This window comes from Pedobacter jamesrossensis (assembly GCF_042650905.1).
GTDB classification, from domain to species: Bacteria; Bacteroidota; Bacteroidia; order Sphingobacteriales; family Sphingobacteriaceae; genus Pedobacter; species Pedobacter jamesrossensis.
Window position 1 is genome coordinate 1 of sequence record NZ_JBHSBY010000016.1, and the last position, 57,671, is coordinate 57,671.

Sequence of the window (57,671 nt, forward strand, 5' to 3'; positions counted from 1 at the left end):
CTCAACTGCTAACATTTTTTCTTCTGATGTTCTCATATATTTCTTTTATGCAAAGAAAAACATCGCGAAAGTTATTTAAAAGATGTACTTGGTAGGCTGCTTACGTTGCAGAAGCAAAAATTGTAGATGTAAAAAAAGATATGGAAGACTGGAAAGCTTTAGCTACTGCTACTAATTTTTAAATTTCAATACAATCGTTGCGAGTCACGAAGCAATCTATTAGAAACGGGATTGCTTCGTGACTCGCAATGACGTGAATATTTAAAGAAAACACTTATTTCATGTTTATCAGTGTTTTCTTTAATTCGGTTTCAGTAAATTCCTTTTCGTAAAATTGCCTTACCTTTTTATGAACAAATAATGTTGCAGGTATTGCACCAGACCATTTTTTATCAATTCTTTGAATATAAGCTTGCTGGTCTGGTTCGTTTAAAAGGAAAACCTCTGCATTAATTTGGTTTTTTTCTACAAATGGAATTACCTTGTTTTGCAGTTTCGATTTAAAATCCAAACTTACCAAAAGTACTTTCACAGGTTTATTTAGGTTTTCAATCCTAAGCTTTTCAAAATTAGGCAACTCTGCAACACAAGGCGAACACCAGGTTGCCCAAAAATTTATAACGTAAGTGGTATCTTTTCCTTTAGCGATGCGTTTATCAAGCTCATCAACTGTCAATAATTTCACTTGAGCATTTACAGAATAACTAATTAGAGAAAAGAAGATTATATAAATGAAACGCATAGTTTTATACTGAATTCTTTAGGGTTTAGGTAGAAATCATTTTACATTCATAAAAGCAGGCCAACATGAAATGGATGATGAATAAATATGTATAATGTTAATTACCGTTTGGTTTCAACCAAAGGAATATTAGTTAACCGAACCTGTTTTAACCAACGCTCTTTGGTAAGCAGGTAAATTCAAATCATCTACAATTACACCTCTTGTTGTACTTGCATGGACGAAAAAACCATTATTTAGGTAAATACCAACATGGTCTACACTACCTCCTCCAAAAGAAAAGAAAACTAAATCGCCCTCTTCTAAATTATTAATACTCTTTTTACGAGCAAAGTTAGCCTGTTCACGGGAGATTCTTGGTAAAGTAACACCATAAATTTCTTTCTCTAAAAGAAAAGCAAAACCAGAACAATCAATACCACTTTTATCTAAACCACCAAATCGATATTTTACCCCGGCCCAATCGTTAATAAAACGGTAAAGTGGTTTACTTTTTAAACTTGCCATAGCATCGGCAGCTTTTGAAGCTTTAGTATCACTTTTAACAGTGTATTTCCTTGTTCCGCATGAAGATAAAATAAGTATAAAAATTATCATCAACCAAAAGGAAGTAGTCCGTTTCGTTTTAATCATATTATTATTTCGTTGCCATGGAAATACGGAATTCACAGAAAAAGCTAATTCCTGTTTTCCTTAGCTAATTATTTTACAGTTAATTATCTTTTATCAATCGCTGTATTTCATCTAATTTAAGTAACGCCTCTACAGGAGTTAACGCATTTACATCCAAATTATTAAGTGTATCTCTAATTTTTACTAAAACCGGGTCATCAATGGCAAACATTTGTAATTGGTAAGCCTGATTTTGAACTTTTTTGATGCTATCCTTAATACTCTGTCCTTCAGTTCTATCGATTTCTAATTTCTTTAAAATCTCATTTGCTCTGCCAATCAATTTTGGTGGCATACCAGCCATTTTTGCTACATGAATACCAAAACTATGCTCACTTCCACCAGGAACTAATTTTCTTAAGAAGATAACCTTGTTAGTCATTTCCTTAACCGAAACATTAAAGTTCTTAATTCGGGGCATGGTATTCGCCAACTCATTTAACTCATGATAATGCGTAGCAAATAAAGTTTTCGGCCTTGCTGTTGGGTGCTGATGTAGAAATTCTGCAATTGCCCAGGCAATTGAAATACCATCGTAAGTGCTCGTTCCGCGACCGATTTCATCCAATAAAATCAAACTATCATCCGAAATATTATTTAAGATACTGGCGGTTTCATTCATTTCGACCATGAACGTACTTTCTCCTGACGAAATATTATCGGACGCACCAACACGGGTGAAAATCTTATCTACAATTCCAACTTCGGCATCCTTTGCCGGAACAAAACAACCCATTTGCGCCATCAGAACTATTAACGCTGTTTGGCGCAAAATAGCCGACTTACCCGCCATATTCGGGCCAGTAATCATGATAATCTGTTGTGAATCGGTATCTAAATAAACATCATTGGTAATGTATTCTTGACCGACAGGCAACTGCTTTTCAATAACGGGGTGTCTTCCACCCTTAATATCAAGCAATTTATCGTTAGTAACCTTAGGTTTATTGTAGTGATTTTTCTCTGCTAATTGAGCGAAACACAACAAGCAATCTAATTGCGCAATTAGAAAAGAATCTAACTGAATCGGTTTAATATAACTTGCCGTTTCGTACATCAATTCATTATATAAACGAATTTCAATCGCCTGAATTTTCTCTTCCGCACCTAAAATCTGGTCTTCATATTCTTTAAGTTCTGGTGTTATATATCGCTCTGCGTTAACCAAAGTTTGCTTACGAATCCAACCTTCCGGAACTTTATCTTTATGAGTATGCGTAACCTCTAAATAATAGCCAAAAACATTATTAAAGGCAATTTTTAAAGATGGAATTCCCGTTGCCTCGGCCTCACGTTTTTGTATCGTTACTAAATAATCTTTACCTCCAAAAGCAATTTTTCTCAATCGGTCCAAATCTTCATCAATCCCGTCAGAAATCACATTTCCTTTAATTAATAAAGCTGGTGGTTCTGGCTGCAGCTCCCTTTCAATGCGTTCGCGGATAGCTAAACAAGGATTTAACTGGTCAGCAATTTTAATTAGGAAAGGATTTTTAGAATCTGCCGCTAATTTTTTAACCGACTCAATATGATAAAGTGCTCTCTTCAAAGCAACCAATTCTCTGGGCCCAACACGCTGCAAACCAACCTTAGAAATCAATCTTTCTAAATCACCAATTTGTTTAATATGCGTTAAAAATTCAGATTGTAATTCGCTATGCTGCACGAAATAATCGACCATGCCCAGGCGCTCCTGGATGGGTTTTAACTCTTTCAATGGCATAATAATCCATTTTTGCAACAACCGGGCACCCATCGGGGTACAAGTATGGTCGAGGATATCGAATAAAGTTACCGCATTATCATTTGGCGAATTCACCAATTCCAAATTACGAATCGTAAACCTATCCAACCACATGTAGCGGTCTTCTTCTATCCTACTAATAGAAGTAATATGTTGTAAATTTCGATGCTCCGTTTCGCCTAAGTAATGTAAAATAACACCAGCAGCAATGATTCCACTTTGTAAACGCTCAACCCCGAAACCTTTCAAAGAAGTAACCTCGAAATGTTTCATTAAGGTTTCATTTCCATAATCAGCTGTAAACGGCCATTCATCTAAACCGAAAGTATAAAACCTATCGCCAAAATTCTCCGTAAAAACCTGACGTTTAGATTTCTGAAAAATAACTTCGCTAGGTTTAAAACCTTGCAAAAGCTTATCAATATAATCGCTGTTACCTTGCGCAATCAAAAATTCACCCGTAGAAATATCTAGAAAAGAAATGCCTAACTGAGTTTTATCAAAGTAAACACAAGCCAAAAAGTTATTCGATTTTTGGTTTACAATATTATCACCATAAGCTACGCCTGGCGTAATCAACTCGGTGACACCACGTTTAACAATCGTTTTAGTTGTTTTCGGGTCTTCCAACTGGTCGCAAATGGCTACACGCTGCCCTGCCCTCACCAATTTCGACAAATAATTATCTAAAGAATGATGCGGAAAACCGGCCAATTCTAACGCTCCACCATTTGGCCCTGTGCCTCTTCTTGTAAGTACAATACCTAAAATTTGGGATGTTTTGATGGCATCTTCGCCAAAGGTTTCGTAAAAATCGCCTACTCTAAAAAGTAGCAATGCACCCGGATACTTCGCTTTAATTGCGTTGTATTGTTGCATTAATGGGGTTTCTTTATTCGTGTCTTTAGCCAAAACTGAAATTAATTTGCAAAAGCCATAAAGATAGCACGATTATACTTTTAATGGCTATTTTGTTGAAAAATTGAATAAATGTTTGTATTTCGATCATCAGATCATAATAGCTAATCAATTACCCTTATTTGAAAACGGATGGTTCAACTCATTTGGCTAAACCTGCCCTATACAATCAATCTTTTAAAAACTACTGTCATGCTGAAGGTTAATTTATTTCATAAAAATCGATATAAATGACGTTAACAGTAACTAAACTAAGGGAATGAATGATTATGTTCTGTGAAGACACAGACCACGGAGCACCTTGGATTTTCTTAGATAGTTTAAAACATCATTATATATTACGTCAATGGTTGGTACGAAGCATCTATTTTTATGGCTTACAGATGCTTGGTACCTTAGCATAACAGCTTATTGAAGGTTGCTGCTATTTAAAAGCATTTCAGTTATTATTAGGTTTAAAATTAAAGTTAGTCTGAAAACCAGTGCTTTAATAATTATGACTGTAAAATTAAAACGTTTTGCTCATCAAAATGTTAGATTAGTATAGTTTAACCTAATATTATAAATTATGACGATTCAACTTAACACCGACAAAAACTTAACTATACACCAAGAATACGAAGATAAAATTAAAGCTGCCATTAACGATGGCTTAGCGAGGTTTGATGATTTAATTACCCGTTTAGAAGTTCATTTTACAGACGAGAACGGCAGTAAAGATGGTTTAGAAGATAAACGTTGTTTGTTGGAAGCACGAATTTCTGGAAAAGAACCATTTGCTGTAACCAACCTTGGTAGCACTTACGATGTAGCACTTAACGGTGCTATTAGCAAATTAAAAAGCAAGTTAGAAACCATTGCAGGAAAGCTTAAAACGCACTAAATAAAAAAATGCGATTCTGACACTCCAGAATCGCATTTTTTGTTTTATGTTAATTCCTATAAAGAACTTGGCAACATTAATAAAAATGGCATAGCTTTAGTGTAATCAAGTTTTTCAAAAAAAACACCTAAACGATTAAGATTTCTATAATATTCATTAACGTTTGTATAATAGTTTAATTCACTCTGAACATACCAAGCTTTGTATCCAAGCTTTTCAGCTAAAAACCATTTCTCTAATAATCTTCCCGCTCTACCATTACCATCTTCAAAAGGATGAATATTAACAAACACAATATGAATAAATGATGCGAAATAAAAAACCTGTTTATGGTTAAGTTCACATTTAATCAGCTTCTGAATATCATGCCATAATAAGTCTGAAAGTTTTTCTACTTCATTTCCGAATGCCGCTTCGTATTGAATTCGACCAGTTTTATGTTCCATAACCAACATATTACCCTTTCGGTAGGTACCTTGTTTATTAATTGGCAATAAATGTTTACTTATTAATTTGTGAGCACTTAGGAAGTTACTATTAGTTAAACTATTGTTTTGTGCAAAAATATAAGCGCTATATAAATCATTTGGCTTTTGAACTAAATCAGATTGATATTCTATATTTAGCATTTTATGTTTAATATAACTATCAACCTCCATTTGCTCTCCTTCAATACGTGAGGATGCAATAGCAGATACAGAAGTATAAAAATTAAAAGATTCGGTAGAAATTTCCGCATCGTGTAAACTTTCGAATTTTGCTGACAAATTATCATCCACCTTTGAGCAATATTCGTCTAATAAGTCAACTGAAATAATCTTAAGTTCATCAAGCATTCTAGAATAGATTTAGGCTAATTTAAGCTTTGGTTCCTTAAAAAGCTACTGATTTTTCCAACTCCTCAATATAACCCAAAAATAAATTCATTGCTTTCTTTCTATCATCCGTAACTTCAAATTGAAGTTTGTTGTACAAATAATCTTCTAAATCGAAGTTTAGAGTTTGAGGTAAGTCTTTTAAAACTTCATTTCTATGTGCTAAACCAAATTTTAAAGCGATATTAAATTCAGTTTTAAATTCTTGCGAAATTTCTTTATTCGCTACCCAAGCAGCGTACATGAAAGGCAAGCCTGTAAAATTTTTCCACTCTTCGCCCATGTCGTAAACAAAAGCATAATCATCCTTTTTACCGAAAGTTCTATCGCCAATTAAAACAATAGCATCCGCTTTTGCATTTAGGTCTGTTGTAAATTCTACATCTTGTTTCCAATAGAATTTAAGCAAAACTTTTGCCAGGTTATTGGATGTTCTGGAATGCGCATCTAACCTCAAAGTTTTAATTTCTTCAACCGGAACATCGCTGAAAATAAATACAGAGTTTACAGCCCCGTCGCTACCAATACAATAATCGGCAACAATGTTGGCATTTGGCACAAATGGAATAGCAGCTACAGGCATTAAACCCATATCTACCTCGCCACTAATTACTTTAGCAGCACAATCGGATGGAATGTCTAAGCTTAAATCTATTTTATTGATGATATCTGAATGCTCTAATCCGTAAATAAAAGCTTTGGTATTGGTATAGGCAACTGCCGATATTTTAATCTTATTCAAGGTGTTGTTTTTACTATTTTTAAAAAATGCCGTCATTGCGAGGCACGAAGCAATCTTCTTTCAATTTATTTATGGGATTGCTTCGTGCCTCGCAATGACGATTTTTAAATGCCATGGTTCGTGTCTCCACGAACCATGGCATTTAATTACCCAATCACTAATCCATCCAAATGAACCGCACTATTAAACTCAAGTATGGTAAACTTTCCATCTTCAAAACCCATTTTATAAAGAACTGTATTTTGATGTGGAAATTCAGTCATTTCGCTTAACGGTTTATCTAAAAGTAAGCACAAGAAAACACGCATCGCTCTGCCGTGCATACAAAGTAAAACCGTTTCTTCTTCAGGTCGGGTAGATAAAACTTCCATCGGTTGTTTCAAGCGTTCGTAAACATCCTGAACGCTTTCTCCACCTTCAAAATGAGCAGTATAATCTCCATCTTCCCAGCTTTTAAGCATTTCACGAAAAGCATCACGAGCTTCTTCGCTATTTGGCTGACCTTCCCAAATGCCCCAAGCCAATTCATCTAAACCTGAGAGTTTTTCCCAGGGTAAACCAGAATGAATAAATTTTTGAACAGTTTGCCAGGTACGTTTTAAATCAGAAGTGTAAATTTTATCGAAGGGAATATTTTTATAAGTTTGATAAAAAGCCTCAGCCTGCGCTCTACCTGTGTCATTCAAATCAGAGTTAATTCCTCTGCCCTGTACTATCCCTTGTTTATTTAGTTCTGTTTCGCCGTGACGGATGATATAAATACTCTTCATTTAAAAAATTAAATTTTGAATTAGAGAATGATTGAATTTTAAATAGCGAAAACCTTCACTCATTCGAAACTCAATCATCCAAAATTAATTAACGACAGGCAGTTTATAATAAGCTGGTTTCTTTTCTTCTTCGAAAACCACGTTTTCAAAATCGGTAACCACATTATATAAAGTATCGCGTTCTATTGCTATTCTGCCAACCTGCTTAATTAAATTAACAAGTTCTTTAGTACTCATTGCAGGTGTTTGCTCTTCAGCTCCAGCCATTGAGTAAATTTTTGTGGTATCGTCTAAAGTACCGTCAATATCATCTACGCCATAATTTAAAGACAGTTGTGCAGTCTCGCGACTAATCATTGCCCAATAAGCTTTAATATGGTCGAAATTATCCATGTAAATACGAGCAATAGCATAATTTCTTAAATCTTCTATTACAGAGACTTCAGGTATATTACTCATTTGATTATGCTGATTTCTGAATTTCAATGGAATAAAAGTTTGGAAACCACCTGTTTTGTCTTGCAATTGACGAAGTTTTTCCATGTGATCTACACGATGCTCGAATTTTTCGATATGTCCATAAAGCATTGTTGCGTTACTTCTCATACCTAGTTTGTGCCATTCTTCATGTATCGCCAGCCATTGCTCGCCAGTACATTTATCTTTAGCAATTTGTTCCCGAATTTCTGGATGAAAAATTTCTGCTCCACCGCCCGGCATAGATTGTAAACCAGCCTCTTTCATCAACTTCATACCCGTTGCATAATCGATTTTAGCTTTTTTAAAGATGTAATGATATTCTACCGGCGTTAACGCTTTGACATGTAACTCAGGACGATGTTCTCTAATCGCTGTAAATAATGCTGAATAGAAAGCTACATCATATTGTGGTAAAACACCACCAACAATATGCACTTCTGTTACAGGTTCGTTATCATATTTTTTAACGATATCCAGCATTTGTTCCATTGTTAAAGCCCAACCTTCTTCTTTTTGCTTAATTAAACGTGAATAAGAACAGAATTTACAATCGTAAACACAGAGATTTGTCGGTTCTAAATGGAAATTTCTATTAAAATAAGTTTTATCGCCATGCTTTTTTTCTCTGATAAAATTTGCCAGTACACCCAAATAACCTAATTCGGCATGCTCGTAAAGGTAAACACCTTCATCAAAGGTTATTCGTTCTCCGTGAAGAACTTTATGTGCGATGTTTTGTAGTTCAGTTGATAATTGAGTATCAGCTAATATTTTTTCAACTTGTGCAGTTGTTGTCATTCCTGATTTTATTTTGAACAAAAATACAATATTGAGGCGATTTGAAAATCATTTTCTTGTAACAAACAGCGATTGAAAACAAATTAACCGCAGATAATCACAGATATCTATTCTTCTATAAATTAAAAAACTGATAGACTTATAAATTTATATCTGTGTTCATCCTTTTTATCTGTGGTTAAAAAACCAACTCCAACAAAAAAAGCACCTCTTTTCAGAAGCGCTTTCTCAACATATTTCATAGGTGAATGAAATTATCTTGCAGCAGGAACAAATGTTAAAACAATGTTCGCAGTTTTACCACCGAATTCGATTGGTGATTTTAAAACCATTTGTGTGCTCGAAAGTTCAGTTAAAACTAAACGATAACCTTCAGTTACGTTTTTAGCTTTATCACCTTCATAAATTTTCTTAAACTGGAAAGTCTGGTCTTTAGGAGCGGCCGACCAAAAAATAGTTTGCATTACCGATCCACAAGTACTTGATGCTGGTAAAGTATAAGAACCATTTCCGCTGTTGGTTAAGTTCCATGTACTGCCTTGAAAACATTTGTAAGATTTTTCTCCAAATAAACCTTGTACTGCGCCATCTGGCAAACCTTCCAAAGCAACATTGCTTACAACCCAGTCACGTACTACTGTACCTCTGCTACCTGTTACACCTGCAGTTACTCTTTTCGCCGTGTTACAACTTTGCATCATTACTAAAGTAGAACATGCTATTGCGATAGCTATAAATAATCTTTTCATTTTTTGTTTAATTTAATTTTCGCTAGAATAAACACATAAATCTTGCCAAAACAATTTGGATCTAAAAATTAGCATCAAATTATTAAATTGCGAACATAAATATCTTCAATAACAAAATATAATTATGAAACCCGAAACCCTTGCTATTCATGCCTCTAATCTTGTTAAAAATACAACCGGAGATGTTACACCTCCAATAAATTTATCTACAACTTTTTTTCGCGATGAAAATGGCAGTTATCCAGGTGGACATATGTATAGTCGGGTAAGTAATCCAAACCGGTCTGCTTTAGAAAACACTGTAGCTAAATTAGAGTATGGAGAAGATGCAGCAGCGTTTGCTTCTGGAAATAATTGCGGCATGAGTTTATTTCAGGCTTTAAAACCTGGCAGCCATATTATTGCTCCTGATGATATGTATTGGGGAATTAAAAAGCAATTATTAACCATTTTTAACGAAACTTTAGAATTCGATTTTGTTGACCAAACGGATTTGAACCTGATAAAATCGAGCATTAAGCCGAACACAAAATTAATATGGATTGAAACACCATCAAACCCATTATTAAAGGTTACAGATGTTGAAGAGATTGCTAAAATAGCAAAAGCACACAACATTACTTTAGCTTGTGATAGCACTTTCGCCTCTCCTGTTTTACAAAATCCGATTTTGTTAGGTGCCGATATTGTGATGCACAGCAGTACTAAATATCTCGGAGGTCATAGTGATATTCTAGGTGGAATTTTAGTAACTGCTAAAAAAGATGAGCTTTGGGAGAAAATTAAAAACGTACAACAAACCGGCGGCGCAGTTCCATCACCGTTCGATTGCTTTTTACTTTGCAGAAGTATAAAAACTTTAGCTTACCGAATGAAAGGCCATTGCGAAAACGGGAAAAAAGTTGCTCATTTTTTGGTAAATCATCCAAATGTGGAGGCTGTTTTTTACCCAGGTCTAGAAAGTCATCCGCAACATGAGATTGCGAAAAAGCAAATGAAAGATTTCGGTGGAATGATGTCTTTTTTAGTTAAAGGCGATGTGGAGGTCACCAGCAAAGTGGTTAACAAAGTTCAGTTATTTGCACAGGCAACCAGTTTAGGTGGTGTAGAAAGCTTAATCGAGCATCGTTACTCTGTTGAGGGGCCAGATAGCAAAACACCAAAGAATTTACTAAGAATCTCGGTTGGGCTAGAACATGTAGATGATATTATCGCAGATTTAGAGCAGGCATTGGGTTAATTAAATTCGTCATGGCAAGGCATGAAGCAATCTGCAAACGATGAAACAGATGCTTCGTACCTCAGCATGGTAGAAGTTTGAAAAAGATTGAAGTACATAATCCCAAAGGGATGCCTTTGGTGCGGGACTGAAATTCTCCAAGGATTACAGAACCGCTCCTTTGCAAATTCTATTTCGTATTACAAATGGTCGTTAACTTTAAGCCATAATTAGGATTTAACGGTTCATTTGTTTGTGCTAAACGTTGCGAGCCTGTATTAGCAGGACAAGCAATATCGCCAGCGGCATCGTAAATAAGTGTATTTCCTGCTGTAATTAATTCTTTGGGCACATAAACTTGTACCCTGGTAATCGAATAGCCAGAAGGAAAATAACGCACATAATAACCATCGGGATGTTTTGTCCAGATACCACTCGGCACATCCGCACGAGGAGGAGCCATCCCAGCAATAATCGCATATTTCTCCATATCTGCATAAGTGTAATTGCCAGAAGAAACCAGTTGACGGATATTATTTTCGGCTTCGAAAACGGCTTTTAGACCCGAAGGCAATTGGTCTTTCGCTTTCTCCATTACATCGAAAGGTAAAATACCTAAGGCACCGCCTTCTAATTGAGTAAGCTGTTTCGGTGTTAAAAGTTTGATGGCCGTTAGCTTAACCTGACCAGCATAATCGGCAAATTTTGTTCTGGCGATGATAGTCCAAAGCAAAACCTGAATATCGTGTTGTTCTACATCTTGATGCTTTTCTGCGCTTTTTAAAACAGCAATAACAATTTCTTCTTTCGGACCTAAAACTGGCGCAAACATGTATCCATCACCTTTAGATGGTGCAAAAGTTCCAGCTTTTAAGCAATAGCTTTTGTTGGTCATTTCGTATAAACCTTCGCAAAGTATGAAGCCACCATCTGGATTTTTAGGTAATAAATATAGAGGCTGTGCTTTTAGTGTAGCTTTGAAATCGGGCATCATTTCCCCCTCACGATTTACATCTTCGAAAGCTGTTGTAATGGCCGCTGGCTGCTTTAAAAATTTATCTACACCTAAAGCTTTTGCGCCCTGGGCTGTTCCAACTTTTAATAATTTGTCTTTTAATCCACCGAATTGAGCACTGGCGTTTGTTATGCTTGCAATGGCTAATGACAACGCTAAGCAAATGGTTTTTGCATTTTTCATTAATGATTAGATTTTATTAGGTAACACAAACTTAGAGTTTTAGCAGTTAAATTTATGTTAAAAATTTACTTTTATCATTTCAATATAAAATTAGGCAATTCATTTTCAGTAATTTATTTAATTTTCAGAATTTTATTTTGTGAATTAAAATTAATTTCCCACATTTGAAATATTATTTGGCAGAAAGCTAAATAAAAGTCAATCTTAATCGGATTGATTTATAAAGAAGTGGCGAGAGACAGGCTCCGTGACCCACTGGCAACCCTCAGAAAGAGAAGGTGCCAAATCCTGACCAGATAACATGGTGTTATTTGGAGATATAAATTAGAACTGATGAAAACATTAAATCTTCTATCGCAAAGCGAACCCAGTCTAAACAAAGCAGAAAATATTTCTTTTTCTTTTATTTGTTGTGATATGCAGGCAAGTACTTGTATGTGCTGTTGCATACAATAATCTAAAAAACTTCCTTTTTTGTTTCTTTTTCAAACTGGAAGGTCCTGATAAATCGGGATACGCCAACACATACCAGGATTTTCATCATTTTGGAAAAATTATCATTAAGCCTTTACACACTAAAAAATTAGAAAAATGTCAACTTCATATAAATTCGAAACGTTACAAATTCACGCTGGACAAGAAATAGACCCAACCACAGGTTCTAGAGCTGTGCCGATATATCAAACTACTTCATATGGTTTTAAAAACGCAGAGCACGGTGCAAATTTATTTGCATTAAAAGAATTTGGAAATATTTATACCAGGATAATGAATCCTACGAATGATGTTTTCGAAAAACGTATTGCTGCTTTAGAAGGCGGTGTGGCGGCGTTAGCTGTTGCATCTGGTCAAGCAGCTCAGTTTATAGCTTTGAATAATATTTTAGAAGTAGGTGATAGCATCGTGTCATCATCTCATATTTACGGCGGTACTTACAACCAATTTAAGGTTTCTTTTAAACGTTTAGGTATTCACGTAGATTTTGCAAACCCAGATGTACCAGAAGAGTTTGAGTCTAAAATTACAGACAAAACCAAAGCAATTTATTTAGAAACCATCGGCAATCCTGCTTTCAGTGTGCCTGATTTTGAAAAAATCGCAGCAATTGCTAAGAAATACGATATTCCTTTGGTAGTTGATAATACTTTTGGCGCAGCCGGATATTTATTTAAACCTTTAGAACATGGTGCAAACATTGTAGTAGAATCGGCAACAAAATGGATTGGCGGACATGGAACAAGTATTGGAGGTGTAATTGTTGATGGCGGAAACTACAACTGGGGAAATGGTAAATTCCCCCAATTTAGCGAACCTTCAGAAGGTTATCATGGTTTGGTTTTCAGTGATGTTTTCGGCATTAATGGTCCTTTTGGAAATATACAATTCATTATTCGTGCCCGTGTTGAAGGCTTGAGGGATTTGGGTCCGGCCCTTTCTCCTTTCAACTCCTTCCTTTTATTACAAGGCTTAGAAACTTTATCACTTCGTGTACAACGCCACGTAGATAATGCATTAGAATTAGCAACTTGGTTAGAAAATCATTCAGCAGTTAAAGAGGTTTCTTACCCTGGTTTAGCAAGTAGCAAATACAATAATCTAGCAAAAAAATATTTAAGCAATGGTTTCGGAGCTGTTTTATCTTTCGAGCTGAACGGAAGTAAAGAAAATGCAACTCAATTAATTGATAATTTAAAACTAATATCTCACTTAGCAAACGTTGGCGATGCTAAAACGTTGATAATTCAGCCATCAGCAACCACACACCAGCAGTTAAGCGAAAGCGAACAATTAGCGGCTGGTGTTAAACCTAATTCATTACGTGTTTCTGTCGGAATTGAGCATATCGATGATATTAAAGCCGATTTCGAGCAGGCATTTTCAGCAATTAATTTACAAGCCTAAGCCCCCAATCCTCTAAAGGGGGGAGATAAATATGGCTAATAAAATATAAAAGTCAATAGTATGACCAATAGTAACTCAAAGACCCCTTTAGGGGTTGGGGTATATAATTATACCAAACAATTCAAATTAGAAAGCGGAAAGAAAATCCGTAACCTACAAATCGCTTATCAAACTTATGGCAAATTAAACGCTAAAAAAGACAACGTAATTTGGGTTTGCCACGCTTTAACGGCTAACGCGGATGTTTTCGAATGGTGGGAAGGCTTATTTGGACAAAATGCCTTATTTAACCCGAACGACCACTATATTATTTGCGCAAACGTTTTGGGTTCTAATTATGGGACTACTAATCCTTTAAGTACAAATCCAGTAACTGGTTTGCCTTATTATTTATCTTTTCCGCAATTTACCATTCGCGATTTTGTTTCTGCACACCAACTTTTAGCAACGCATTTAGGAATCGATTCGATTAAACTTTTAATTGGTGGCTCTTTAGGCGGTCAGCAGGCAGTAGAATGGAGCATTATAGAACCGAATAAAATAGAAAACTTAATTCTGGTTGCTACAAACGCAGCTCATTCTCCTTGGGGAATTGCTTTTAACGAAAGTCAGCGTTTAGCCATTACCACTGATAGAACTTTCTTTGCAAATCAACCTGATGGTGGAAGTAAAGGCTTAAAAACTGCTCGCAGTATTGCACTTTTGAGTTACAGAACGTATAATGCTTATGGCAACACGCAAGTGGAAAGCGTAAATGATAAAACGGATAATTTCAGAGCATCATCTTACCAAAACTATCAGGGAGAAAAATTGATAAACCGCTTTAATGCACATAGTTACTATTACTTAACTAAAGCGATGGATAGCCACAATGTTGGCAGAAATCGTAAAAGTATTGTTGAGGCTTTAAAATTGATTAAGGCTAATACTTTAGTGATTGGCATTGAAAATGATTTTCTGTTCCCGATATCAGAGCAAAAATATTTGGCAGATAATATCACAGATGCCGAATTTGCAAGTATTCATTCAGAATATGGTCACGATGGTTTTTTAATTGAAACAAATGCTTTAACCAACATCATAGGAACATTTATTAAAGAAAGTAGAGATAAAAAGGTTATTAAGTTGCAACATACTGGTTAGAGCTAAAAGTGGAAAGCTGAAAGACTAAAGCGAATAATAATTGGCCAGAAATTAAAGAAGATTAAAGGTTTAGTAAAAAAATTAACAAACAAAGTGGTGAATATTGGTGAAGGCAAGTCCGGATACTTGATATTCGCTACTTGATACTATAAAACAATCATGAGTAAGAATTTAAAAATCGGTTTATTTGGTTTCGGAGTTGTAGGACAAGGATTATTAGATATTATCCAAAGTCAGAACTTAAACTTAGAGATTATTAAAATCGCAATAAAAGACCCAAGAAAGAAACGTACGCTTAATAAGGAATTATTTACAACCGATAAAAATGAGATTCTGAATAACTCAGAAATCAATACGATTGTAGAACTGATTAATGATGCAGATGCAGCTTACGAAATCGTAACTGCTGCCTTAAAAAACGGCAAAAATGTAGTTTCTGCGAATAAGAAAATGATAGCCACTCACTTAAAAGAGTTGGTAGATTTACAACAAAAGCATGGCACTTCCCTACTGTATGAAGGTGCGGTTTGTGGTAGTATTCCAATTATCAGAAATCTGGAAGAATATTATGACAATGAACTTTTCCACGCTTTAAGCGGTATTTTCAATGGTTCGTCTAATTATATTTTATCCAAAATATTTAATGAAGACCAGAGTTACGATGCAGCTTTAAAGGAGGCACAAGATTTAGGTTTCGCAGAAACCGACCCAATTTTAGATGTTGGAGGTTACGACCCCAAATATAAGCTTGCCATTGCTACTGCACATGCTTATGGTCTATTTGTAAATCCCGATGCGATTTTGAATATCGGTATCCAAAACCTTTCAGCAAATGATATTAAATATGCTCGTGAGAAAAATTTTAAAATAAAGTTAGTTCCAACGGCTCGTAAAGTAAATACAAAAGAAATCGTAACTTATGTTTTACCAAAATTGGTAGCTAAAGATGATTTCTTATATAACGTTGAAAATGAATACAATGCAGTAACTGTTCAAGCTGCTTTTGCTGATAAACAATTCTTTTTTGGTAAAGGAGCAGGTGGTCATCCTACGGGTGCAGCAGTGCTTTCAGATATTGCAGCACTACGTTACGATTATCGTTATGAATACAAAAAATATCATTCAGAAAATGGAGTAAAACATACTGAGGATATTTTACTAGAGATTTACCTACGCTACGCTGATGAAGACTTGATTAAATTATTAGAATTTGATGATATCAGCGAACGCTATGCAGCAAGCAGTTTTAAATATGTGATTGGAACTGTAAAACTCGAAAACTTGATTAAAAACAGAGATTTACTTTTAGATAAAGACGTTTTTGTTGCCTATACGGGCAGACAAATTTATAAGCAGGAACAAGTTGCTGAAAATGTTTTTGCAGAAGAATTAGCTGTACTTTAAGACTTTTTTTAAGATTAATTTTTTTATTTGTTTTGTTGTTAAGCATAAAGGTCGGAGCGAGTCCGACCTTTTACGTTTTATCTTTTTAAATTGGTTGAAATCAACAGCATTCAATTTCATTAATTTTAGACAACTTTATTAGACTTTTCCTCATCTATTTTCCTCTTAAATTTTCCATTAAAAAGCATATCTTTGCGCAAAGATGAAGCATATACGTAATTTTTGCATTATTGCACATATTGACCACGGCAAGAGCACTTTGGCCGATAGGTTATTAGAATATACAGCGACAATTTCGCAGCGTGAAGCGCAGGCACAATTGCTCGATAACATGGATTTGGAGCGTGAGCGGGGCATTACCATTAAAAGTCATGCCATACAGATGAACTATAAGGTTGGAGATATTGAATATAATTTCAACCTGATTGATACGCCAGGACACGTAGATTTTTCTTACGAAGTTTCGCGTTCAATTGCCGCTTGCGAGGGTGCTTTACTTATTGTAGATGCATCTCAGGGAATTCAGGCTCAAACTATTTCTAACTTATATTTAGCATTAGAACACGATTTAGAAATCATTCCAATTTTAAATAAAATGGATTTACCTGGGGCAATGCCCGAGGAAGTTAAAGACCAGATTATTGATTTGATTGGCTGTAAACGTGAAGATATTATCCCTGCATCGGGCAAAACCGGAATGGGCATTCCTGATATTATTCAGGCAATTGTAGACCGTGTGCCGGCTCCGGTTGGCGACCCAGAAGCACCACTACAAGCATTAATTTTCGACTCTGTTTTTAACTCATTCAGGGGTATTATTGCTTACTATAAAGTAGTAAATGGTGAGATCAAAAAAGGTGATAAAGTTAAATTCATCAATACCGGAAAACAATATTTAGCTGATGAAGTGGGTATTTTGAAGCTGGATATGTCGCCGAGAAGTTCGGTTAAAACTGGTGATGTAGGCTATATTATTTCTGGCATTAAAGAAGCTCGCGAAGTAAAAGTTGGCGATACGATTACAACTGTTGATAGGCCATCTTTAGATTCTATTCAAGGTTTTGAAGAGGTTAAACCAATGGTTTTTGCGGGTATTTATCCGGTTGATACAGATGAGTTTGAAGAACTTCGTGAGGCGATGCACAAGTTACAATTGAATGATGCATCTATAGTTTTCGAGCCAGAAAGTTCTGCGGCTTTAGGCTTTGGATTCCGTTGCGGATTCTTAGGCATGCTGCACATGGAGATTATCCAGGAGCGTTTGGAGCGTGAATTCGATATGACAGTAATTACAACTGTCCCCAACGTTTCGTACATTGCGCATACTACAAAAGGCGACGAAATTATTGTAAATAATCCATCAGATTTGCCTGATCCAAGTAAATTAGACTCCGTTGAAGAGCCTTTTATCAAAGCAAATATCATTACAAAAGCCGAATTTGTTGGCCCAGTAATGTCGCTTTGTATTCAGAAGAGAGGTACAATTACAAACCAATCTTATTTAACTTCTGATAGAGTGGAGTTAGTTTTTGAAATGCCAATGGCTGAAATTGTATTCGACTTTTATGATAAGCTGAAAACAATTTCTAAAGGTTATGCTTCTTTCGATTATCATCAAATTGGTTATCGTAAATCTGAATTAGTGCGCTTGGATTTATTATTAAATGATGAGCCGGTTGATGCTTTATCTTCACTAATTCACCGCAGTAACGCTTACGATTTTGGAAAGAAAATTTGCGAGAAATTAAGAGAACTAATTCCTCGTCAGCAATTTGAAATTAAAATACAGGCTTCTATCGGTGCAAAAGTTATTGCCCGCGAAACGCTTAGCGCTTTGCGTAAAGATGTAACTGCAAAATGTTATGGTGGCGATATTTCTCGTAAGCGTAAATTGCTAGAGAAACAGAAAAAAGGTAAAAAACGTATGCGTCAGGTTGGAAACGTAGAGATTCCGCAATCGGCATTTATGGCGGTTTTAAAATTGGATTAACCCCCTATCTCCTAAAGGGGGAGCAAAAGCAGGGTGGCAAAATTAGTAGCCAAAACAAATGGTTATTAATAAGTTTATTGGATAAAATTATAAACATATTACGAGCAAGTTATATGAACGATGGAAATTCAAAGTCCCCTTCAGGGGATTTAGGGGTACTATTAGACGGTAAATATGTATCAGAAAAAGTTAAAGTTCAAATTGCCGAAGAGGCAGCTGAATTTTTAAGTAAAACGGGAAGAAAACCGCATCTGGTTGCCATTTTAGTTGGTAATGATGGTGGTAGCGAAACTTATGTAGCCAGTAAAATGAAAAACTGTGAAAAGGTGGGTTTTAAATCCTCACTTCATAGATATGATAATTCGGTTACTGAGGCAGAATTATTAGCCAAAATTGAAGAAATTAATCAGGACGCTGATGTTGATGGATTAATTGTTCAATTGCCTTTACCGAAACACATCGACCCTGAAAAAGTAACAGAAACAATCGATTATCGTAAAGATGTTGATGGTTTTCATCCGGTAAACTTGGGTAGAATGATGCGTAATTTACCTTGTTTTATCCCAGCTACGCCGTATGGCATTTTATTGATGTTGCAAGAGTACAATATCGATACTACAGGAATGCATTGTGTTGTTGTGGGTAGAAGTAATATTGTTGGTAGTCCGATGAGTATTTTAATGGCTCGTAATGCTAACCCAGGCAACTGCACGGTAACGCTTACGCACTCACGCACAAAAGATTTAAAGGAACAAGTTCTTCAAGCTGATATTGTTATTGCAGCAATTGGGAAAAAGAATTTCGTAACTGCAGATATGGTTAAACCAGGTGCGATTATCATCGACGTAGGTATTAACCGCGAAACTTCTACTGAAACCAAATCTGGCTTTAAGCTTTATGGTGATGTAGATTTTGATGATGTGGCTCCAAAGTCTTCATTCATCACTCCTGTTCCAGGTGGCGTTGGTTTGATGACGATTGTAGGATTATTGAAAAATACTTTAGCATCAGCAAGAAAAGAAATCTATTCGTAAAGCTGAAAGGTAAAAGCTAAAAGACTAAACCGAAGTTCTGCCGTTTAAAAACATCAAAAGCAATTCATAATATGAGTTGCTTTTTTTACGTATAATATTTTTTAACCACACGTATATTTATTATATTTGTGTATAAACAATAAAATAATGGATGCAAAACTCACTTTAAGCTTTAACCAAGATGTAGTAACTAAAGCTAAAAAATACGCTGCAGATAACAATATTAGTTTATCTCGCTTAATCGAACACCTACTCACTCAAGTTACCGCAACCGAATATAAATCGCTTGAAGATTATCCAATTAGCGATTGGGTAAACATGGTTGCCGAGGGCGAAGTTGAATACAAAAAAACAGTTAAGGCTACTCGTAAATCCTCAAAGGATGCATTCTTTTCCTCTAAAAAATAATCGATGCTACGAATATTTTTAGATGCAAATGTGCTGGTTTCAGTGCTGAATAAAGAGTACCCTCTATTTACCTATTCTTCACGAATTTTGAGTTTAGCTTCACATCCAAAGTTTGAGGTTTATACTTCGCCGCTTTGCTTAGCGATTGCTTTTTATTTTGCTGAAAAGAAACACAGCTCAGCGCTTGCTAAGCAAAAGATAAATTTACTTTGTCAGCATATTAAAATTGCTGAAAATTCATCAAAAGGTGTTTCAGATACTTTATCGAATAAGAAAATTCACGATTTTGAAGATGGTTTGGAATACTATGCAGCGCAACAAAAAGATTGCAAATGCATCGTTACCGAAGATATTGAGGATTTCTATTTCTCTGATATTGAGGTTTTAAATTGTCAGGATTTTTTTAGAAGATATTTATTAAATTAATTCCGTCAGGTGAAACCGACGGCAACAAAAGAATGGTTATTAAAATTCATCGCTATCTGCTGCGTTAACGATGGAAGCGGCATCCTTTTTGGCTTTTTCTGCCAAAAATATACAACAGACAGCGTGTTAAAACGCCCATGTTATTTTATTCACTCCACCTCTCTCTGTCAGTTGAAACTGACGGCAATTATAGCTTATCTCGATGAATATGAACCCCATAACTTACTCCACCAGCTTTCTTCAAAACCAATATACAAACCATCTTCTCTCATTTCGGTAGGATAAATATCAATGTAATCACCTTGTCCCTCTGCTCCTCTTCCGGTTTTTAAATCATAAGTATAACGGTGAATTGGACAAATTAATTGACCATTTTTACACCATCCACCAGAAAAATGACCTCCGGCATGTGGACAAAAAGATTGTGTTGCTATAATTTCATCTTCATTATTGATAATACATAGCTGTTTTCCGCCAACTTCTATAGTTTTAATATCTCCACTGGAAGGAATTTGAATCTTATTTAGTCCTTTAAACCACTTCATACAGCTAAAATAAGTATTTAAATATCAGTGTTATTTCATCTTTCGATTAAATTTTAAATGAAGAACCACTACACCATATTTTTTTAAGATATTTGCATCCTCAAAAATGAAACAAGACATACCAGAAGACGGCACATTACTTCCCTTAATGGAAGAGTTCTATACAATACAAGGCGAGGGATTTAACACTGGCAAAGCGGCATATTTTATCCGCTTGGGTGGCTGTGATGTAGGTTGCCATTGGTGTGATGTTAAAGAAAGCTGGGATGCAGAAATGCATCCTTTAACACCATCAGATATAATTGTAGAAAATGCTGATAAATTTCCAGGAAAGGCTGTTGTAATTACCGGTGGCGAGCCTTTAATTTACAATCTAGATTATTTAACCAACAAGTTAAAAGAGCGAGGAATTTTAACTTTCATAGAAACCTCTGGAGCATATCCCCTTTCTGGAAACTGGGATTGGATTTGTTTATCGCCTAAAAAATTTAAAGCGCCACGACCAGATATTACACCATTTGCACATGAATTAAAAGTGATTGTTTTTAATAAAAGCGATTTCAAATGGGCGGAGGAATACGCTGCAATGGTATCTCCCAACTGTAAGTTATATTTGCAGCCAGAGTGGTCTAAATCGAAAGAAATTACGCCAATGATTATAGAATATGTAATGGCAAACCCAAAATGGGAGATTTCTTTACAAACGCATAAATTTTTAAATATTCCTTAAAAACAATACATTAGCTTAATAACCAATGTATTTTATGAGGTTTTGTTTATCTGTTTTGTTTATCTTAATTGGCTTGGCTGTTTATGCACAAGGCTCAAGCAATAAAAAAGCTCAAAATTTCTTCGAAAGAGCAACTCCATTTATCGAGAAACAAGATTATGCATCGGCAGAGCAGGTTTTAAAAAGTGCTATTGAAACTGACCCTTTATTTCAAAACGCGTATATAATTCTTGCTGGCGTTTACAGTTTGGAAAAGAAATATATCGATGCAAAATCTACTTACCAAAAAGCTATTCTAATAAATAAAAATGTTGCTCCAATAGTAATTTATGGGTTAGCAGAAACTGAATTTGCTACACAAGAATACGATAAGGCAAAACAACATTTTGAGGAATTTCTTATATTGGATTCGTCTTCTGACAGATCGAAGAAAGCAAAGAAATATCTTTTAGATTGCGATTTTGCAGCTATGGCGATTAAAAAACCTGTTAATTATAGTCCTGTAAATCTTGGTCAAGGTGTAAACACAACAGATTCCGAATATTTTCCAGCACTTACTGCTGATGGAGAAACACTAATTTTTACACGCCAAGTTAATGAAAATGAAGATTTCTGGACCTCGCAGTTTAAGGATAACTCTTGGAATTTAGCTAAGCCGTTATCTACCAAAATCAATACCAGTAAATATAATGAGGGCGCTCAAACAATCTCTCCTGACGGAAAATATTTGTTTTTCACAGGCTGTAACCGTCCTGATGGATTGGGCAGGTGCGATATTTATGTTTCGCATCGTGAGGGAAAAGATTGGGGTGAGCCTTACAACATTGGCAAACCAGTAAATTCAGAATACTGGGAATCTCAACCAGCAATTAGTCCTGATGGTAGAACTTTGTATTTTATTAGTAATCGTCCGGGTGGTTCTGGTGGTTACGATATTTGGAAAAGTACCATTACCGATGATGCCAAATGGGGACCAGCCATCAATCTTGGCGCAGATATAAATACAGCATACGATGAAAACACACCTTTTATTCACGCTGATGGAAAAACGCTCTATTTTTCATCTGACGGCTGGCCGGGCTTTGGGAATAAAGACATGTATTACAGCAGAATGGATGATGCCGGAAAGTTTCAAAAACCAGTTAACTTAGGTTACCCCATAAATTCGTTTGAAAATGAAAGTGGTTTAATTGTTAGTGCTAATGGAAATCTTGGAATGTTTTCTTCAAACCTAAGGGATGGTTTCGGTGGACAGGATATTTATAGCTTTGGCATTCCTGAAACTGTAAAGCCTTTAAAAGTTTCCTATGTAAAAGGAATAGTTCGGGATAAAGACAGTAAGAAAACAATTGAAAGTAACGTTCAGGTGATAGATTTAAAAACCAATAAAACTGTTTTTGATGACTACACGGATGCAGAAACCGGACAGTTTTTGGCTGTAATGCCAATTGGGAGCAATTACCTCTTCAATGTAAATGCCGAAGGTTATCTATTTTATTCGGAAAATTTTGAATTAAAGCAAGGCGATATTAACAAACCTTACCAAATTGAGGTTTCAATAGGGAAAATAAAGCAAGGTGGCAATGTTACCTTAAGAAATATATTTTTCGATACGAATAAATTTAATTTACTTCCAGCATCCATCAGAGAGTTAGATTTATTAATCGAATTCCTGCACCAAAATGAAACCGTAAATATCGAAATTCAAGGTCATACTGATAATATTGGCAATGACAAACTAAATGAAAAATTATCATTTAACCGATCGAATGCGGTTTATAATTATTTGATTAAAAACGAAATTGATACGAAAAGACTTACATTTAAAGGATTTGGTGCAAGCAAGCCAATTGCGGATAATAAAACAGAATTAGGCAGAAAAAACAACCGTCGCACATCTTTCGTAATCACTAAAGTTTAAAATATCGAAACACCATAGCTTTAAGACTAACACGATATTTATCCTAAACAAATTTCAAAGTTTTTTTTGTTATTAAGCTGCTGAAATAAATTCAGATTGATGATGAACTTTAAAATTTTTTACCTTTCAAAACCCTAATTTCAGATCCCTCGGCCAACATCACCGAATCTGGTTGAGCATGATTTAGGAAAGCAAAGTCATGGCCATAGTTTATTCCAAAATCCACATCAATTGTATAATCTTTAACAGGATAAACTTCCCAGCGAGGGTGTTCTACACCATATTCTGAAGTTCTATTCGGACCAATTTTTGTATAGCCCCAATAATGTTCTGTGATAAATTCTTCCTCACTACCAATTGGAATTTCAACTAATTTAGAAGATGCAGTTATAGAAAATTTATTCCAGGTTTTATTTTTCCAAAGATAATCCACCTCCAATTGATGCTCTTGTTCTATCCAAACATGTTTCATTGGTAAAGTTTGATAATTTTCTTTGTAAATGGTATTCGCTACAAATGTAATTGCTGGCAAAGGAACTATTTCCTTTACAAAAACAACGCCTCGTTTCCATTCTTCTCCATCTTTATAGCGCACATAAAACCTAAGATTTACTTCTTCAAAATTGGTATGGAATGGAATATTAAAGCCTCTCAGCTTTACATCTGCAAACATAAAACCGACCAAACTAACGTAATATTTACCTTGCCAATCATCTAATTCGGTCTGTGGTGGAAGATATTTCAAAAGAATTTCCTTATCAACAGCGTATTGAGCAAGCGCAAGCTTACGCCATTCCGCAGTTAAGAAAACCCCTTTATTTAAAGCCATTACAAAATCGCTTGTCTAATACGCACCAATTTAACCAATGTTTCTTCTAATAAATCTAAGTGCAACATATTAGCGCCATCGGATTTCGCGTTAGCGGGGTCTGGGTGCGTTTCGATAAACAAACCATCAGCGCCAACAGCAATTGCTGCTTTTGCAATGGTCGAAATCAATTCAGGTTTTCCGCCAGTTACGCCGCTACTTTGATTGGGTTGTTGTAACGAGTGCGTGCAATCCATTACCACCGGAACGCCAAAAGTTTGCATTTCAGGTAAACCTCTATAATCAACAATTAGATCCTGATAACCAAAAGTATTTCCCCTATCTGTTAAAATCACTTTATCGTTTCCAGCCTCCTTAATTTTCTCTACAGCAAATTTCATTGAACCTGCCGAGAGAAACTGACCTTTTTTAACATTAACTACTTTGCCTGTCTGTGCCGCGGCGATTAATAAATCTGTTTGGCGACAAAGGAAAGCAGGTATTTGCAAAACATCTACATAAGCAGCAGCTATTGCAGCCTCATCACTTTCGTGAATATCCGTAACAGTTGGCACGCCAAATTCGCGACCGATGCGTTCTAAAATTCTTAGTGCTTTTTCATCGCCAATTCCTGTAAAAGAACTGCCCTTACTTCTATTTGCTTTGCGGTAAGAACCTTTGAAAATATAAGGGATTTGAAGTTTATCTGTAATCGAAATAATCTTTTCGGCAATTCTCATTGCAATATCCTCACCCTCAATTGCACATGGACCAGCCATTAAAAAGAAATTACCAGATTCTGTATTTTTTATTTTATCTAAATAGTTAAGCATGTAAGTGGGATTATGTAAAATGCATGATGGTAGATATAATAAAAATGCATGAAAACATTATCCTTATTACATCTACCATCGTAAATCAAAGCTTAGTTCCCTAACTCCGACATAAATTTAATTCGCATCAATTGAATTTCTTCGCGAGTATAATCGGTTTCGCCAAGTTCATTAAGTGCTTCATCTATAGAATCATTTTCAGCTGCACGGAAATAATCAAAAACTTCATCCTGTCTATCGTCATCAATCACTTCGTCAATGAAATAGTTCAGGTTCAGTTTAGTTCCTGAGTTTACGATAGATTCAACTTCTTTCAAAATCTCCTCATAGGTAATGCCTTTTGAATCGGCAATATCTTCTAAACCAATTTGTCTATCAATATTTTGGATGATAGAAACTTTCATTTGAGATTTATTCGCCTGAGTTTTGATAATTAAATCAATTGGCCGCTCAATGTCGTTATCCTCTACGTATTTTTTAATCAATTCTATAAACGGAGTACCGAATTTCATAGCCTTACCCGAACCTACGCCAGAGATTTGTTTCAATTCTTCTGATGTGATTGGGTAATGCGTACACATTTCTTCTAACGATGGGTCTTGAAAAACCACAAAGGGAGGAACACTTTTTTGCTTAGCGATTTTCTTACGTAAATCTTTAAGCAATTGCAACAAATGAGTATCCAACGCACCAGTGCCTTGCTTTACATCATCATCATCATCATCGCCACCAGTTTCTATAATTGGTTCGTTTAAAATAAACTTCAAACTATAAGGATTGATGATAAAATCTCTGCCCTGCTTGGTTAATTTAAGTAAACCATAATTATCAATATCTTTAAAGAGGTAATTATTTAAAACAGCCTGGCGAATGATTGATTTCCACATCAATTCTCCATCTTGCTTACCAATTCCGAATTCTGGATCTTTACTATGTTCGTAAGCAATGGTTTGAGCAGTTTCTAATCCAAGGAAAACATTAAGTAAGTGAGCATCATCAAACTTTTCTCCAGTTTTTTCAATAAACTTTAAAACGGTTGAAAGTTTTTCTTCAGCGTCGAATTGTTTTTTAGGTTTTTTGCAATTATCGCACATACAATTGCAACCTGTTTCGTTAAAGTTTTCACCAAAATAATGCAAAATCTGTTTACGGCGACAAACGCCAGATTCAGCATAATCGATTACTTCCTTTAATATTTGTGTACCAATTTCACGTTCAGAAACTGGCTTATCTTTCATAAACTTTGCCAGCTTATCTACATCTTTTTGTGCGTAAAAAGCAATACAAACCCCTTCGCCACCATCACGTCCTGCCCTGCCAGTTTCCTGATAATAGCCTTCCATGCTTTTAGGTACATCGTGGTGAATTACAAAACGAACATCTGGTTTATCGATACCCATACCAAAAGCAATTGTTGCTACGATTACCTCGGCATCTTCCATCAAAAATTTATCTTGAGTTTCTGCCCTGATTTTTGGTTCTAAACCTGCATGATAAGGTAAAGCACTAATTCCATTCAAATTCAATGCCTCTGCAACTTCCTCAACTTTTTTACGGCTAAGGCAGTAAATAATTCCAGATTTACCAGGATTCGATTTAATGTATTTTATAATTTCCTTGGTAATATCCCTTTTAGGGCGGATTTCATAAAATAAATTCGGTCGGTTAAATGACGATTTAAATAAAGTAGCCTCAGTCATTCCAAGATTTTTCATAATATCTTGCTGCACTTTTGGCGTAGCAGTAGCTGTTAAGGCAATAATTGGGATGTTATTTCCTAATCCAGCGATCACTTGCTTAATCTTACGATATTCAGGTCTGAAATCGTGGCCCCACTCCGAAATACAATGCGCTTCATCAACCGCAACGAAAGATATTTTAATCAAATTTAAAAATTCGATGTTATCCTGTTTAGCTAAAGATTCTGGCGCCACATAAAGTAACTTTGTATGCCCTGCAAGTAAATCAGATTTAACTTGAGTAATTTCAGATTTGTTTAGGGATGAATTAAGAAAATGTGCAATACTATCATTTCCACCAAAAGCCCTTAACTGGTCTACCTGGTTTTTCATTAAAGCTATTAACGGAGAAATCACAATTGCAGTTCCTTCGCTCATTAAAGCTGGTAATTGATAGCAAATAGACTTCCCTCCGCCCGTTGGCATAATCACAAAAGTGTTATTGCCCTCTAATATATTTGTAATGATCGACTCCTGATCACCTTTGAAATTATCAAACCCGAAGAAATTTTGTAGGTTATCAAATAACGACTTTTTCACGTCCATTTTGTGTAATAAAATATGCGATGCTATTTTTCTATCCAAAATAACATAATTTTACAAGAAATTCAAGTATGAACAAACAATTTTTTTCTCTTTGAAAAGTAAAAAATCAATTATCCAATCGGCTGTAAGCACTTTAGAGCTCGAAGCGGCGGCAATATTAAATGTTGCTAAGAATATTAATGGTGATTTCGAAAAGGTAGTATCAACCATTTTACAATGCAATGGGCGTGTAATTGTTACTGGAATAGGTAAAAGTGCAATTATTGCTCAAAAAATTGTGGCTACATTTAATTCAACAGGTACGCCTGCCATTTTTATGCATGCTGCAGATGCCATTCACGGCGATTTAGGTATGATTCAAACAAATGATGTTATTATCTGCTTATCCAAAAGTGGCAACACGCCAGAAATTAAGGTATTAATTCCTTTACTTAAAGTTGCAGGTAACGTGCTGGTTGGTATGGTTGGAGAAAATAATTCTTTTCTAGCGCAACAATCTAATTTAGTTTTAGATACATCTGTTGAAAAGGAAGCTTGCCCACATAACCTTGCGCCAACAACCAGTACTACTGCCCAACTGGCTATGGGCGATGCATTGGCAATTTGTTTATTAGAATGTAGAGAGTTTAATGAGGCAGACTTTGCAAAATATCATCCGGGAGGTTCGCTTGGTAAAAAACTTTATCTAAAAGCCGGCGATTTAGCCCTAGCAAATGAAAAACCTTCTATAAAATTATCTGCCTCTGTAAAAGAGGTTTTAATTGAAATTAGCAAAAACCGTTTAGGTGCGGTTGCTGTTGTTGATGAAGAAAATAGAGTTTTAGGGATAATTACTGATGGTGATATTAGACGTATGTTAGAAAATAATACCGATATTGCACATTTAAAAGCTGAAAATATTATGGGTAGAAGTCCTAAAAGTGTTCAGTATGATGAGCTTGCGGTTGATGCACTTGACATGATTAAAAAAAATAACATTACACAACTTTTAGTTCTTAAACAAAATACATATTTTGGAATCATTCACTTACACGACCTTTTAAATGAAGGTATTGTGTAATTTTAAATTATAAAATGAATAAAGATTTTTATGCTTTAATTATGGCTGGTGGCGTTGGAAGCCGCTTTTGGCCTGTTAGCCGAACCGAATATCCTAAACAATTTATCGATTTTTTTGGAATAGGGAAAACATTAATACAAAGTACTTACGAACGCTTTTTAGAAATCTGTCCGCCAGAGAATATTTTTATAGTTACTAACGAGATTTACTCTGATCTTATAAAAAAGCAAATACCAGACATAACAGATAACCAGATATTAGCTGAACCTTTGCTTAGAAATACAGCACCTTGTATTGCTTATGGATGTTTAAAAATATCAGAATTAAATCCAAATGCAGTTATTGTTGTTGCACCGTCTGACCATACAATCGCAGATATGGATGGATTTGTTACTTCGATTGAGCAATCTCTAAAAGCAGCGTCTGGAAGTGATTGCCTGATTACGTTAGGCATTAAACCAAACCGTCCGGATACTGGCTATGGCTATATTCAACATACCAACCATGTTTTAAGCACCGATAAAGAATTTCATAAGGTTAAAACTTTTACCGAAAAGCCAAATTTAGAATTAGCTAAATCTTTTATTCAAAGTGGCGATTTTTTATGGAACGCAGGTATTTTTATTTGGTCGGCAAAAGCAATTCTTAAATCATTTCAAAGGCATTTGCCAGATATGTTTGATATTTTTAATTCTGGCAAAAACGAATTAAATACCAATCGTGAAAAGGCCTTTATAGGCAATGCATATCTACAATGCACCAATATTTCTATCGATTTTGGAATTATGGAAAAAGCAGAGAACGTTTACGTTCTTCCTGCCGATTTTGGTTGGTCTGATTTAGGAACTTGGGCATCTATTTATGAAATGGCTGATAAGGATTATGTTGGCAATGCAGTAATCCCATCAGAGCAAGTTGTAATGTTCGATTCGTCTAACTGTATGGTTAATGTACCAAAAGATAAACTGGTTATTTTAAACGGCTTACACGATTTTATCGTTGTAGAAAACAATAACATGTTATTGATTTGTCCACGGGATGAAGAACAGAAAGTTAAAGAATTTGTTGCCGAAGTTAAATCAAGATTCGGGGCAAAATATATTTAATCTTATAGCCTATTTAAAGTAAAAATCCTGATAAATTTCAAGCTAATTAGTTGAAATTTATCAGGATTTTCTATTATAAGAATTATTTTGAACTCCTTTGTCTAACCGCTTCGTATAAAATTACACCAGCAGAAACTGAAACATTTAAAGATTCTATTTTACCAGCCATCGGGATTTTAGCTAAATGATCGGCAACACGTAGTAATTCGTTTGAAATACCTTCATCTTCTGAGCCCATCACAATAGCTGTAGGCATTGTGTAATCTGGAGCGTAAATTAAATCGTTAGTTTTCTCTGTACAAGCCACTATTTGTAATCCGCTATCCTGAAGAAATAAGCACGTTTTATGAAGATTTGAGTGACGGCAAATTGGAATACTAAATAAGGCTCCGGCAGATGTTTTAATTGCATCAGCATTAATTTGGGCAGCATTTTTTAATGGTACTACAATAGCATGAACACCAACACAAGCTGCAGTACGAGCAATTGCCCCCATGTTACGAACATCAGTAACACTATCTAAAACTAATATTAAAGGCACCTCTCCTTTCTCGAAAATAGCGGGAACAATATCTTCTATATTTTGATAAGTAATTGGTGAAATCACTGCAATTACGCCTTGATGATTCTTTTGAGACATTCTATTCAATTTCTCAACCGGAACAGAGTTTAAGGGAATTAATGTTCCTGACAGCAGTGCTTTTAATTCCAGAAACAAGTCACCACCTAAACCTCTTTGTACATAAATTGTTTCAATATCTCTGCCAGCCTTAACGGCTTCGATTACGGCTCTAATACCAAAAACAAATTCATTATTTTCCTTTACTCGTTGCGGTCTTCTAAAATTATCCATGTTTAAAAATTGTTAGGCAAAAGTATTCAAATAAATGTTTTGCCCCTAATCTATAATGCGCTTATTAACATTTAAGTGTTTAAAAATTTTTCATTTTTATAAAATCGTTATAAATTTCAATCTGGTTAGATGTCAATTTGTTAACAAACAACTAAGAACTTCTTCAAACAAAGAGGGTAAAATTTAACTACTTTTGTTCTATGAGTTTCGAAAACGAACAGGGCGGAAAAGGCAATATTACATCCCGAAAAGCAAGACTAACCAATACAGTAAGTTCCATGGGGAAACTTCCTCCACAAGCATTAGACCTGGAAGAAGCTGTTTTAGGTGCTCTAATGCTCGAAAAAGATGCTTTATCAGCTGTAATTGATATTTTAAAACCTGAAATTTTTTATCAGGAAGCACACCAAAAGATTTTTGCAGCAATTCATCAACTTTTCGAAAAATCTAAACCTGTAGATATTTTAACAGTTACTTCTGAAATGCGTCAACAAGGCACTTTAGAAATGGCTGGCGGAGCCTATTATATTACAAACTTAACCAATCGTGTTGCTTCGGCAGCTAACATAGAATACCATGCCCGAATCATTTCTCAAAAATATATTCAAAGAGAATTGATTAGAATTTCGACTGATATTATAACTAATGCTTACGAAGATACAACTGATATTTTCGATTTATTAGACCATGCCGAGAAAGGTTTATTTGATATTGCCCAAAATAACTTACGTAGAGATACGCAAAAAATGGACGATATTATTAAGCAATCGTTAGCTACGTTAGAAGAACTAAGAACTAAAACCGATGGTTTAACTGGTGTTCCAACCGGATTTACTGGTTTAGATAGAATTACCGGAGGATGGCAAAAACAAGATTTAGTAATTATTGCTGCTCGTCCGGCGATGGGAAAAACAGCTTTCGTTTTAACATGTGCAAGAAATGCAACTGTAGATTTTGCAAAGCCAACAGTTGTTTTCTCTCTGGAAATGTCTTCAGTTCAGTTAGTGAATCGTTTAATATCAGGCGAAGCCGAAATTGAGCAAGAGAAAATTAGAAAAGGAAATTTACAAGAATGGGAATGGCAACAGCTACACAGTAAAATTGGTCGTTTAACCGAAGCCCCACTCCTAATTGATGATACGCCTGCCCTAAATATTTTTGAATTCAGAGCGAAATGTAGAAGGCTGAAATCTCAATACGATATTCAATTGGTAATTGTAGATTACCTACAGTTAATGCATGGTAAAGGTGAAGGTAAAGGTGGTGGTAACCGTGAACAGGAAATTGGTAGTATATCAAGAGCTTTAAAATCGGTAGCTAAAGAATTGGATGTTCCAGTTTTGGCACTATCACAGTTAAGTCGTGCGGTAGAGAGCAGACCAGGTTTACAAGGAAAAAGACCAATGCTTTCGGATTTACGTGAATCGGGTTCGATTGAGCAGGATGCGGATATGGTTTTATTCCTTTATCGCCCAGAATATTATGGAATTACTGAAGACGAACAAGGAAGATCTCAGGCTGGTATTGGTGAGGTAATTATTGCAAAACACCGTAATGGTGAAACTGGAATTGTGCCACTTAGGTTTATTGGTAAGTTTGTTAAGTTTACCGATTTGGAAGAAGATTTCAGCGCTCCGTCTTCTTTTGCAGCAGCCGATCCATCTGCCGGAATGTATCCATCACAAGATTTTGAAAAACAAAGTAACGTTATTATTCGTCCATCAAAAATGGATGATTATAGCGACGATGACCCACCGTTTTAATATGTAAGATGGTGGCTGTGAAATGGAATGTTTAGTTTATCTTTTTAAATAGTTTAGTTCCATCTTAGCTGATACATCTTCTATCAAAACAAATAACCAACCATAATACCGATTAATACAATAACCGGAGGGCTAATTTTTGTATAATTTAATAACAGAAACGTAGCCAGCATTATTCCTAAAAAAAGCCAGTTAAATCCTATCGGAATAATTAGCAAAATAAATGCGGCGAAGATAAAACCAACACTTACAGCATTAATTCCAGATAAACTGTGTCGGATTCTGGATATTTTTTTTAAATCATCCCAAAAAGGAACAATAAAAAGAACAAGAATCAATCCTGGCAAATTAATTCCAATTACACCAATTATACCACCAAGTATTTGTCCCCACATTCCATAGCCGAAGTTTTTCATACTCAATGCACCAAGATAGCTGGTAAATGAAAATGTTGGCCCTGGTAAAGCCTGTTGCAATGCAAAGCCCGATAAAAATCCAGAAGCTTGAAGATAATGCTTCATTTCTACAAACTCGGTATACATTAAAGGCACCAAAACCTGCCCACCACCGAAAACCAAAATTCCGTTACGATAAAAATTTTCGAGTAAACGAATTGGCAAACTAAATGGAGAAGTTCTGTTAATAATTGCACCTACCAACGCGAATAGAAGTAAAGCACCTAAAAAGTAAATCAATTTTTTAGGGTTTACATTAGAGAAAAGTCTAACTCTTAATTCTGTTTCTTCCTTTGGTGTTTCAATTGCTGAAGATATCATTCCGCCAATTAAAATTGCCAAAGGAAAAACGTAAGCATTTTTTAAAACTAAAGTTGCTACAACTGCCGCTACCGAAAGAAAAACAGACATTTGTGAGGTTAGCACCTTTTTACCTAGTTTAAAAGCACCATAGGCAACTATTCCCAATGCAATAGGTTGAATATATTCTAAAATATCATTAAATTTCTGTTTCTGGTCTAACATCGCATAACTAATCGCAGCAAATGTCATAATTGTGGCGGTTGGCAGAATCCAGATTAGAAACGTAATTATTGCCAACCTAACCTTACCAACTTTCCAGGCAATACCAACAAGTGTTTGTGTAGATGCTGGCCCTGGTAAAACCTGTGCCAACGCGTTTAACTCTAATAATTCTTCCTCTGAAATAAATTTTGTGTTATGAACAAAATATTTCAACAGCAAAGCTAAATGCGCCTGAGCTCCACCAAAAGAGGTGAAAGTAAAAAAAACTACGTTTCTAATAAACAGCCATTGTTTTTTAGCTGCAATAGGTTTGGTTTGCATTAGCTCAAAACTAAAAGCCCATTTAGGGGTTTGGGGTTAATCATCTTCATAATCTAATCCGGCAGCTGTGTTATACGCGCCTTGTAATTCAGAAAAAGCATGCATATCTCTTTTGTTTCTGGCAACGACCATCCCTTTCTGATAAATTTCGATTGCTTTCTCTTTCTCTTCGTCCTTTTCGTATAATTTCCCCAAATGGTAATAAGTTCCCACATAATCTGGGTGTTTATCAGTTAATTGAAGGTAAAAAGAATAGGCCTTTTCTTTATCATTTAATACGTTATACTCTGTGGCTAAGGCATATAGTATAAACGGATCGTTCGAATCATTTTCTAAAAACTCTAATAACTTACTTAAACGGGTAGATGACATTTTATTTCCTTGCTTTTTTAATTAAATTTGCAGAAAGACCTTATATAAAAACGTAATTATATGAAAATATTAGTTTGTATCAGTAACGTGCCCGACACGACAACAAAAATAACTTTTACCAACGATAATACCGAATTCAATACTGCAGGTGTACAATATATTGTTAATCCTTACGATGAAATTGCATTATCAAGAGCGATTGAGTTAACTGAAGGCGGAAAAGGAACCGTAACTGTGATTAATGTTGGTGAAGCGAGCAACGACCCAACAATAAGAAAAGCCCTTGCAATTGGTGCAGATGATGCAGTTAGAGTAAATGCGGCACCACGCGATGCTTACTTTGTATCAAAACAAATTGCAGAATACGCAAAAGATAAAGACTTCGATATGATTTTAACCGGACGTGAATCTATAGATTACAATGGAAACCAGGTTGCAGCAATGATTGGTGAGTTTTTAGATATTCCTTCTATCTCTATTATTAAGAAATTAGATACTGATGGCAGTTCTGCTACAATTGAAAGAGAAATAGAAGGCGGTAAAGAAGTGGTAACGGTTTCTGGTAAGTTTGTTGCAAGTTGCGCTGAAGGTGTGGCTGAACCAAAAATTCCGAATATGCGTGGTATTATGTCGGCAAGAACCAAACCTTTAGCAGTTGTAGAAGCTGTTTCGATTGAAGAAGTAACAAAAGTTGCCAAATATGAAACACCTGCTCCCCGTGGAACGGTTAAATTAATTCCTGCAGACCAAACAGAAGAATTAATTGGTTTACTGCACAGCGAGGCTAAAGTAATATAAACAATTTGCAATTTCAATTTCAGTTGTCTAGTAGTAAAGAGATAAATAAATAGAATTAATTTCACTATAAAATAAAAAGTCCCCTTTAGGGGATTTAGGGATAAATATATGTCAGTATTAGTATATGTAGAACAAGCTGAAGGTAAATTTAAGAAATCGGTTTTCGAAGCTGTTTCTTATGCCAAAGCCATTGCCGATCAACAATCAACTAATTTAACCGCAATTTCTATTGGTAACGTTGCCGAAAGCGAATTAAAAGAATTAGGTAAATACGGAGCATCTAAAGTTTTAAATGTAAGCGCCGATCAATTAAAGACTTTTGTTAACCAGGCTTACGCAAGCGTAATTTCATCTGCTTCAGAAAAGGAATCAGCAAATATTGTAGTGCTTTCTAACTCTTTTTCGGGCAAAGGTTTAGCGCCACGTATTGCAGTTAAACTCAAAGCTGGTTTAGCAGATGGCGCTGTAGAATTACCTAAAATTGATGGAGGTAAATTCGAAGTTAAAAAAACGGCTTTTTCAGGTAAAGCCTTTGCTATTACAGAATTAACATCTGCTAACAAAATTATTGCCTTAAATCCGAATGCTTTTGGTGTTAAAGAAAATACTACCGACGCGGTTATAGAAAACTTTTCTGCTGATATTAAACAATCAGACCTTGGTACCGTAATTAAAGATATTGTTCGTGCAACGGATAAAGTTTCTTTACCAGATGCAGAATTAGTTGTATCGGCTGGTAGAGGATTAAAAGGACCTGAAAATTGGGGAATGATTGAAGAATTAGCAGGGCTACTTGGTGCGGCTACAGCTTGTTCTAAACCAGTTAGTGATGCAGATTGGAGACCACATTCTGAACATGTTGGACAAACAGGTATTTCAATTAGCCCTAATTTGTATATTGCTATTGGTATTTCTGGTGCAATTCAGCATTTAGCTGGCGTAAGTTCTTCCAAAGTAATTGTTGTAATCAACAAAGACCCAGAAGCACCTTTCTTTAAAGTTGCTGACTACGGAATTGTGGGTGATGCATTTGAAGTTGTTCCAAAATTAATCGAAGCATTAAAAGCGCATAAAGCATAAACTATTTTAGACCTTATAGGTTTTCGAAACTTATAAGGTCTTGTAATTAATATGAAGAAAGTAAAATTAGATATCGTAGGCTTATCCTACAGCCAAACCCAATCTGGAGCTTATGCTTTGGTTTTGGGCGAAGTAAACGGGCGTAGGCGCTTGCCTATTATTATTGGTGCTTTTGAAGCTCAGGCAATTGCAATTGAGATTGAGAAAATGACACCAAGCAGGCCTTTAACTCATGATTTATTTAAATCGATGGCCGAAACTTTTCATATTAATATCCAGGAAATCATTATTTACAACCTTGTTGATGGTGTTTTCTATGCAAAGTTAATTTGTAGTGATGGTAAAAACACTCACGAAATTGATGCAAGAACATCGGATGCTATTGCTTTAGCTGTAAGATTTAATGCAATGATTTACACTTACGAGTTCATTTTAGCTTCGGCTGGAATTGTTATCGAAGGAAATGATTTCTTATTTTTAGAAAACATGGATAGTATTGCTAAGGAACCAGATGCAGATACTATATCAATTTCGACAAGGCAGGAAGGTTTTGGTGATTTAACGACAGAAGAGTTGCAGCAGAAACTTCAGGAAGCAATTGCTGATGAAGCCTACGAAAAAGCAGCAAGATTGAGGGATGAACTTAATAAAAGAGGAAAATCTTAAAAAAATCATTTAATTTTATAAATCTTGTAAGATTTTACTCCAAAATATTCTAAGTAAAAAACTAAAAGTTAACATAACCCAAATTGTTTATAATAATTTGGGTTCATTTTTGAATTATGTTTTAAAATAGTTCTATATTCAACCTTTACTTTCAAAAAACCAAACTAACTATATGATGAATGTTAAGTTTCGCTTAACTATAATGAGTTTCATGCAATTCTTTGTATGGGCCGCCTGGTTAATTACAATTGCAAATTACTGGTTTGGAACCAAACAATGGGACGGCGCAAATTTTGGTATAATTTTCTCTACAATGGGTATTGCTTCTCTATTCATGCCCACAATAACAGGCATACTTGCCGATAAATGGATAAACGCCGAAAAACTTTACGCCATTTTACATATCCTGTATGCTGCAACTATGTTTTATTTACCTCAGGTAGATAATCCGCATAGTTTCTTTTGGGTAATGCTAGTAGCCATGTGTTTTTATATGCCTACAATCGCACTAAGTAATTCAATAAGCTATACCACGCTAAAAAATGGCAATTTTGATGTTGTAAAAAGCTTCCCTCCAATTCGTGTTTGGGGTACGGTTGGTTTTATCGTTGCCATGTGGATTACCAATTTAACAGGTAATAAGGCTAGTGCAAATCAATTCTACATTGCGGGAATAAGTGCATTACTTTTGGGCGTATATTCGTTTGCTTTGCCAGAATGTAAACCACAGAATTTAATTAGCGAGAAAAAAACATTCGTACAAAAACTTGGACTAGAATCTTTTAAACTTTTCGCCGATTATAAAATGGCTTTGTTTTTTATATTTTCCATGTTTTTAGGAGCAGCATTGCAATTAACGAATGCTTATGGAGATGTTTTTTTAGATGAATTTAAGCTATTTCCTGTTTTTGCAGATTCATTTGTAATCAAGTATTCTACTATAATTTTATCTATTTCGCAAATTTCTGAAACCTTATTTATCCTGGCCATTCCATTCTTCTTAAAAAGATTTGGTATAAAATGGGTTATTGTAATAGCTATGTTTGCCTGGGTATTACGTTTTGGGTTATTTGCTTACGGCGACCCCTCATCAAATTTATGGATGATTATTGTCTCTTGTATAGTTTACGGAATGGCTTTCGATTTCTTTAATATATCAGGCTCGTTATTCGTAGAAACATCTACTACACCGAAAACCCGTTCATCGGCTCAAGGTTTATTTATGATGATGACCAATGGCTTTGGAGCTGTTTTCGGAAGTCTAGTATCAGGCTGGATGATAAACAAATATTTTACAACCTACTACAGCACAATTGGCTCTTTATCTAAATATGTAAAAAGCGAAGCTGATAATACACATTTGCTTAAATTTTTAAAAGATAAAGGAATTAGTGTATTACAAAATGGAGATTTGAGCAGAGCATTAGATGTTAAAGATTGGCACAACATCTGGCTTTCTTTCACCATTTATGTTTTAGTAATTGCTATTGTTTTTGTTATAGTATTTAAACACAAACACACCAAAGCAGAAGAAAAAGCTATAGAAGCAATAAGTCACTAATTTAATTTCGAAATCCTTTTATGTCAACTGGTAAGTATAGAAAAGAACATGATTGTTTAAATTGTGGTTCTCATGTAGAAGCACATTATTGTAGTAGTTGTGGTCAACCTAATTTAGAACTAAAAGAAAGTTTTTGGGGCTTCATAAGCCATAGCATTGCACATTACTTTCACTTTGACAATAAATTTTTCCAAACCCTAACGCCCCTACTAACAAAGCCCGGAAAAGTTACCTTAGATTATTTAGCCGGTAAAAGAGCTAGATACATCAATCCGGTTAGTATGTATATCTTTGTTTCTATCGTTTATTTTTTAGTTGCCTATTCTCCAAAACATTCAAGCAAGGATGATAAAAGTTTACCCATCAAAACGGCATCACAAAAAGTAGCAGTTTTAGATAGCGTTAGAAAAGAATTAACAGGTGCTGGAGTTGTAAATAAAAAAACAGGTCAAATTTTAGATAATGTAAAAGCCGATTTCAAAAAAGAATTAGACGTAGAACAGTTTAAAGAACTTAGTTTTAAAGAGCAAGGCATTGTTCTTAACAACCTTAAAATTATAAATAAGGCAAATAAATCTGATTCTCTGAAAAAAGTAATTTCTAAATTCTCTAGCATCCATAATGATAGAAACGATAGTACATATTCTGCGTATTTATCAAGACAAAAAGCTTTGCCATTACTTAAACAAGATAACTGGTTCGAACGAATGGTAACAAAGCGTTCGATAACAATGGGGCAAAAATCGGAGATAATAACTGAAACATTAGAACATAACAGACCAAAACAATACTTTTTGATGATGCCACTTCTGGCACTATTTATCATGTGGAATTTTCGTAAAAACCATGTATATTATTTAAATCATCTAATATTTACCATACATGGAATGACAGCCTATTTCATAGTATCCATATTCACTAAACCAATTACAAAATATATTTTCGGGCCAGATTCCTTTCTGACAGATATTATCGAACTTGGAGTAGTTATTTGGGTTTTATGGTATTTCTACAATGCTTTAAAAATATTCTATCAAAGAAAACGAGGGGCAACCATCTGGAAAATGATATGGATATTTATGCTTTATGGATTTGCCTTTGCAATTACCGAAGTTGTAATGCTTAACATAATTTACTACGTAAGTTAAGAAATTTAAATTTTAGAATCGAGTAGGAAGATAGTCCCCGTGCAGTATAGGGCTTCTGTTTGTATGGCAACATCACCCGGACTAAATCCGCCTCATATACAGTTTCTGTTCGTAAGCCCCCATATTTGCCGCCGACTTCCTTCAGATTCGCAGTCACCCACGACACCCTTGTCTTTAGCTAACACTTCCTACTGCAAAGCGTNATCCCAAGCTTTAAAACTTGGGATTTTCTATTTTATTAAGATTTTATTTTCTGTCTTTTAATGCAACGAAGGCTCTATCTGTTTCCCCAACATAAACCTGGCGAGGACGACCAATCGGTTCTTTGTTTTCGTGCATTTCTTTCCATTGCGCAATCCATCCTGGTAAACGACCTAAAGCGAATAACACAGTAAACATTTCTGATGGGAAGCCCAAAGCACGATAAATAATACCAGAATAGAAATCTACGTTTGGATATAATTTTCTATCAATGAAATATTGATCAGTTAAAGCGGCTTCTTCTAATTTTTTAGCAATTTCTAAAATCGGATCATCAATACCCAAGTTTTCTAAAATATCATCGCAGGCTTTTTTGATAATTTTGGCACGTGGATCAAAGTTTTTATAAACTCTATGCCCAAAACCCATCATACGGAATGAATCGTTTTTATCTTTTGCCTTATTAATCCACTTTTCAGTATCGCCACCATCAGCTTTTATTAATTCAAGCATGTCGATAACAGCTTGGTTAGCACCACCGTGTAAAGGACCCCAAAGTGCTGCAATACCTGCAGCTATTGATGCATAAAGATTACAATCAGAAGAACCGACAATACGAACTGTAGAAGCTGAACAATTTTGCTCGTGGTCTGCATGTAGAATAAGCAATTTATTCATCGCATTAACTACAATTGGGTTTACATCATAATCTTCAGTACGTTGACCAAAAGTCATCCAAAGGAAATTAGTAACGTAATCGTATTTATTTTTTGGATAGATAAGTGGATGCCCTAAAGATTTTTTATAGATGAATGAAACTATTGTAGGCAGCTTAGCTAAAAGTTTTATAATGGTTAAATTTTGCTCTTCTGCAGTTTGATTTGGCTTTAAACACTCTGGATAAAAGGTTGAAAGAGAGAATATTAACGAACCTAGTTGACCCATCGGATGAGACCTAGAAGGATATCCATCAAAGAATTTCTTCATATCCTCATGAATCAGCGTATGCTTGCTAATTTCAGCCTGAAAACTATCTAATTGTTCTTGTGTTGGAAGTTCTCCATAAACAATAAGATAAGAAACCTCTAAGAAGCTAGATTTTTCTGCAAGTTCTTCAATAGAGTATCCTCTGTATTTTAAAATACCTTTTTCACCATCTAAAAATGTGATTTTACTTTTAGTAGAACCTGTATTTTTAAAACCAGTATCTAATGTTATAAAACCGCTTAAATCTCTTAATTTAGAAATATCAATCGCCTTTTCGTCTTCAGTTCCTGTAATTACCGGTAATTCTATTGTCTTACCATCAACTTTAATCTCTGCAATATCTGACATATTATTGTATTGTGTTTATAGCTTTCTAATTTATATAAAATTAATATACATGCATAGCAAATCTGTTAAATTAATATGAAATATTAGTCAGTACGACGTAACAATCATGATTAACAAAGTCAGATTTAGCCAATTATTTTCCTTTAATCTCTTCAACTACCCTACCACATTCCAACATTTCGTTTCCGTAGTAAGGATTTTTAATTTCCTTTTCTATTGATAACCAATCTCCGCCATCGCCTTTATTCGCCATTGGGCAATGTTGAACGTAAATTGTTCCCTTTTCAATTTCACCAGATTTTATAAAAGCAATTAAATCCATGCTTAAAATAGTGAAATCTTTTCGTTGAAAAACAATATTATTAGTTTCTGATATTTTCTTTGCGATGCTGGCTGTACTTTCGCAACCTTCATAAAGTGACAGGCTTTGCTCCAATTTTGCTGCAGCTTTTTGCGCTTCCGATGAATCAGATTTAACTAATGCATTTTTTAAATCCTCGTACTGATTAAAAATATTCAGTTTCTTAATGTCTGTTATCACAACCGCTGTTTTCTTTGAAGAATCTTTTTGAATTGAATCTTTTGTTTCAGCAGTTTTTTTTTCTGTTTGGTTACAGGCCATTAAAGCTGTTAATATCGCGATTCCGAGTATTTTTTTCATTGTATTTGGTTTTGGCCTCAAAATAACAATTAAAATATTAAATAAATAAAAAAAGCCCCCGAAAATTTCGGAGGCTTCAATTATATGATGTTTTAATTATAATTTAAAATTATAGCCTAAACGTAAAGCAAATTGACCTGTCTTCATAAAGTATAAATCAGATGCGCTGTTGTTTACATAACCTTCATATTTAGCGCCAACCTCCAAACCATTTGTCCATTCGTAGCCTAAACCACCTGTATAAATAAAGTTCATATTTGCACCATCTTTTAATGCCAAGCCTGTTCCAGCTCCACCGGTTACAAACATTCTGTCTACTACGAAAGCTTTAACACCGCCCATTAAAGGAATAAATTCAAAATTTAATGGGCTACCTTTCCATTTTAGTTTAGTGTAACCACCTGATGCTGTGATTGCAACGTTTTTTGTTAAATCATACTGGAGTCTTAAATCAGCTCCATAACCATAATCCATTTCGGATTTATCTGGAAATGTTCCAATCTGCGCACCTAAACCAACTTTAAACGCCATTCCGTTATCAGTTGTCATGCTAGTCATTGAGGTTTGAGCCTTTAAGTTTGTCGTTGTAAATATTGCTAGTGCCGATGCAACTGCAAAAATTTTGGTAATTGTTTTCATACTAAATGTATTTAAATTATTAATTAAGGGTTTTAATCATATACGACATTCAAACGAAAACAGATTTTATAAATTTTTTTTTTTGAAATTTCTGAAAATAAAAAAAGCCTCTGAAATTTTTCAGAGGCTTTTTTTATGAGTTTTGAATCTCTTACAAACTGAATCCGTAAGCTAAACGAATACCTGCAAAACCAATACTTCCATTATTAGAATACCCTTCATACTTTGCGGCAAGGTCTAAACCATTGCTCCAAGAATATCCAATTGCTGGAGAGTAAACAAATGAAGTTCCAGCACCTTTATTGGTTCCAAAACCAGCACCAAGTTCTGCTAATCCATAAGCGCCAGCTCCTGAATCATTAAAAAAATATTTTGCACCAACTTTTACAGGGATAACACCGAAACTTCCGCCTCCGTAAGAATCTTTAATTGAGAAGTTGTTATACCCAGCTGTTACTGGAATTGATAATTGTTTATCAACATTAAATTGATATCTGATATCTCCACCTATAACTAAGCCATAACCTGTTGAAGTTCCAGCTCCAACATTAAGTCCGATACCTAAATTTCTCGACTGTGCATTTACATTAGTTGTGAAGAATAGAGCCACTACAGCTGCTGAAGTAGCCAAAATTTTAGTAATTGTTTTCATTGTAAGATATATTTTTTGAGTTAATAAATATACCTCACCAAGTACAAAACCTATGCCAAACAAAAGTTATAGGGTTATTTTTATATACATTAATGTCATATTTAATTCACAAACTGTTGGTTTTAACATTTTGAAACTTTTTCCAAAATTTGTTGTTCCAAAACGTTTGTTGGGTATGACGCATTTAACCAATTTATCACAACACCATCTTTTTCCATCTTTCTAAAAAAAGTATTTTGTCTTTTTGCAAACTGGCAAATTGCAATACCTAATCTTAATTTTAACTCCTCGAAAGTTAATTTGCCTGTTAAGTAATTTACGATAAACTTATATTCTAATCCGTAGAAAATTAATATATCCTTACTAATGCCTTCGTTTAATAATTTTTCAACCTCTTCTATCATTCCGTTTTTCAACCTAAAATCCAACCGATTCAAAATATTAGACCTTGTAATTTCAATTTCATTTTTAAGGCCAAAAACTATTGGTTTTACAGTAGGCCTTTCTATAACTTCAAGTTTATTATATTTCAAATATTCAGCAATTTCAATTGCCCGGATAAGCCGTTTTTTTGAAGATAAATCTACATTTGAAATCGATTCTGATTGATAATTATTTAGTTTAATAATTAATTCTTCTTTTGATAAGAATTCGAGTTCAGCTCGAAAATCGGTATTTACAGGAACAGCTGTATAAGTTTGGTTTTGAAGAATACTGTGAATGTACATTCCTGTTCCACCACACAGAATTGGAAACCTTTTTCTTTCCTTAATGGATTCAAAAGTTTTATAAAAGTCGTTTTTAAATGCATCAACATGATACCTTTCACCTGGTTCGAGAATATCGATTAAGTGGTAAGGAATGGTTTTATCATTAATTGAATACTCGCTTAAATCTTTACCAGTGCCGATATCCATTTGCTTAAAAATTTGGCGGCTATCTGCGCTTATAATTTCTCCATTAAGTTTAGCTGCCAACCGAACCGCCAACTTAGTTTTACCTGATGCCGTTGCACCTAAAATTATAAGCAAGGAATTATCGGACATATTAGAACTTTAAAATGAATTTAATGCTTCCAGTATTAAAAACTAGAGGATTAGTTTGCTCTAAATTTCCCTTTTTTAAACTTCGTTTTAACTGCGTACCCAAAACAAAATATTGAGGTTTTATAACATCAACCTTATTAAAATTTAGTTTATAATATGCCTCTCCCGCCGACCAATCTTTATCAGCATAAGTCATTAAATCATTAGGTTTTAAAAGTAGCTGCATGTGTTTAACCAACTTACTTAAGCCTCCAGTAATTGAAAAACCACCTTTTACCACAAATCTAATTAATTCGATAGATTTATAGTTTTCTGTATGGTTCATTTTGCGAAGGGCAGAAAATGTAGCTACTGCTAAAAGCTCATCATTTATAAAAAGTCCAAACTTATATCGGCTACTCACCGAACCCTGCAAATGATTTTCATTTAAAAATAAATCGGCTATAGGTTTATCTATTTTGAAAACTTTTGTTTTTCGACCGTGAATCTTTTTATTTTCGCCAGAAAGCGATAATATTCGATGCAAAACCTGAGTTGGTTTATTTTTCCAAACATCTTCCCAAAGATTAATAAGCTTGAAACCTTCGTTTTGTATAAGGTTTTGTAATAAAATAAGTTGTTCTGGAGAAAAGTTAGTTAGTATATTAACCAGATTGATGATGACATTACATTTAGTTAGTGTAACCAACTGAAAATCATCTTTCTTTTTCAATTCGAATTCAACTTCTTTTTCAGCAAGTGCCGATAAAAAATTGTTATGCCATTCTATATTTAACGGCTGGGAAAGTGAAATATGGTTAACCAACTAATTTTATTTTACAAAAGCAAAGTGCGCTTGCTTGCAAATTTAGTAGTTCATATTCAAAAAGCCTCTAAATCCATTTTTTTTCTTTGAAATTAGCATGTATAATTTCAAAGATATTCTCAACCTCTTTATGTTTTTCTTTATCTAATTGCTTAATTTTTAAACCCGACAGATTTTGTCCAAAATCGTTTAAATTTTGATTTGATGAATTAAATTCTGAAGTATTTACTTTTACCTCAACATTTTCTCCATTTATATAAACTCCAGCAAAGTAACGTTCAGTAATCTTTTCACCCTTCACTTCTACATTCTTTTCGCTGTATAAGTCATATCCACTTTCCGAATTTTCGTGTACAGTGTATCCTCTTGTTGCGTAAGGTTGTAAGCATGCTCTAATGGTTTGAAAAATTTCTACAAGGTCGGTTTTCATAGTTTACAAAGTTTAACAATAAACACAACCAATAAGATATTGTTTACTTTTTTAATCCAACCACCATTTTTCTACAGGGAAATCTTTGTTCAAAATAACGGTTTCACCAAGTTTTGGAGTGATAATTTGAAATTGTTGCTTTTCTGCCGCGAGTGTTACCCTTTTTATAGGCTCATCCCATGGGTGCATAGCTAGACTAAATTTACCCCAATGTACGGGCATTAAAATGTTAGCATTTAGGTCGATAGCGGCTTGAACAGTTTGTTCAGGAAACATGTGGATATATGGCCAAAGCTCGTTATACTGTCCGCATTCTAAAAATGCAATATCAAATGGCCCGTAGTTTTCTCCTATTTGTTTAAAATGAGTGTCATAGCCAGAATCGCCACCTAAAAAAAGTTTATGGTTTTCAGTTTGTAAAACAAATGCAGACCAAAGTGTTTGGTTTCTTTTAAACTTTCTACCGGTAAAATGACGAGCAGGGACAGCAGTGAAATTAAATTTATCGAAAAGCTTGATGCTTTGACTCCAGCTCAATTCATTAATCTTATCACTTTGTATTCCCCATTTTTCTAAATGAGCACCCACTCCTGTCGAAGCCACAATTACTTTTGCCTGTGGCGCTATTTTTAAAATACTATGATAATCAAGATGGTCGTAATGGTCATGCGTTATTAATAAAACATCGATATTTAAAAAATCGTCAGCTTTAACGAAATCAGTTCCTTTAAAATTTTTACTTCCGATAAAAGAATAAGGAGAGGGTGTTTTGCTAAATACAGGATCTACCAGAATTCGTTTTCCATCAACTTTAATCAAATACGAAGAATGCCCAAACCAAATAATTTCGGGCTCATTACTTTTTACCTGACTATTTAAATCGGGTTTAACAAAAGTTAAAGCCTTTGCAGGATTTTTGTTAGGCTGCTTTTGAAAAAGAAACGATGAAAGAACCTTGAAAAAGCTAACACCTTCTGGTTGCATAGGCGTTACAGATAAATTCTGAAGCGATCCATCTTTATAATTATCTAAATGCTGAATAGTAATTAATCTAGTACCACTCGGAAGTTGTCCGAAAACTGGTAAATTGGTAGCAATAAGAAAAAACAGAACAAGTATTAATATTATATAAACAGCTATCATTTTAAATTTAAATATCTGGCTAAATTAGATTGAAATATTGCATAAAAAAAGCCTATCCGAATTGGATAAGCTGATTTTACAATTTGATTGCTATTTATTTAAGAAAAAGCTTTTCTAATAATCATCATTTAGTGCAAAAATTGGCTTTCTGCTCATCCATTGTCCACCAGTAAAGTCAGGAAAATCAACAGTTTCGTTACCCATTTCTATCGATTGTTCACTTAAAGGCGTAATTGCACTCCATGCTGCTGCATCATATACATCTAAGGGCGCAGGTTCATTTCTTTTTGCTGCTTCAATAAAGGCATGAATAACAAAAAAATCCATTCCTCCATGTCCTGCGCCCTGTGCATCATTACCGTATTTCTTCCAAAGTGGATGATCATATTTATCCAACCATTCCTTTGCTTTATCCCAAGTATGTGGTTTGCTTACTCCTTCTACATAAATACCGTTATTTACATCCATCCATAATCCTTTTGTTCCCTGAAACCTAAAGCCTAAAGAATAAGGACGAGGAGAATTTGTATCGTGCTGTAAAATAATGGTTTCGCCATTCGCACAGCCAATACTCGTAGTTACAATATCACCCAATTTAAAATTAACTTTCGTATTTGGGTGAGCTGGTCCGCCTTCATCTACAATATGTTTATGCAAGCCCAGCGCTTTTGTAGAAAATGAATTTAACTTTACGAAACGATTACCACTGTTTATGTTAATGCACTGAGCTACAGGACCAATACCGTGTGTTGGATATAAATCGCCGTTGCGATACACTGAATAATTGGTTCTCCATTTTGCCTCAGAAAATCCTTTTTCGCCAAATTCTACACCATGACCATAAGGATTAATACCATCATTAAATTTAACTTCTCTTAAATCGTGTTGGTAGCCGCCCTGTAAATGAAGCATTTCGCCAAAAATACCCTGACGAACCATATTTAATGCCGCCATAACATCTCTGCGATAGCAAACATTTTCGAGCATCATAACATGCGCATTGCTTTTTTCGGCTGCATGTACAACATCCCAATGGTCTTGAAGATTTATGCCCAAAATCACTTCGGTTGCTACGTATTTAATACCAGCATCAATAGATCCTAAAATCATTGGTTTATGAAATTCCCATGGTGTTGCAATAACAACAGCCTTAATTCCCTTCAATTCGAGCATTTTTTTCCAGGCGTTGTTACTGCCTGTAAAAATTTTAGGCATTGCCTTACCGCTTTTAGCAATAATTGCCTTGCTCATTTGTATCATACGATCATCTACATCACAAATTGCTACTAAATCTAAATCCGATCTTTTCAAAAGTAAATCTAAATGATTTTGCCCACGTAAGCCAACACCAATCATAACAACTTTAATTTTTTCAGCAGCTTGCGAAGCAAATAAAGTTTTATCTGGTATGGTGGCAAATGCGGCTGTGGTTAAACCTGCATTTCTTACAAATTGTCTTCTATTCATAAACTAGTTTGAGCTAATTGTATTAAAAACATTTGGTTTGGTTTATATATGTTTCTCGAATGTATAGATATTTAAGGCCTTATTAAAAGAAATGAGGTAAAAAAAATCACGCAAACGTTTGATTAATTTTGTATTATTACAATGAAAACAAATTTTGTATAGCTTAGCAATTGATATGCAATCGAAGCCTACAACTATAAAAGAAATAGCCAAAATTTTAAACCTTTCGCCTTCAAGCGTATCAAGGGGTTTACACGATCATCCGAGTATCGGGGCAGTTACGCGTGAAAAGATAAAGCAACTTGCTAAATCTTTAAATTACGAACCGAACAATGCAGCCATTCTTTTTCAGAAAGGTAAAACCTATACATTAGGTGTTATTCTTCCAGAGTTATCAGAACATTTTTTTTCGACAGCAATTTCTGCAATCGAAGATGAGGCTCTAAAGAAAAACTATACAGTAATTTTTGCTCAATCTCATGATGATTTTGATAAAGAAGTTCGTTTAGTTGATAAAATGAAAAATCAGCGTGTTGATGGTTTACTAGTATCCATTTGCAAGGACACATCGAATTTTGACCATTTCGAAAAACTCAAGGCATTTAATATTCCTGTTGTATTTTTCGATAGAATTCCACCATTTAAAAATGTACATTATGTTGCCTGTTCGCTCGAAAATGCAACTATAAAAGCTGTAAATTTTTTATTAAAAAAGGGCCATAGAACTATTGGAATGATAAATGGCCCAACAACTTTATTTGCCAGCGGAGAGAGAAAGGAAGGCTATATGCAGGCAATTAATTTCAACAGGCTTAAATTCGACCCCTCTCTTGTTATTAATTGTGATTTGACAGAAGAAGGAACCATTGAGGCAACAGAATTATTGATTAATCATAAAAGAAAACCTACAGCTATTGTAGCTTTTAACGATTATGTTTCTCTGTTTTTAATTAAACACCTTAAAAAATTAAAAATTTCCGAAGAAATAGATGTAGTAAGTTATGCAAACTTGCCGATGATGAAATATTTGGACTATACGCCTATCGCATCAGTAGAACAATACCCCTATTTACAAGGGCAAAAGGCTGCTAATATTCTTTTAGATTTGATAAATAGCCCAAGTTCTGAAAATCAAGCTTATTATAACACCCTTGTAGAATCTGACTTGATTATTAATAAAAAGCCAAATACTTAAAATCAAATTCCTGGGTTGGTAGTTCTGGATTTATTAAGGCTTCCGGGTAAAATATCGTATCGCTTTTTAAATGCGACCGTAAAATGCTGAGCGTTTTTGTAACCTACTAAAAAAGCAACTTCGCTTACTGTTTTCTTTTCTTTTGATAAATGATAATATGCCCTTTCCATCCTGATTTTATTTAAGTACCCGAAAACTGTCTCGCCAGTTAACTCTTTAAATCCTTTTTTTAGTTTATTATCATTTATGCCAGCCTTGCGAGATAATTCAATTAAAGAATTCGGACGCTGAATATTTTCTTCAACAAGTTGCTTGGCATACATAATTTTATCGATGTCATCTTTCTTTAAAGAAAATGAAGTTTTTTTATGGGCGTTGTTGATATAAAAAGCAAGCAGCTTAAAAATCTGGGCTTCAAAAAAGATTTTTTTTATACGTACATGATTCTTTTGATTAACCAAATCATATAAAACCAAACTAACTTCTGTATCAATTGCTAAAGATTCGAAAGCTGAAGCATCATCTATAAAATTAGCACCTGTTAATTTTTTATAATGCGATTGTGTTATTTGTATATAAACGTAGTGAACGTTCTCATTAAAATTAATAATCAAATTACTAAATTCTCCTATAGTAACACTTTGTTGATTTTTTTTTAAATTGATGCTTTTCCCATCAACTACATCTTCACAATACACAGAACCTTCGAGGCAAAATAGAAACGAAATATTTTGATTTCTATTTTCAACAAAAATCTTCATTTCTTTTGAAGTATTTATCTTGACAACACTTATATGCACTCCCTTAAACCAATGCTCAATAAAGTTAATACGGTAATCGAAATTTGTTAACTGATGTTCCTTTTCCTCGATTTCTTTATTTGTATCGAAATTAGCAGGATATACACAATTGTATAAAAGCATTCCTGTTGTAAAATCTGATACTTTAATTTCCATCTATTTAGTGAATGTTTAAATTATTCCTCAATCTATTTTAGCACTTATAATACTATTTAGAATACTTCTTAATAATCCGTTTCGCGTTATTAATTGTCCGCTTGGCGTTAATCGAATTCTCAGATTATACACAAATTTGCATAATTATTTATAATTAGTCTAAATAAATGAAGATATATTTATCAATTACCTTATTGCTATCTGGTTTTACAGCTCTAAGTCAGCAAGTTAAAATCGATTCAGCTAAGGCGAAGGATTTAAAAGAAGTGGTTATAACCGGACAATTTGGGCCTCAAACATTAAAAAACTCTGTTTACAATATCAGAACGATAAGTGCAGAAAGAATTAAGTTAAGGGCTGCAACTAACGTTCAACAAGTACTTAATACAGAGCTGGGCTTTCGTTTCAGTAACGACTTAACCTTAGGAACAACAGACGTTCAATTAATGGGAATGACTGGTAGAAACATTAAAATTCTTTTAGATGGCGTACCAATGGTTGACCGTTCGGACACAAGAGAAAGTTTAAATCAGATAGATATTAATACGATTGATAGAATAGAAATTGTTGAAGGTCCGATGTCTGTAGTTTACGGAACTGATGCGCTTGCGGGTGTAATAAACATAATAACGAAAAATCCAGGCAAATCTCTGGTTACTATTTCAGCAAGAATTCAGGAAGAAACCGCAGGAAACGAATATAGTGCTTTCAGTGGTGAGGGTAATCACATTCAAAATATAAGTACCAGCTGGCAAAATAAAGGCTGGAGTGCATTGGCTGGTTTTAGTCATAACGATTTTGGTGGATGGAATTTGGCCCCAAAAACAGCTACAATTGCAGAGGTTGAGGCTGTTGCAAATCGTTGGAAACCAAAAGAACAGTGGCTTGGAAACACCAAAATCGGCTATCGTAATGAAAATTTTAATATTTGGTACAGATTGGATGGTTTAAACGAAGAGATTGATAGCCGTGGTGGGATGAATCCAAATAACTACAGAGCAAAATTTCAAACCTATACAACTAAACGTTACACGCAGCAATTGCAAACAGAATGGCGTTTAGCCAGTAATTTACAGCTAACAGCGATTGGTGGCTTTACAAATTTAGAACGAGCTACCCGTTCTGTTGTTCATGATTTTTCTACGGGTGCAGAAGAATTAACTACTACTGCAGGCGAACAAGATGTAGCTAAATTTAGTTCAGTCATTTTTAGGTCTACTGTTCAGTATAAAGTTAGCGATATGTTTGCATTACAACCTGGTATAGAATACAATAGAGATGCAGCAAGTGGAGCCAGAATTAACGGATCACCGGCAATTAATGATTACTCATTCTTTATTTCTGGAGAGGTAAGGCCTGTTAAAGGAATAAATATTCGTCCCGGTGTTCGGTTTATAAAAAACTCAATTTACGATGCACCAATTATCCCTTCATTAAATACAAATTTTACGCTTACCGAAAGTCTTAATTTCCGTTTAGGATTTGCAAAAGGCTTCCGTGCGCCAGCACTTAGAGAATTATATTACGATTTCTTTGATTCTAACCACTCAATTATGGGAAACCCGGATTTAAAAGCAGAAGAATCTAACAGTTTTAATGGTTCACTGGCTTGGTCTGGTATTCAAACAAACGATTTGCAATTCCGCTATACCTTAGCTGGTTTCTATAATCTTTTCAAAAATAGAATTGATTTCGGTATCGATGCTACAAACCCAGCTGTGACCACATTAATAAATATATCAAAATATAAAACAACTGGCGGAACTTTAGAGAATACTTTAATTTACAAAAATTTTCAGGCGAACATAGGTTTATCTTATATCGGAAGATATAATGATTTAACTGAATCGTCTTCTAATTTTGATGTTCCTGAATTCGTTTGGTCGGCCGAAGTTTCGGCTAATCTGACCTATACCTTCCCTAAAATAAATGGAAGCATTAGCTTTTTCTATAAATACACAGGCAGTGTTCCTAATTATCAGTTAAGCACAGTTAATGGAGTACAAGCAGCAACACTTGTGAAGGTTGGCAGCTTTAACCTTGCAGATTTAATGCTGAATAAAAACATTTATAAATGCTTAACAATAAACGTAGGTGTTAAAAATCTATTTAACGTAACACAATTATCAAACACATCTACAGCTAGTGGCGGTGCACATAGTACAGGTGGTGCTACGGTACCCAATAGTTATGGTCGGTCCTACTTGGTTGGATTAACATTTAACTGGAATAAAAACTAATCTCAAATAAAAATTAAACATTAAAAATTGAAATATGAATAAATTTAACTCGATTATCGCAATCGCTTTACTAGCGGTAACTTTTACAGCATGTAAAAAAGACAATGAAGAACCTGTTATAGTTGTTCCACCATCTGATGGTAGTACGTTAACTCTTAGTGGTAAAACGGCAGAATCAAATTATGCAAATGTTGTATATGTAGATTTTAGCAGCGATAAACAAGCAACGGCCGATAGAAAAAGCTTCAATATAGGTTTAACATCAGATGGTAAATTTAGAGTTGTATTAAACGCTTCTTACCAAACTACAGCTGTTGCTACATCTAAGAGCGATATTAATGCGGTTACTCTAGCTGCCCCTGGAACAACTGTTAATTTAAATCATGATATTACGGACCCCCTTACCAATTCATTAGTTGATTATTGGGATGGCGATATTACTAAAACTGCATTTGCCGAAGTTAGTGCTACAGATGCTGAGAACAAAGTTTACTTGTTAAGCTTTGAAGGAAGTAAGGATAAAGATAAATGGTTTAAAATAAAAATTACGCGTAATGGCTCTGGTTATAAAGTGCAATATGCCAGATTAGGTGAAACAACCATAAAAAGTTTAGATGTAGTTAAAAACTCTGACTATAATTTAGTTTTCGTATCGTTAGAGAATAATAAAGTTGTGCAAGCAGAACCGGTTAAAACAGGCTGGGATATTTCTTGGAGTTATAGTACTTACAATTCAGGATTAGGATCGCCTTATTGGTTTCAAGATTATGTATCAATTAATAACCTAGGCACAATAACAGCTGCAAAGGTTTCTACAGCAACTAAAACTTATGCCGCATTTACAGAAACTGATATTGCTAATATTACATTTTCTTCTTCCAGAGATGTAATTGGTTCTACTTGGAGAACTTCACCAAGTCAAGCCGGAACAGGCGGTGGTGTTAAAACAGATGTATTCTATGTAATTAAAGATTCAGCAGGTAACGTTTATAAACTGAAATTTAATAGTTATATATCAGGAGATGGTGGAGAACGTGGTAAACCTGTTATCGAATATAAATTGATTAAAAAAGGATAATATAAAATCTTTTAAAATTATGTTTTGTTAGTTGAATAATGGCCTACCGCGATGGTAGGCCTTATTTTTTTGAGTATCTCTTTTTATATCTAGAAAAAGAAAGCATTATTAAAAAATCCTTTAAATGCAAAAAGGGTTCCGGCATACCGGAACCCTTTTTATTCTTACTCGCGAAATATTATTTGCCAGTATTTTTCTTGTCAGTTACTTCTGCACGGATTTCTTGTGCTAAAACTTTAAGATCTTGCATTGCTTTACGCACACGTGTACCAGCAGCTGCATTGCCAGCATTATAAAATTTTTCTACATCTGCTTCAATTGCAGCAACAGCAGCTTTAACTTTTGAGAATTTTTCCATCGCTAATTGATGTTTTTAGGGTTTAAAAAATTTATTTTTTCAATAATACATATTTACCTTGAATTAACAACAGAAAGCAAACATTAATTTGAAAGAAGTTTTGCACATTTTAAAGCTACTAAATGCCTTTAAAACTATTTTAGGAGTATTTTTTACTTTTTTTTGCTCTAGTTGTTATGTTTTAGCTTAACTGTTTAGATAACTTTATCAAGTTATTAAAGGTTTGATTAGCACTATGTACGCAATTTTTATAATCAGCCTCTAATACACTTTCATTCAATATTTGTACGAAATCTTTCCATTTTAAACCTAACTCTTCGCCGTAAACACCATAATAATTTAATCCCATTTCTGAACCTGCAAAATTAGCATTGGCTAAAATATGTTTTCTTATTACGTTTCCACCCAGAGTAGCCCCTTCTAGCACATATAATGCGCCTAAAACTGCTGCATTATTTTTTTCTGGAATGAACAAATCGAAATTTAACTCGGGCAAGGTTAATGGATCAATTTTCCAATATTCTAAATCTTTTTCTAATGAAGCAAGCTTTAATCTGCTATTCATTTGTAGCTTATTGGCAATTTCAGCATCCAACATATTGGCCAGCTTATTTTCTAGCTTTTGGTGAATGATATAATTTATGGTAAGTAGCTTTTTGTAATTCTTGATACTTAAGGAATTGTTCATAATCTCGTTAACAAACATTAACGATTCAAGCAATTTGTGGTTTTCTGCAGTTTCGGCTCTTAAAATATTAGCAATCATAGTATGATATAAAATTTAAAAATATGTATAAAAACAAAAGATTCGAATTAAAAATCCGAATCTTTATATGATTATTTTAATAAATTTAGTTTACCCGTAAATGTTGGTTAAACCAAAAATCGTGAACGGAGTGGATGCACTTTACAAGATTATCATAACCATCAGGTTTTGCTAAATAAGCATTTGCACCAAATTCTATTGATGCTTTAACATCATCAGGATTATCAGAGGTAGAAAACAAGATTACCGGAATTGTTTTTAGATAAGGAATATCCTTTATAAACTTAAGTAAATCAATACCTGATAAGCCAGGGAGATTTAAATCCAATAAAATTAGTTTAGGCTTTGTTTTATTTTCTGCAAAATTTTGTAATCTCTGCATTGCTTCAGTACCATCTTCTACTATCGCAAGGTTTAGAGTATCCTTAACCTCTTGTACGGCACTTTGCATAAAGAATGCATAATCCGTGTCGTCTTCTACATAAAATATATCCGGTGTTTTCATTTTATCTATTTTTAAAAGCTACATAAAACGTAGAACCTTCATTTAGTTTACTTTCAAACCAAACTCTACCATTATGTTTTTCTACAATACGTTTTACAATAGCTAGCCCTACTCCTGTTCCCTCAATTTCTTTAACATTATCCATTCGCTTAAAAAGCTCAAAAACTCTGTCGTAATAACGGTTATCAATTCCTATACCATTATCTTTTATTATGTAAATAACTTCTTCTCCGTCTATGTATGATGAAATTTCAATTTTGGGTTTATCTACCATAGAAGAGTATTTCACTGCATTGCTCATCAAATTGGTAAATACTTGGGCAATCATAGTCTTATCTCCTTTTAAATCTTGTAATTGCCCTAAAATCAGTTCGGAATTGTCTGCTTTAAAAGCCGACCAAACCTCTGCGCTAATCTCTATTAGTAAAGCTTCCATATTAACTTTTTCAAGATCAATATCTGAGCGGCCAACTCTCGCCAAATTCAAAATTTCCTTAATTAAGAAATTCATCTTTTCAGAACCTACTAAAACCCTATTCAGCATCTTTCTGCCATTTTCGTCGATACTTTTATTTTTAAGTAATAACTCTGAATAAGTTTTTATTGATGTTAAGGGTGTTCTTAAGTCATGCGAAATAGTATAGCTAAATGTATCCAACTCGTCATAAGCGGCCTGTAGCTTTTCATTAAGCAACCTAATTTGATTTGCTTCCTTATTAATATGTGTAATAATGATTTCCCTTATACGAAGAACTGATGAAATTTCTTCAGCAATCCAACCCTCTGAAGTATTATTTACAATTTTAGACCATATTTCAAAAGATTTTCTCGGAGATAAACTTGGCAAACCATGCGCTGAAGATGTAACTGGTTTATCAGGATTTCCAGCCCAATTTACAGCAGTAATTTTTTCTGGTTTAAACCAGATAATCATTTCGTTTGGAGCTTTACTTAACGAGCAATATAAAATACCAGATCCAATATCTTTATATTTTTTTGCGGGATGATAAATTTCTGATAAGCGATGCGTATAGTATAAAGATTCATCACTATTCTTTTTTATCCATTTTGCAAGTTCTAAAATGTCTTCTTCTGCAGGAACATGCCCTAAAGTTTTTAACCCACTTTCAAATATAACAACAACTCCTGATGCTTTCGTGATGTCTAAAATGGTTTGTTTATGACTTGTAATTGCTTCAATTAAATATTTATCCTTATCTAAATAAGCACTAAGAGCTGATGCCGTATCTTTAAAATTCTTAACAATTTCTGCATCCTCCTCGTCCTGCCTATACTCTAAAGCAGAGGAAAGAATCTGACCAATAAGTTTTGAACCTTCTCGAGCTTTATAATCTATAAATTTCGGACTATAATTATGACAAGCAATTAAACCCCATAATTCGCCATGAGCAATTAATGATATGCTAAAGCTCGAATAAACACCCATGTTTTTTAAATATTGAATGTGAATGGGTGAAACAGCTCTTAAACATGCGTGTGTTAAGTCTAAAGGTTGATTCTCTTTGTAGGTTATAATTTGGGCATCTTCTGTATTAACATCAGCTATAAGCCTGGTTAAATTCATTTTATAAAGCTCTCTTGCTTGTTTAGGAATATCTGAAGCAGGGTAATGAAGTCCAAAAAATGGTTCTAAATTCTCTTCTTTTTCTTCTGCAACAACTTCTCCATGTCCATCCTCCAAAAATTTATAGATCATGATTCTATCATAATTAATAAGTTTTTTAATTTCAACAGCAGCACTTTTTAACAGAGATAAAACATTTTTACCTTGTAACATTGAAGCTGCCGAGCGCCCTATTGAACTTTGAATATCATATTGCAGCGTAACCGGTTCAAATTCCATCAACCAATCATTTTGCGATGCAGAGATAATAAGATAAAATGGATTGTTATTGATTTCTACAGGATGAGGACTTATAGCATCGAAATTTTTGCTGATAATACCAACCTTTAATAAATCTTCTAAATTAAACTCAGCATTCTGTTGTTTAATAAAAGTATCTAAAGCAGAAAGTGATCTACCTAGAAAACTAACTGCAGATTCATTTAAAAAGGAAAAAGTATTTTCACTTATATAAGAAATATTTAAACTTATTTTATCGACAACAACTAGAAAACCATGCGATTGGATTTTACCAGGGATATGTATCGGCTCATTATCACAATTTGTGAGGTCTACAGAAAATTTATTCATAGGGGAATTATTATAACAAAAGTATCAGAATTTTTAACTTTTCAAATCTTAGTCTGTGTTTAAAATGATTCTAATTTTGTTTAATACATTTTTGCGGTTTATTTTTTATTATATATTTGGTAGAATTTAAAAATCATCCCATTGGCAAAAAAAAACATTTTGGTTATAGAAGATAACCATGCAATTTTAGATGTTATTACGCTTATTTTAGAAAGTGAAGCTTTCAACGTTGTCGGATTAAATAAAGGCGCCAATTTTATTAATCACGTTAAAGAATTCCAGCCAGATGTGGTTATTATGGATATAATGTTACCTGATATAGACGGCAGAGTTTTGCTTAAGGAGCTAAAAGAAAATAATTTAACAAAACATATCCCTGCATTAATGATTTCTGCGAGGTATAATGCAACAAATTATATGCTTGATAACGTTGAAGCAGATGATTTTATGGCAAAGCCTTTTAACATAGATGAATTGATGGATAAAATCTATTCTTTGTTAAAAAAAACGAAGCTTTAATAGGATATTCCGGACAATTAAACGCCACTTTTCTTCAAATTTTTCATTAACTCTTTCTGAAATTAAGTTTAGTATCTATAAAGCCATGCTTTTACTCAAACGCTTAATGCTAACTTATAGCTACTATATTATAAACCGCAGCCTCCTATTCTTTTTTGTACCGTTTTTAATTTAAAAAACGGCGCAAGAAAAAATACTAGTAAATTGGGCTTTTCGTTGTTACCTAATTGAAAATTTTTAATGTACGCTAAGGGTGTGTTTATGTTTTCTTTTCTTTTACTGAAGTATTTTTTTTTACGTCTACTTTTTTTGCATCTTTTGCAGATGTTACCTTCTCTTCAGCTCCCTTTGCTTTTGAGTTTTTCGGTGCGGTAGCCTTGCTATCTTCTGCCGAAGTTTTAAAATTTTTCATAATATTTAATTTTTAACCAACCAAGCTTTAGCCTCCTCAATCTCATTGGGTTTAAAACCTTTAGAGCTTCCTGGAGTTGCAATAGTAAAAATATCTGTAAACCACTCTACTCCTTTTTCTG

Annotated in this window: 55 protein-coding genes and 1 riboswitch (1 of these 56 running past the window's edge); of the genes, 23 read left to right on the forward strand and 32 right to left on the reverse strand. The window is 34.4% G+C overall.

Annotated elements, in window-relative coordinates:
- Positions 1 to 274: 274 nt before the first annotated feature.
- The 3 genes from ACFOUY_RS02265 to mutS all read right to left on the reverse strand — a co-directional run bounded on the left by ACFOUY_RS02265 (position 275) and on the right by mutS (position 4,070).
- Positions 275 to 742, reverse strand: a complete 468-nt coding sequence (locus ACFOUY_RS02265; protein WP_378958825.1) for a TlpA disulfide reductase family protein — start codon at positions 740 to 742, stop codon at positions 275 to 277.
- Positions 743 to 871: 129 nt separating this feature from the next.
- Complete coding sequence (locus ACFOUY_RS02270) at positions 872 to 1,375, reverse strand: C40 family peptidase (protein WP_378958826.1); 504 nt, start codon at positions 1,373 to 1,375, stop codon at positions 872 to 874.
- 79 nt (positions 1,376 to 1,454) lie between these two features.
- On the reverse strand, positions 1,455 to 4,070 hold the full coding sequence (gene mutS, locus ACFOUY_RS02275; protein WP_378958827.1) for a DNA mismatch repair protein MutS: 2,616 nt from the start codon (positions 4,068 to 4,070) through the stop codon (positions 1,455 to 1,457).
- A 574-nt stretch (positions 4,071 to 4,644) separates the two neighbouring features.
- Here mutS and ACFOUY_RS02280 point away from each other — a divergent pair.
- Positions 4,645 to 4,959, forward strand: coding sequence for an HPF/RaiA family ribosome-associated protein (locus tag ACFOUY_RS02280; protein ID WP_378958828.1), 315 nt, complete (start codon positions 4,645 to 4,647; stop codon positions 4,957 to 4,959).
- A gap of 56 nt (positions 4,960 to 5,015) precedes the next feature.
- Here ACFOUY_RS02280 and ACFOUY_RS02285 read toward each other — a convergent pair whose 3' ends face one another.
- The 5 genes from ACFOUY_RS02285 to ACFOUY_RS02305 all read right to left on the reverse strand — a co-directional run bounded on the left by ACFOUY_RS02285 (position 5,016) and on the right by ACFOUY_RS02305 (position 9,373).
- On the reverse strand, positions 5,016 to 5,795 hold the full coding sequence (locus ACFOUY_RS02285) for a Fic family protein (RefSeq protein WP_378958829.1): 780 nt from the start codon (positions 5,793 to 5,795) through the stop codon (positions 5,016 to 5,018).
- Between the two features lie 37 nt (positions 5,796 to 5,832).
- Positions 5,833 to 6,576 carry a menaquinone biosynthetic enzyme MqnA/MqnD family protein gene (locus tag ACFOUY_RS02290; RefSeq protein WP_378958830.1) on the reverse strand — a complete coding sequence of 248 codons (744 nt, stop codon included), beginning with the start codon at positions 6,574 to 6,576 and terminating at the stop codon, positions 5,833 to 5,835.
- Between the two features lie 146 nt (positions 6,577 to 6,722).
- A complete protein-coding gene (locus tag ACFOUY_RS02295; protein ID WP_378958831.1) occupies positions 6,723 to 7,346 on the reverse strand; it encodes a histidine phosphatase family protein in 624 nt (207 codons plus the stop codon).
- 84 nt (positions 7,347 to 7,430) lie between these two features.
- Positions 7,431 to 8,624: an aminofutalosine synthase MqnE gene (gene mqnE / locus ACFOUY_RS02300; RefSeq protein ID WP_378958832.1), complete on the reverse strand. Its 1,194-nt coding sequence runs from the start codon at positions 8,622 to 8,624 to the stop codon at positions 7,431 to 7,433.
- A 254-nt stretch (positions 8,625 to 8,878) separates the two neighbouring features.
- Complete coding sequence (locus ACFOUY_RS02305; RefSeq protein WP_378958834.1) at positions 8,879 to 9,373, reverse strand: hypothetical protein; 495 nt, start codon at positions 9,371 to 9,373, stop codon at positions 8,879 to 8,881.
- A 124-nt stretch (positions 9,374 to 9,497) separates the two neighbouring features.
- On the opposite strand from ACFOUY_RS02305, the gene ACFOUY_RS02310 reads away from it, so the two are divergent.
- Positions 9,498 to 10,613 (forward strand): trans-sulfuration enzyme family protein, encoded by a 1,116-nt coding sequence (locus tag ACFOUY_RS02310; protein WP_378958835.1) that lies wholly within the window; start codon positions 9,498 to 9,500, stop codon positions 10,611 to 10,613.
- 169 nt (positions 10,614 to 10,782) lie between these two features.
- Here ACFOUY_RS02310 and ACFOUY_RS02315 read toward each other — a convergent pair whose 3' ends face one another.
- The gene (locus ACFOUY_RS02315; protein ID WP_378958836.1) at positions 10,783 to 11,790 is read right to left on the reverse strand and encodes a hypothetical protein; all 1,008 of its coding nucleotides are present in this window, start codon (positions 11,788 to 11,790) and stop codon (positions 10,783 to 10,785) included.
- A gap of 215 nt (positions 11,791 to 12,005) precedes the next feature.
- A riboswitch (SAM riboswitch) is annotated at positions 12,006 to 12,116 on the forward strand.
- A gap of 265 nt (positions 12,117 to 12,381) precedes the next feature.
- Here ACFOUY_RS02315 and ACFOUY_RS02320 point away from each other — a divergent pair.
- The 7 genes from ACFOUY_RS02320 to ACFOUY_RS02350 all read left to right on the forward strand — a co-directional run bounded on the left by ACFOUY_RS02320 (position 12,382) and on the right by ACFOUY_RS02350 (position 20,097).
- Positions 12,382 to 13,692 carry an O-acetylhomoserine aminocarboxypropyltransferase/cysteine synthase family protein gene (locus ACFOUY_RS02320; protein ID WP_378958837.1) on the forward strand — a complete coding sequence of 437 codons (1,311 nt, stop codon included), beginning with the start codon at positions 12,382 to 12,384 and terminating at the stop codon, positions 13,690 to 13,692.
- 60 nt (positions 13,693 to 13,752) lie between these two features.
- A complete protein-coding gene (locus ACFOUY_RS02325) occupies positions 13,753 to 14,835 on the forward strand; it encodes a homoserine O-acetyltransferase family protein (RefSeq protein ID WP_378958838.1) in 1,083 nt (360 codons plus the stop codon).
- A 159-nt stretch (positions 14,836 to 14,994) separates the two neighbouring features.
- Complete coding sequence (locus ACFOUY_RS02330) at positions 14,995 to 16,239, forward strand: homoserine dehydrogenase (protein WP_378958839.1); 1,245 nt, start codon at positions 14,995 to 14,997, stop codon at positions 16,237 to 16,239.
- A 202-nt stretch (positions 16,240 to 16,441) separates the two neighbouring features.
- Complete coding sequence (lepA, locus tag ACFOUY_RS02335) at positions 16,442 to 18,229, forward strand: translation elongation factor 4 (RefSeq protein WP_378958840.1); 1,788 nt, start codon at positions 16,442 to 16,444, stop codon at positions 18,227 to 18,229.
- Positions 18,230 to 18,342: 113 nt separating this feature from the next.
- Positions 18,343 to 19,263, forward strand: a complete 921-nt coding sequence (locus ACFOUY_RS02340; RefSeq protein ID WP_378958915.1) for a bifunctional 5,10-methylenetetrahydrofolate dehydrogenase/5,10-methenyltetrahydrofolate cyclohydrolase — start codon at positions 18,343 to 18,345, stop codon at positions 19,261 to 19,263.
- A gap of 147 nt (positions 19,264 to 19,410) precedes the next feature.
- Positions 19,411 to 19,671 carry a DUF6364 family protein gene (locus tag ACFOUY_RS02345; RefSeq protein WP_378958841.1) on the forward strand — a complete coding sequence of 87 codons (261 nt, stop codon included), beginning with the start codon at positions 19,411 to 19,413 and terminating at the stop codon, positions 19,669 to 19,671.
- A gap of 3 nt (positions 19,672 to 19,674) precedes the next feature.
- Positions 19,675 to 20,097: a PIN domain-containing protein gene (locus ACFOUY_RS02350; protein ID WP_378958842.1), complete on the forward strand. Its 423-nt coding sequence runs from the start codon at positions 19,675 to 19,677 to the stop codon at positions 20,095 to 20,097.
- Positions 20,098 to 20,291: 194 nt separating this feature from the next.
- On the opposite strand, the gene ACFOUY_RS02355 is transcribed toward ACFOUY_RS02350, so the two are convergent.
- Entirely contained in the window at positions 20,292 to 20,642 is a 351-nt protein-coding gene (locus ACFOUY_RS02355; RefSeq protein WP_378958843.1) for a Rieske (2Fe-2S) protein, read from the reverse strand.
- Between the two features lie 106 nt (positions 20,643 to 20,748).
- Here ACFOUY_RS02355 and ACFOUY_RS02360 point away from each other — a divergent pair, with 106 nt between their 5' ends.
- Together ACFOUY_RS02360 and ACFOUY_RS02365 are read left to right on the forward strand one after the other, a co-directional pair.
- Positions 20,749 to 21,372, forward strand: coding sequence for a 7-carboxy-7-deazaguanine synthase QueE (locus tag ACFOUY_RS02360; RefSeq protein WP_378958844.1), 624 nt, complete (start codon positions 20,749 to 20,751; stop codon positions 21,370 to 21,372).
- A 34-nt stretch (positions 21,373 to 21,406) separates the two neighbouring features.
- Complete coding sequence (locus tag ACFOUY_RS02365) at positions 21,407 to 23,293, forward strand: OmpA family protein (protein ID WP_378958845.1); 1,887 nt, start codon at positions 21,407 to 21,409, stop codon at positions 23,291 to 23,293.
- A gap of 109 nt (positions 23,294 to 23,402) precedes the next feature.
- Here ACFOUY_RS02365 and ACFOUY_RS02370 read toward each other — a convergent pair whose 3' ends face one another.
- From ACFOUY_RS02370 to recQ, 3 genes are all read right to left on the reverse strand, one after another.
- Entirely contained in the window at positions 23,403 to 24,122 is a 720-nt protein-coding gene (locus tag ACFOUY_RS02370; RefSeq protein WP_378958846.1) for a YqjF family protein, read from the reverse strand.
- Positions 24,122 to 24,934, reverse strand: coding sequence for a 3-deoxy-8-phosphooctulonate synthase (kdsA, locus tag ACFOUY_RS02375; RefSeq protein WP_378958847.1), 813 nt, complete (start codon positions 24,932 to 24,934; stop codon positions 24,122 to 24,124). The genes ACFOUY_RS02370 and kdsA overlap by 1 nt, the downstream gene beginning before the upstream one ends.
- Positions 24,935 to 25,026: 92 nt before the next feature.
- Complete coding sequence (recQ, locus tag ACFOUY_RS02380) at positions 25,027 to 27,219, reverse strand: DNA helicase RecQ (RefSeq protein ID WP_378958916.1); 2,193 nt, start codon at positions 27,217 to 27,219, stop codon at positions 25,027 to 25,029.
- Positions 27,220 to 27,310: 91 nt separating this feature from the next.
- On the opposite strand from recQ, the gene ACFOUY_RS02385 reads away from it, so the two are divergent.
- Positions 27,311 to 28,279 carry a KpsF/GutQ family sugar-phosphate isomerase gene (locus ACFOUY_RS02385; protein ID WP_378958848.1) on the forward strand — a complete coding sequence of 323 codons (969 nt, stop codon included), beginning with the start codon at positions 27,311 to 27,313 and terminating at the stop codon, positions 28,277 to 28,279.
- Between the two features lie 14 nt (positions 28,280 to 28,293).
- The gene (locus tag ACFOUY_RS02390; RefSeq protein ID WP_378958849.1) at positions 28,294 to 29,385 is read left to right on the forward strand and encodes a mannose-1-phosphate guanylyltransferase; all 1,092 of its coding nucleotides are present in this window, start codon (positions 28,294 to 28,296) and stop codon (positions 29,383 to 29,385) included.
- Between the two features lie 82 nt (positions 29,386 to 29,467).
- Here ACFOUY_RS02390 and rlmB read toward each other — a convergent pair whose 3' ends face one another.
- The gene (gene rlmB, locus ACFOUY_RS02395) at positions 29,468 to 30,238 is read right to left on the reverse strand and encodes a 23S rRNA (guanosine(2251)-2'-O)-methyltransferase RlmB (RefSeq protein ID WP_378958850.1); all 771 of its coding nucleotides are present in this window, start codon (positions 30,236 to 30,238) and stop codon (positions 29,468 to 29,470) included.
- A 200-nt stretch (positions 30,239 to 30,438) separates the two neighbouring features.
- Between rlmB and dnaB the strand changes: the two genes are divergently transcribed.
- Positions 30,439 to 32,001, forward strand: a complete 1,563-nt coding sequence (dnaB, locus tag ACFOUY_RS02400) for a replicative DNA helicase (RefSeq protein WP_378958851.1) — start codon at positions 30,439 to 30,441, stop codon at positions 31,999 to 32,001.
- A gap of 83 nt (positions 32,002 to 32,084) precedes the next feature.
- Here dnaB and chrA read toward each other — a convergent pair whose 3' ends face one another.
- Together chrA and ACFOUY_RS02410 are read right to left on the reverse strand one after the other, a co-directional pair.
- A complete protein-coding gene (gene chrA, locus ACFOUY_RS02405; RefSeq protein ID WP_378958852.1) occupies positions 32,085 to 33,302 on the reverse strand; it encodes a chromate efflux transporter in 1,218 nt (405 codons plus the stop codon).
- A 36-nt stretch (positions 33,303 to 33,338) separates the two neighbouring features.
- Entirely contained in the window at positions 33,339 to 33,674 is a 336-nt protein-coding gene (locus ACFOUY_RS02410; RefSeq protein WP_378958853.1) for a tetratricopeptide repeat protein, read from the reverse strand.
- Between the two features lie 60 nt (positions 33,675 to 33,734).
- On the opposite strand from ACFOUY_RS02410, the gene ACFOUY_RS02415 reads away from it, so the two are divergent.
- The 5 genes from ACFOUY_RS02415 to ACFOUY_RS02435 all read left to right on the forward strand — a co-directional run bounded on the left by ACFOUY_RS02415 (position 33,735) and on the right by ACFOUY_RS02435 (position 38,927).
- Positions 33,735 to 34,472, forward strand: a complete 738-nt coding sequence (locus ACFOUY_RS02415; protein ID WP_378958854.1) for an electron transfer flavoprotein subunit beta/FixA family protein — start codon at positions 33,735 to 33,737, stop codon at positions 34,470 to 34,472.
- 108 nt (positions 34,473 to 34,580) lie between these two features.
- Positions 34,581 to 35,552, forward strand: coding sequence for an electron transfer flavoprotein subunit alpha/FixB family protein (locus tag ACFOUY_RS02420; RefSeq protein ID WP_378958855.1), 972 nt, complete (start codon positions 34,581 to 34,583; stop codon positions 35,550 to 35,552).
- 51 nt (positions 35,553 to 35,603) lie between these two features.
- Positions 35,604 to 36,218 carry a bifunctional nuclease family protein gene (locus tag ACFOUY_RS02425; RefSeq protein WP_378958856.1) on the forward strand — a complete coding sequence of 205 codons (615 nt, stop codon included), beginning with the start codon at positions 35,604 to 35,606 and terminating at the stop codon, positions 36,216 to 36,218.
- Between the two features lie 175 nt (positions 36,219 to 36,393).
- Positions 36,394 to 37,779 (forward strand): nucleoside permease, encoded by a 1,386-nt coding sequence (locus ACFOUY_RS02430; RefSeq protein WP_378958917.1) that lies wholly within the window; start codon positions 36,394 to 36,396, stop codon positions 37,777 to 37,779.
- A gap of 20 nt (positions 37,780 to 37,799) precedes the next feature.
- Entirely contained in the window at positions 37,800 to 38,927 is a 1,128-nt protein-coding gene (locus ACFOUY_RS02435) for a DUF3667 domain-containing protein (RefSeq protein WP_378958857.1), read from the forward strand.
- A gap of 246 nt (positions 38,928 to 39,173) precedes the next feature.
- On the opposite strand, the gene ACFOUY_RS02440 is transcribed toward ACFOUY_RS02435, so the two are convergent.
- The 9 genes from ACFOUY_RS02440 to ACFOUY_RS02480 all read right to left on the reverse strand — a co-directional run bounded on the left by ACFOUY_RS02440 (position 39,174) and on the right by ACFOUY_RS02480 (position 47,306).
- On the reverse strand, positions 39,174 to 40,463 hold the full coding sequence (locus ACFOUY_RS02440) for a citrate synthase (protein ID WP_378958858.1): 1,290 nt from the start codon (positions 40,461 to 40,463) through the stop codon (positions 39,174 to 39,176).
- Between the two features lie 133 nt (positions 40,464 to 40,596).
- The gene (locus ACFOUY_RS02445; RefSeq protein ID WP_378958859.1) at positions 40,597 to 41,124 is read right to left on the reverse strand and encodes a DUF3347 domain-containing protein; all 528 of its coding nucleotides are present in this window, start codon (positions 41,122 to 41,124) and stop codon (positions 40,597 to 40,599) included.
- Positions 41,125 to 41,220: 96 nt separating this feature from the next.
- The gene (locus tag ACFOUY_RS02450; protein ID WP_378958860.1) at positions 41,221 to 41,763 is read right to left on the reverse strand and encodes a hypothetical protein; all 543 of its coding nucleotides are present in this window, start codon (positions 41,761 to 41,763) and stop codon (positions 41,221 to 41,223) included.
- A 151-nt stretch (positions 41,764 to 41,914) separates the two neighbouring features.
- Positions 41,915 to 42,415, reverse strand: coding sequence for a hypothetical protein (locus tag ACFOUY_RS02455; RefSeq protein ID WP_378958861.1), 501 nt, complete (start codon positions 42,413 to 42,415; stop codon positions 41,915 to 41,917).
- A gap of 122 nt (positions 42,416 to 42,537) precedes the next feature.
- Entirely contained in the window at positions 42,538 to 43,461 is a 924-nt protein-coding gene (miaA, locus tag ACFOUY_RS02460; RefSeq protein ID WP_378958862.1) for a tRNA (adenosine(37)-N6)-dimethylallyltransferase MiaA, read from the reverse strand.
- A 1-nt stretch (position 43,462) separates the two neighbouring features.
- Entirely contained in the window at positions 43,463 to 44,266 is an 804-nt protein-coding gene (locus ACFOUY_RS02465; protein ID WP_378958863.1) for a hypothetical protein, read from the reverse strand.
- 67 nt (positions 44,267 to 44,333) lie between these two features.
- On the reverse strand, positions 44,334 to 44,696 hold the full coding sequence (locus tag ACFOUY_RS02470; protein ID WP_378958864.1) for a hypothetical protein: 363 nt from the start codon (positions 44,694 to 44,696) through the stop codon (positions 44,334 to 44,336).
- Positions 44,697 to 44,747: 51 nt separating this feature from the next.
- Positions 44,748 to 45,839 carry an MBL fold metallo-hydrolase gene (locus ACFOUY_RS02475; protein ID WP_378958865.1) on the reverse strand — a complete coding sequence of 364 codons (1,092 nt, stop codon included), beginning with the start codon at positions 45,837 to 45,839 and terminating at the stop codon, positions 44,748 to 44,750.
- A 114-nt stretch (positions 45,840 to 45,953) separates the two neighbouring features.
- Entirely contained in the window at positions 45,954 to 47,306 is a 1,353-nt protein-coding gene (locus tag ACFOUY_RS02480; RefSeq protein ID WP_378958866.1) for a Gfo/Idh/MocA family protein, read from the reverse strand.
- A 175-nt stretch (positions 47,307 to 47,481) separates the two neighbouring features.
- Between ACFOUY_RS02480 and ACFOUY_RS02485 the strand changes: the two genes are divergently transcribed.
- Complete coding sequence (locus ACFOUY_RS02485) at positions 47,482 to 48,501, forward strand: LacI family DNA-binding transcriptional regulator (protein WP_378958867.1); 1,020 nt, start codon at positions 47,482 to 47,484, stop codon at positions 48,499 to 48,501.
- A gap of 2 nt (positions 48,502 to 48,503) precedes the next feature.
- Here ACFOUY_RS02485 and ACFOUY_RS02490 read toward each other — a convergent pair whose 3' ends face one another.
- Positions 48,504 to 49,457: a helix-turn-helix domain-containing protein gene (locus ACFOUY_RS02490; protein WP_378958868.1), complete on the reverse strand. Its 954-nt coding sequence runs from the start codon at positions 49,455 to 49,457 to the stop codon at positions 48,504 to 48,506.
- Positions 49,458 to 49,624: 167 nt separating this feature from the next.
- On the opposite strand from ACFOUY_RS02490, the gene ACFOUY_RS02495 reads away from it, so the two are divergent.
- On the forward strand, positions 49,625 to 51,697 hold the full coding sequence (locus ACFOUY_RS02495; protein ID WP_378958869.1) for a TonB-dependent receptor plug domain-containing protein: 2,073 nt from the start codon (positions 49,625 to 49,627) through the stop codon (positions 51,695 to 51,697).
- Positions 51,698 to 51,731: 34 nt separating this feature from the next.
- The gene (locus ACFOUY_RS02500) at positions 51,732 to 52,775 is read left to right on the forward strand and encodes an HmuY family protein (protein ID WP_378958870.1); all 1,044 of its coding nucleotides are present in this window, start codon (positions 51,732 to 51,734) and stop codon (positions 52,773 to 52,775) included.
- A 178-nt stretch (positions 52,776 to 52,953) separates the two neighbouring features.
- Here the strand turns inward: ACFOUY_RS02500 and ACFOUY_RS02505 are convergent, their stop codons facing one another.
- The 4 genes from ACFOUY_RS02505 to ACFOUY_RS02520 all read right to left on the reverse strand — a co-directional run bounded on the left by ACFOUY_RS02505 (position 52,954) and on the right by ACFOUY_RS02520 (position 56,619).
- Positions 52,954 to 53,133: a histone H1 gene (locus ACFOUY_RS02505; RefSeq protein ID WP_116249844.1), complete on the reverse strand. Its 180-nt coding sequence runs from the start codon at positions 53,131 to 53,133 to the stop codon at positions 52,954 to 52,956.
- 181 nt (positions 53,134 to 53,314) lie between these two features.
- Positions 53,315 to 53,899, reverse strand: coding sequence for a biliverdin-producing heme oxygenase (locus ACFOUY_RS02510; RefSeq protein ID WP_378958871.1), 585 nt, complete (start codon positions 53,897 to 53,899; stop codon positions 53,315 to 53,317).
- An 85-nt stretch (positions 53,900 to 53,984) separates the two neighbouring features.
- Positions 53,985 to 54,404: a response regulator gene (locus ACFOUY_RS02515; RefSeq protein ID WP_378958872.1), complete on the reverse strand. Its 420-nt coding sequence runs from the start codon at positions 54,402 to 54,404 to the stop codon at positions 53,985 to 53,987.
- 1 nt (position 54,405) lies between these two features.
- A complete protein-coding gene (locus ACFOUY_RS02520) occupies positions 54,406 to 56,619 on the reverse strand; it encodes an ATP-binding protein (RefSeq protein WP_378958873.1) in 2,214 nt (737 codons plus the stop codon).
- A gap of 159 nt (positions 56,620 to 56,778) precedes the next feature.
- Between ACFOUY_RS02520 and ACFOUY_RS02525 the strand changes: the two genes are divergently transcribed.
- The gene (locus tag ACFOUY_RS02525; RefSeq protein WP_378958874.1) at positions 56,779 to 57,138 is read left to right on the forward strand and encodes a response regulator transcription factor; all 360 of its coding nucleotides are present in this window, start codon (positions 56,779 to 56,781) and stop codon (positions 57,136 to 57,138) included.
- Positions 57,139 to 57,397: 259 nt separating this feature from the next.
- Here ACFOUY_RS02525 and ACFOUY_RS02530 read toward each other — a convergent pair whose 3' ends face one another.
- Together ACFOUY_RS02530 and ACFOUY_RS02535 are read right to left on the reverse strand one after the other, a co-directional pair.
- A complete protein-coding gene (locus ACFOUY_RS02530; RefSeq protein WP_378958875.1) occupies positions 57,398 to 57,550 on the reverse strand; it encodes a hypothetical protein in 153 nt (50 codons plus the stop codon).
- A gap of 5 nt (positions 57,551 to 57,555) precedes the next feature.
- On the reverse strand, positions 57,556 to 57,671 hold the end of the coding sequence (locus ACFOUY_RS02535; protein WP_378958876.1) for a SpoIIAA family protein. Its footprint extends 250 nt past the window's final position; 116 of the gene's 366 nt are visible here — the last part of the coding sequence; the start codon falls outside the window, past its right edge — the gene reads right to left on this strand; the stop codon is at positions 57,556 to 57,558.

Bases quoted from the DNA above. Each gene is read 5' to 3' on its own strand.
- ACFOUY_RS02265 (WP_378958825.1), bottom strand. From the start codon at position 742: ATGCGTTTCATTTATATAATCTTCTTTTCTCTAATTAGTTATTCTGTA.
- ACFOUY_RS02270 (WP_378958826.1), bottom strand. From the start codon at position 1,375: ATGATTAAAACGAAACGGACTACTTCCTTTTGGTTGATGATAATTTTT.
- ACFOUY_RS02280 (WP_378958828.1), top strand. From the start codon at position 4,645: ATGACGATTCAACTTAACACCGACAAAAACTTAACTATACACCAAGAA.
- ACFOUY_RS02285 (WP_378958829.1), bottom strand. From the start codon at position 5,795: ATGCTTGATGAACTTAAGATTATTTCAGTTGACTTATTAGACGAATAT.
- ACFOUY_RS02295 (WP_378958831.1), bottom strand. From the start codon at position 7,346: ATGAAGAGTATTTATATCATCCGTCACGGCGAAACAGAACTAAATAAA.
- mqnE (WP_378958832.1), bottom strand. From the start codon at position 8,624: ATGACAACAACTGCACAAGTTGAAAAAATATTAGCTGATACTCAATTA.
- ACFOUY_RS02305 (WP_378958834.1), bottom strand. From the start codon at position 9,373: ATGAAAAGATTATTTATAGCTATCGCAATAGCATGTTCTACTTTAGTA.
- ACFOUY_RS02310 (WP_378958835.1), top strand. From the start codon at position 9,498: ATGAAACCCGAAACCCTTGCTATTCATGCCTCTAATCTTGTTAAAAAT.
- ACFOUY_RS02315 (WP_378958836.1), bottom strand. From the start codon at position 11,790: ATGAAAAATGCAAAAACCATTTGCTTAGCGTTGTCATTAGCCATTGCA.
- ACFOUY_RS02320 (WP_378958837.1), top strand. From the start codon at position 12,382: ATGTCAACTTCATATAAATTCGAAACGTTACAAATTCACGCTGGACAA.
- ACFOUY_RS02325 (WP_378958838.1), top strand. From the start codon at position 13,753: ATGACCAATAGTAACTCAAAGACCCCTTTAGGGGTTGGGGTATATAAT.
- ACFOUY_RS02330 (WP_378958839.1), top strand. From the start codon at position 14,995: ATGAGTAAGAATTTAAAAATCGGTTTATTTGGTTTCGGAGTTGTAGGA.
- lepA (WP_378958840.1), top strand. From the start codon at position 16,442: ATGAAGCATATACGTAATTTTTGCATTATTGCACATATTGACCACGGC.
- ACFOUY_RS02340 (WP_378958915.1), top strand. From the start codon at position 18,343: ATGAACGATGGAAATTCAAAGTCCCCTTCAGGGGATTTAGGGGTACTA.
- ACFOUY_RS02345 (WP_378958841.1), top strand. From the start codon at position 19,411: ATGGATGCAAAACTCACTTTAAGCTTTAACCAAGATGTAGTAACTAAA.
- ACFOUY_RS02350 (WP_378958842.1), top strand. From the start codon at position 19,675: ATGCTACGAATATTTTTAGATGCAAATGTGCTGGTTTCAGTGCTGAAT.
- ACFOUY_RS02355 (WP_378958843.1), bottom strand. From the start codon at position 20,642: ATGAAGTGGTTTAAAGGACTAAATAAGATTCAAATTCCTTCCAGTGGA.
- ACFOUY_RS02360 (WP_378958844.1), top strand. From the start codon at position 20,749: ATGAAACAAGACATACCAGAAGACGGCACATTACTTCCCTTAATGGAA.
- ACFOUY_RS02365 (WP_378958845.1), top strand. From the start codon at position 21,407: ATGAGGTTTTGTTTATCTGTTTTGTTTATCTTAATTGGCTTGGCTGTT.
- ACFOUY_RS02370 (WP_378958846.1), bottom strand. From the start codon at position 24,122: ATGGCTTTAAATAAAGGGGTTTTCTTAACTGCGGAATGGCGTAAGCTT.
- kdsA (WP_378958847.1), bottom strand. From the start codon at position 24,934: ATGCTTAACTATTTAGATAAAATAAAAAATACAGAATCTGGTAATTTC.
- recQ (WP_378958916.1), bottom strand. From the start codon at position 27,219: ATGGACGTGAAAAAGTCGTTATTTGATAACCTACAAAATTTCTTCGGG.
- ACFOUY_RS02390 (WP_378958849.1), top strand. From the start codon at position 28,294: ATGAATAAAGATTTTTATGCTTTAATTATGGCTGGTGGCGTTGGAAGC.
- rlmB (WP_378958850.1), bottom strand. From the start codon at position 30,238: ATGGATAATTTTAGAAGACCGCAACGAGTAAAGGAAAATAATGAATTT.
- dnaB (WP_378958851.1), top strand. From the start codon at position 30,439: ATGAGTTTCGAAAACGAACAGGGCGGAAAAGGCAATATTACATCCCGA.
- chrA (WP_378958852.1), bottom strand. From the start codon at position 33,302: ATGCAAACCAAACCTATTGCAGCTAAAAAACAATGGCTGTTTATTAGA.
- ACFOUY_RS02410 (WP_378958853.1), bottom strand. From the start codon at position 33,674: ATGTCATCTACCCGTTTAAGTAAGTTATTAGAGTTTTTAGAAAATGAT.
- ACFOUY_RS02415 (WP_378958854.1), top strand. From the start codon at position 33,735: ATGAAAATATTAGTTTGTATCAGTAACGTGCCCGACACGACAACAAAA.
- ACFOUY_RS02420 (WP_378958855.1), top strand. From the start codon at position 34,581: ATGTCAGTATTAGTATATGTAGAACAAGCTGAAGGTAAATTTAAGAAA.
- ACFOUY_RS02425 (WP_378958856.1), top strand. From the start codon at position 35,604: ATGAAGAAAGTAAAATTAGATATCGTAGGCTTATCCTACAGCCAAACC.
- ACFOUY_RS02430 (WP_378958917.1), top strand. From the start codon at position 36,394: ATGAATGTTAAGTTTCGCTTAACTATAATGAGTTTCATGCAATTCTTT.
- ACFOUY_RS02435 (WP_378958857.1), top strand. From the start codon at position 37,800: ATGTCAACTGGTAAGTATAGAAAAGAACATGATTGTTTAAATTGTGGT.
- ACFOUY_RS02440 (WP_378958858.1), bottom strand. From the start codon at position 40,463: ATGTCAGATATTGCAGAGATTAAAGTTGATGGTAAGACAATAGAATTA.
- ACFOUY_RS02445 (WP_378958859.1), bottom strand. From the start codon at position 41,124: ATGAAAAAAATACTCGGAATCGCGATATTAACAGCTTTAATGGCCTGT.
- ACFOUY_RS02450 (WP_378958860.1), bottom strand. From the start codon at position 41,763: ATGAAAACAATTACCAAAATTTTTGCAGTTGCATCGGCACTAGCAATA.
- ACFOUY_RS02455 (WP_378958861.1), bottom strand. From the start codon at position 42,415: ATGAAAACAATTACTAAAATTTTGGCTACTTCAGCAGCTGTAGTGGCT.
- miaA (WP_378958862.1), bottom strand. From the start codon at position 43,461: ATGTCCGATAATTCCTTGCTTATAATTTTAGGTGCAACGGCATCAGGT.
- ACFOUY_RS02470 (WP_378958864.1), bottom strand. From the start codon at position 44,696: ATGAAAACCGACCTTGTAGAAATTTTTCAAACCATTAGAGCATGCTTA.
- ACFOUY_RS02475 (WP_378958865.1), bottom strand. From the start codon at position 45,839: ATGATAGCTGTTTATATAATATTAATACTTGTTCTGTTTTTTCTTATT.
- ACFOUY_RS02480 (WP_378958866.1), bottom strand. From the start codon at position 47,306: ATGAATAGAAGACAATTTGTAAGAAATGCAGGTTTAACCACAGCCGCA.
- ACFOUY_RS02485 (WP_378958867.1), top strand. From the start codon at position 47,482: ATGCAATCGAAGCCTACAACTATAAAAGAAATAGCCAAAATTTTAAAC.
- ACFOUY_RS02490 (WP_378958868.1), bottom strand. From the start codon at position 49,457: ATGGAAATTAAAGTATCAGATTTTACAACAGGAATGCTTTTATACAAT.
- ACFOUY_RS02495 (WP_378958869.1), top strand. From the start codon at position 49,625: ATGAAGATATATTTATCAATTACCTTATTGCTATCTGGTTTTACAGCT.
- ACFOUY_RS02500 (WP_378958870.1), top strand. From the start codon at position 51,732: ATGAATAAATTTAACTCGATTATCGCAATCGCTTTACTAGCGGTAACT.
- ACFOUY_RS02505 (WP_116249844.1), bottom strand. From the start codon at position 53,133: ATGGAAAAATTCTCAAAAGTTAAAGCTGCTGTTGCTGCAATTGAAGCA.
- ACFOUY_RS02510 (WP_378958871.1), bottom strand. From the start codon at position 53,899: ATGATTGCTAATATTTTAAGAGCCGAAACTGCAGAAAACCACAAATTG.
- ACFOUY_RS02515 (WP_378958872.1), bottom strand. From the start codon at position 54,404: ATGAAAACACCGGATATATTTTATGTAGAAGACGACACGGATTATGCA.
- ACFOUY_RS02520 (WP_378958873.1), bottom strand. From the start codon at position 56,619: ATGAATAAATTTTCTGTAGACCTCACAAATTGTGATAATGAGCCGATA.
- ACFOUY_RS02530 (WP_378958875.1), bottom strand. From the start codon at position 57,550: ATGAAAAATTTTAAAACTTCGGCAGAAGATAGCAAGGCTACCGCACCG.